Genomic DNA, 46,966 nt, shown 5'->3' on the forward strand with positions numbered 1-46,966 from the left:
GGCAGCACCGGCCGCGGATTGCTGCGCTGCATCTGCGCGCACAGCAGCGAGAACAGGAACATGCCATGCGCCACGGTGGCGCCGAAATGCGTGGTGCTGGCGAATGCGGGGTCGCAGTGGATCGGATTATCGTCGCGCGAGAGCGAGGCGAAACGGTCGAAGTCTTCTTGCGTCAGGACGCGCGGGCGGGATGCCTTCATCAGTTGGGTACCTCTACGGTGCCGCCGCTGACCGTGATCCGGTCCGCATCGGCGGGGACGGTGGCAAGCGGCGGCAGATTGGTGGACAGGAGCGTTGGCGCGGGCGACGTGGTGCCGCCGCGCGCGACCGTGCGCACCACCTGCGAGGGTGGCAGCGCGCGGCCGGCGGTGAGGTTCTCGTAGACCGCATCGAGTGCCCGGTTCAGGTAGACATGGAGCGGGATAAAGCGGTTGTCGTAGCCCGCTACCGCGCCAATGAAGCTATCGAAGTGCTGGCCATTCGTGACTTCGATATAGGACAGCTTGCTGGCGCTGCCCTCCTTGAGCCGGTTGTAGCCGAGATAGGGCCGCGACGTGTGGTTGACCGGCAGCAGTGCGTCGCTGCGGCCATGCACGATGATGGCCGGCTTGCCGCGCAGGTCGCCCGAGCGCAGCGTCTGCGCCAGGCCAGCCTGCAGCGCCAGGGACTGGGCATCGGTGCCGGTCAGCAGCCCGCGCAGGCAGCGCGCGCCATCGAGGTTGGCGTCCGCCAGATTGCTGCCGGGCGATTGCGAGTAGATGTCGCGCAGCGGGCCGCCCGGATTGTTGTCGTTGATCAGTTGCACCCCCGCCGCCGGCGGTACGCCGTTGCCGGTGGCGAACAGCGCATTGAGCGTGGCCGGCGCGATCGCCGCCGGCACCGGCACCGTGGCACCGGTGGCCGCAAAGCTGAAGCCGCACAGGCGGTCGGCCACGCTGGCGCGGGCCAGCGCGTTGGCGAACGTGACCGAGACCGCGTTGGCCACCTCGAACAGCGCGAGCGAGGGATGCAGCGCGTCGGACTCCGCTTCCCAGCCGGAATCGTGCAGCTTCTGCAGCGCGCTGGCAGCCCGGCTGGCGGGATCGGTCCCAGCGACGAGGCCGGCGCTGGCCAGCGACTGGCAGCGGTTGATCGCCGGCTGGGCAAGCTGGACGACAGGGTACAGGCCCACACCCGGCGCGCCCGCCAGCGCGGTGGCCTGCGAAGTGCAGAGCTGCAGCAGGTTGGCCGTGGTGGTGTAGTCGTACAGCGGACGCCCGGACTTGCTGACTGGCGTGCCGCCACGCGTAACGGTGACACCCGTATTGTCCGGCAGGTTGAGATTGGGCTCGCCCACCGCCACGCCGTCGATCAGGCCCAGGGTATCCTGCTCCGCCGCGGCGATCGCCGCGCCGCCGCCATTGGACACGCTGGAGGCAATCACCACGATCTGGTCCGGGCCCAGGCTGCGCTGGCGGGAGCCATCCGGCGCCACCGTCCCGAAGCGGTCGTTGACGGCCCAGATCGCAAACTGCGCCGCCTGCAGCGTAAAGGCACCCCAGTCCTTCTCGGGATTGCGCTGCGAATGGGCATGCTTGAAGGCCAGCCGGTGCGGCGCCAGCGCATTGAAGGCGGCCAGGCTGGTACCCGGGAGCGGGGCGGCAAACTGCGCACTGCCGCCGGCCGTGGCGCGGATGGCGCGCGTGCCATCGATCAGCGGTACGGTATCGGTATCCAGGTCGTGCGGCGCTGCACCGGTGCCCTTGTCGGTATAGGCCACGGCGCAGCCGCGCTTGAGCGCCCATTCGCCGGTGGAAATGGCGCCGTAGACGCCGCGCGACCCGGACGACGTGGCCGTGATCAGGCACGGTTTGGCCACGTTGAAACTGTCGGGGATCTGCACCAGCATGGTCACGTTCTGCTGGCCGCTGCCGTCGTCCGAAAACGCCAGGTACTCGCGCCCGGCGACCTTGCCCTGCCCGCCCGTGATATTGCCTTGCGCGTCCACGTTGGGGCCGTACAGCGTGCCATAGCCGCCGCCCGGCGTGGTATCCACCAGCGCGCGGTAGTTGGTGTAGATGGCATAGCGGCGCAGCTCGGCCGCGGTGGGATTCTGCGGCAAGGGCGCAAGCGCCGCAGCCAGGCCATCCTTGCCGAGACCGGCGGTCAGCAGGTCGTCGCTGCCGCCATCGTAGGTCTTGACCGTGACGGCGCCGATGTTGGCCGGCTTGGTGTTGGACGCAGGGCCCGGGTTGGTGGCCGGGTTGGTGCCCGGGCTGCCGGCGGTCGCATTGTTGTCACCCGTGCCGCATGCGGCCAGCACCAGGCTCGCCGCACCCACGGCACCCGCCGCACCCGCCAGCGCGAAGCGCCCGCCACGCCCGGTCCTGCCCATCTGCCCTGCAATTCTGCGCATCATGTCGTGCTCCCTTTTCTTGCATGCTTGATTCATCGGAAACCGCATACCGCATAAAGCAAAACTAGAATTCAAAACAAGAACTCAAAACAGGCACTCACAAGGCGGCAGGCATAGGGCAGCGCACGACGCGCCAGCGTGGCAGCATCTCGGCCCGGCGCTTGCCCTGCCCGCGGGAAGGCGCCTTCCTCACTGCGCCTGGAAGCGCGTGCGCAGCTTGTGCTTCTCCACCTTGCCGGACGGCGTGCGCGGCAGCGCCTCGAGCATCCGGACATGGCGCGGCACCTTGTAGCCCGCCAGGGCCGCGCGGCAATGCGCCAGCACGGCTTCGGCATCGAGCGCCATGCCGGGCTTCGCCACCACCAGGGCCATGCCGACCTCGCCCCAGCGCGCGTCGGGCACGCCGATCACGGCGGCCTCGGACACCGCGGCGAGTTGGAACAGCACGTTTTCCACTTCCGCGGGATAGACGTTCTCCCCGCCGGAGATAAACATGTCCTTGGCGCGGTCGACGATGTAGTAATCGCCGTCCTCGTCCATGTAGGCAATGTCTCCGGAATGCAGCCAGCCATCGCGAATGGCCGACGCCGTGGCCTCCGGCAGGTTCCAGTAGCCGGGCGTGACACCCGGTCCCTTGATCAGCAACTCGCCGCGCTCGCCGGGCGCCACGTCGCTCCCCTGCGCATCCACCACCCGTGTCAGCATCGAGCCCACCGGCTTGCCGATGGTGCCGATCTTGCGGCGAGCGGTGGCTTCGTCGCAGACAAAAACGGTGGGGCCCGTCTCGGTCATGCCGAAGCCGAAGCAGATCGTCACGCCCTTGGCCAGATACGCCTCCAGCAGCGGCTGCGGCACTGGCGAGCCGCCCGCGGACATATTGCGCATGCGGGAAAAATCCGCCGCCGCGAAGCCGGCATGCTGGCTGAGGAAGAGATAGACCGCCGGCACCGCGAAGAACATCGTGATGCCCTCCGCGGAGCGGGCATCGAGCCTGGCCAGCGTTACCCCGGCGTCGAATTCGCGCATGATATGCACGGCGCCGCCGGCATGGAGCACGGGGTTGGCGTAGAGATTGAGCCCGCCGGTATGGAAGAACGGCAGCACGTTGAGGAACACGTCGTCGCGCGTGATCTTGTTGGCCAACATGGCGTTGACGGCATTGAAAAAGACCATGCCATAGGTCTGGATCACGCCCTTGGGACGGCCGGTGGTGCCGGAGGTATAGAGCAGGTGCCAGACCTCGTGCTCGTCGCGGCACGGCATCTCGATCGTGCGGCCGGAAGCGCTGGCGAGTACCGCCTCGTATTCGGTCCAGCCACCCGGCACGTCGGCGCTCTCGTCGTCGGCCAGGTGCAGCACGGCGCGCAGCGGCAAGGCGTCGCTCAGCGCCGCGGCGGTGGCCAGGAAGCCGTCGCCGGCCACCAGGACTTCGGGAGCGCAGTCGCGCAGGATCGGCAGCAGTTCGGCAGCCGGCAGGCGCCAGTTCAGGCAGACCATCACCATGCCGGCCTTGGCGCAGCCGTACAGCATCTCGAAGTAGTCCGAGCTATTGTGGGCCAGCACGGCCACGCGCGCGCCCGGCGCCAGCCCCAGGTGTTCGGCAAGATACTCGGCAAAGCGGCTGGCCCGCTCGTCGAACTGCCGGTAGGTCACCGTGCGGCCGCTTTCCACGTCGACCAGCGCAATCTTGTCCGGGGTGTGGCGGGCGTTCTTGTGCAGCCAGTCGACTACGTACATGATCCGGAGCCTCCGCTCATAGGTGCGTCCTTGTTATCGCCTTTGTCTTTGTATCGGGTCTTGCCGCTGCGTGCCTGCCAGCCGTGCGCCGCCATCCGGCGCGGCCGCTCACGACGCCACTTCGTGTTCCGAGCGATCCCCGCGCAGGCGGCCGACGATGCCCTGCGGGAAGTAATACACGCTCAGGATGAACAACAGCCCGAGCCACAGCAGCCAGCGGTCCGGATGCAGCAGGCCGGACAGCAGCGGGACTGCCGCGGTGGCGTCGCTGGCCAGCTTCATCACGTCCTGCAGATAGGTCTGCGCCACCAGGAACAGCGTGGTGCCGATGATCGCGCCATAGAGCGTGCCCATCCCGCCGATCACCACGATCAGCAGGATATCGACCATGATCTCGAACGACAGTGAGGTGTCGGGCCCGTTGTAGCGCAGCCAGAGTGCCATCAGCACACCGGCCAGCGTGGCGAAGGCGGCCGACAGCACGGTGGAAACGGTGCGGTAGACGACGGTGCGGTAACCGATGGCTTCGGCCCGGAAATCGTTTTCGCGGATCGCCTGCAGCACGCGGCCGAAGGGCGAATTGACCACGCGCAGAAGAAGCAGGAACAACACCAGCGCGCTGGCGAATACGAAGTAGTAGGAGAACAGCTTGCCGTTGAGCGGCACGCCGAACCACTCGGCGTCGCCCAGCGTGAAGCCCGGGGTGAAGACCTCCGGCACCTTGAAGGTGATGCCGTCCTCGCCGCCGGTCCATTCCGACAGCTGCGACACCAGCGTGGCGAAGGCCGTTGCCACCGCCAGCGTGATCATGGCGAAGAAAATGGCCCTGACCCGCAGCGAGAACAGTCCGATCAGGAAGGCCAGCGCCATCGAGACCAGCAGCGCGCCGACGGTGCCAAGCGCGAGCGCGCCCCATCCCGGATCGAGCCGCGACATGGCGATCGCCACGCCGTAGCCGCCGATGCCGAAGAACATGGTGTGCGCGAAGGAGACGATGCCGGTATAGCCGAGCAGCAGGTCGTAGCTTGCCACCAGCACCACGAAGATGCAGATCTTGGCCGCCATATTGAGCGCGCGCGCGCCGGGAAACAGGAACGGCGCGCAGGCCAGCGCCAGCAGCATCGCCAGCAGGATGACGGCCAGCACGCGGCTTCGTGGCAGGTCGCCGGAAAGCAGTCGGATCATGGTTTTCCCCTGCGCTCAGCGCTTGGCTACCGGGTACAGGCCCTGCGGACGCCACAGCAGGATCATGACCATCAGCAGGATGTTCGAGAACAGCGCCAGCTTCGGAAACAGGAAGCCGGTGTAATTTGCCATCAGGCCCACCAGCAAGGCGCCGACAAAGCAGCCGGTGGTGGAGCCGAGGCCGCCGATGATGATGACGATGAAGATCAGCACATTGACCTGGGCGCCAATTGCCGCCGTGATGTTCTGCTGGTACAGGCCCCACAGCACGCCGCCCATCCCGGCCAGCCCCGCCCCCACCACGAACACGCCGATAAACAGCCGCCGGATGCGGTAGCCCAGCGATTCCACCATCTCGCGGTTCTCCACGCCAGCGCGGATCAAGAGGCCGATGCGCGTGCGGTTGAGCACCAGCACCATGGAGATAAAGATCGCCAGCCCCAGCACCACGGCGATCAGCCGGTATTTCTCGATGGCGGCATCGCCCAGCAGCACCGCGCCGCGGAACGTGGTGGGTACCTGCAGCGCAATGGTCTCCGCGCCCCAGATCGCCTTGATCAGCTGTTCGGCCACGATCATGCCGCCCATGGTGATCAGGATCTGCTTCAGGTGCTGGCCATAGACCGGGCGCACCACGATGCGCTCGAACAGGAAGCCGATCGCGCCGGCCGCCACCATCGCCGCCAGGATGGCGAGGCCGAACACCGCCAGGTTGAGTGCCAGGCTGTCGGCCTCCACCCAGGCGACCAGCGGCAGCAGCACCGACGCCGCCACATAGGCGCCCAGCGCGATAAAGGCGCCGTGGCCGAAGTTGAGCACGTCCATCAGGCCGAACACCAGCGTCAGGCCGGAGGACACCACGAAGACGATCATGCCCATGGCAAGGCCGGCGATGGTCAGGGTCAGCCAGGTCGAGCCGCTGCCGATCAGCGGGAAGGCCAGCAGCATCAGCAACGGTGCCAGCGCCAGCGGCGTCCAGTCGAGCCGGACCTTGGGCAGGTCGGCGGGCGCCGCCGGGGTGGTGGGTAAGGAGCTTGTACTCGCCATTGTCTCGGTCCTGACGATGTCTTGTTTGATTGCGTGAAGGCCGTAACGGCCCGCCACATCGGCAGCATTTGCCACCGCGCTTCATGCTTCGATGGTGTGCTCCGCCTCCCGCTCGCGAGAGAAGGGAGCACACCGGCAGGATCGCTTCCCTACTGATGCGCCGCCAGCGACAAACCCAGCAGCTTCTGCTGCAGCGCCTCGTCGTCCGCCAGCTCCGCCATGCTTCCCGTATGCACCACGCGCCCGTCGTCCATCACGGCGACCGTGTCCCCCACCGAGCGGGCCATATGGAAGTTCTGCTCCACCAGCAGGATCGACACCTCGGTCTGCTTGAGCTCGCGAAAGACGGTGATCATGTTCTGGATGATGGCCGGCGCCAGCCCCTTGGTCGGCTCGTCGACGATCAGCAGCTTGCGCGGCTCGATGATGGCCCGCGCCACCGACAGCATCTGCTTCTGCCCGCCGGAGAGCACGCCGGCGCGCTGGTGCCAGAAGATCTTCAGCGCGGGAAACATGCGGAACACCCAGTCCAGCCGCTGCCCGTCGATGGCCCCGCTGCGTGCGGCCAGGCGCATGTTCTCGGCCACGGTCAGCTCGGCGAACACGCTCATGTTTTCCGGCACATAGGCAATGCCGGACTGCGCGATGGCGGGCGTACCGCGGCGCGTGATGTCGGCGCCGTCGAACTGGATCCGCCCTTCGCCCGCCTGCCAGAGATTCATGATGGTGCGCAGCGTGGTGGTCTTGCCGGCGCCATTGCGTCCCAGCAGCATGGTCACGCCGCCGCGCGGCACCGCAAAGCTCACGCCATGCAGGATGTGATACGGCCCGATATGCGTCTGCACGCCTTCCAGGCGCAGGATGGGCGCTGCCGCTGCATCAGCCATGTCCGTTCCCCTGCGCACCGTCGTCGTCGATGCCAATGCCGAGATAAGCCTGCTGCACGATCGGCGAGGCAATCACCTCGGCCGGGTCGCCGTCGGCCATCAGGTTGCCGTTATGCAGCACGATGATGCGGTCGGCCAGCGAACGCACCACATCCATCTTGTGTTCCACCAGCAGCACCGTCTTGCTCCTGTCTTGCTTGATCTCCTGGATCAGGTCCAGGATCACCGGCACCTCGTCCACGCTCATGCCGGCGGTAGGCTCGTCGAACATGAAGATGCGCGGCTGCAGCGCCAGCAGGATGCCCACCTCCAGCTTGCGCTGGTCGCCATGCGGCAGCGAGGCCACGGGCAGGTGGCGCTTGTCGGCCATGGCCACGCGCTCGAGGCAGCTCTCGGCCTGCGCGCGGACCGCACGGTTGCCGCTCCACACGGACCAGAGATCCAGGCCGATGCGCCGGCGCGCCTGCACCGCCAGCCGCACGTTCTCGAACACCGAGAGATTGGGGAACAGGCTGGTCAGCTGGAAGGCCCGGCCAATGCCGCGCAGCGCCTTGTGCGGCACCGGCAGCCGCGTCACGTCCTCGCCGCCCAGCAGGATCTGCCCGGCAGTGGGCGGCAACTGGCCCGAGATCAGGTTGAAGTAGGTGGTCTTGCCGGCCCCGTTGGGGCCGACGATGCAGGTCAGCTCGCCCGGGCGGAACGCGCATGACACGGCATTGACCGCCACGTGGCCGCCAAAGCGGATGGTCAGGCCGCGCGTCTCGAGCGCGGGCGGCTCCGCCACCGCCTGCCGCAGCGCTGCCGTCGTATCGATGGAAGAAGCGCCCACGGTCGTCACCGCCTGTTACGGATCGGCACGCTCATTTCTTCCGGCTTGATCTCGCGGACCAGCTCGGGTACGCCCCAGGCGAATGCAGGATCGACCTTGATCTTGAAGTGGTACATCGACTGCATGGCCTGGTGGTCTTCCTTGCGGAACGTCATCTTGCCCTTGGGCGTCTCGAACGACATGCCCTCCATCGCGCCGATCAGCTTCTCGGTATTGGTGTCGCCATTGGTCTTCTTGAGCGCCTCGACCAGCGCGATGCCGGCCGACATGCCGCCCGCGGTGAAGAAATCGGGCGGCGACTTGAACTTGCTGTAGTGGTTGGACACCAGCCACTCGTTGGCCTTGTTCTTGGGAATGCCGAAGTAGTAGTACGTCGCGCCTTCCATGCCGGGGAAATTCTTGTAGCTGGTCATGGCGGGCAGGATATTGCCGCCGGTGGCGATCTCGATGCCATAGCGCTTGGGATCGAGATCGGCAATCTTGAAGGGGTTGCCGGCGCCGGCCCAGATGATGAAGATGATCTTGCGGCCCGGCTTGTCCTTGAGCGAATCGAACAGGCGCTGCGCCCCCGCGGTGAAGTCCGTGGTACTGGTGGGCAGGTACTCCTCGTGCACGATCCTGGCGTTCTTGAGGGCGCCCTTGAAGGCCTTCACGCCGTCGCGGCCGAACGCGTAGTCCTGGGCCAGCGTGGCGATCTGCACGCCGGGCTTGTCGAGGGCCACCGCATTGGAAATGGCATCCTGCGACGAATTGCGGCCGGTACGGAAGATGTAGCGGTTCCACTTCTCGCCGGTGATCGAATCCGCCACGGCGGGCTCGACCAGCAGGATCTTCTTGTACTCCTCGGCCACCGGCAGCATCGCCAGCGCGGTACCGGACGACGTCGGTCCAACGGCAATGTCGGCGCGATCGTCGCTGTAGGCCGCGGCGAGCTGCGCCTTGGCGACGTCGGGCTTGCCCTGGGTGTCCTTCTCGAGCACCACCAGCTTGTTGCCATTGACCGCCATGGTGCCGTTGGTGGCGTATTCCAGGCCCATCATCAGCCCCGTCTGGGTCTGCTTGGCGTAGGCTTCCAGCGCCCCGGTCTTGTCGTAGACGTGGGCAATGCGGATATCCTTGGCCACGGCGCTGCCTGCGGCCAGCAGGCCGGCCAGTGCGAGCATGCCAGCGGCTTGGTGCTTGAGTTGCATTCCAGTCTCCTCTTTGGGTTTCTCTTATTGTTGCAAGTAGAGATGCTGCTCCATGACTGCTGATTGCGGCCGCCGATCATGGACCGTGGCCGCCCTGCCGGTCCTTCAATCCGCCCCGGCGCCGCCCAGGAAACGGCGCATGCCGGCGGCGGCCTCGGCGCTCGTCACCTGCGCCACGAACGCCACGCGCTCGCGCTCGAGGCCTTGCGCCAGCGCCCCGGCATCCCAGCGCAGCAGCGCGCGCGTACTCGCCACGCTGCCAGGCACCTTGTCCTTCAGCCCGGCCGCCAGCGACAGGGCCATGGCTTCGGCCTCGCCGGAAGGCGCCAGATGCGTGATCATGCCCAGCGCGGCAGCCTGCCCCGCGGTCAGCGTCGTGTTCTCGAGCTGGATCGCGCGCGAGCGCGCGGCGCCGATCAACTGGGGCAGCATCGCGGTCCAGCCACCGTCCGGGCTGAAGCCCACCACGGTGTAGTACGGCGCGATGCGCGCCCCCTCTCCGAGCACCGTCATGTCGCAGGCCAGCGCCAGACCCAGCGCGCCGCCGGTCAGCCAGCCCTCCACCGCCGCGATCACCGGGCAGCGCAAGACCGCCAGCCGCAGGATGGCTTCGTTCAGCAAACCCAGCAGCCGCTGCGCATACTGTGCCAACTCGGCACTTTGCGGCGGGAAGGCAGCGAAGGCGCCTACGTCGCCGCCGGTGGAAAACGAGCGGCCGGCATGGCCCAGCACCACGGCGCGCACTTCCGGATCTGCTTCCACGCGTTCAAGCGCGGCCAGCAGGGCTTCCAGCAATTCGGGCACAAGGCTGTTGTGGCGCTCGGCGCGGTTGAGCCGCAGCACTGCCGTGCTGCCGCTGCGTTCGACCACGACCAGCGCGCTCATCGTGCCTCCAGCCCGTGGGAAATCATGTCGAAGGCGGTGTCGACCACCTTGTCCATCGACGCCGGCCGCTTCCACAGCGCGTAGCGCATGCCGAGGAAATTGCTGATGCCGATCAGGCACCAGGCTCGCACTTCGGCATCGCCCGGCGAGATCTCGCCCTGTTCCTCGGCCTTGCCGAGGCGCCGGCTGTAGACATCGGCAAAGACCTGGAAATAGCTGCTGTAGATGGTCTGGTCCACCGAGTAGGAATCGAGCACGATGCGGTACAGGTTCTTGTGGCGCGAGACAAAGGACAGAAAGGCCTTGAGCCCCAGCCGCTCGGCCTCGATCTGCGTCTGCACCTGTCCCACATGCTTGCGCAGGTGGGCGCGCACCAGTTCCAGCATGTGCTGCACCAGCGCGCGGAAGATGTCTTCCTTGTCCTTGAAGTAAAGGTAGAAGGTACCCATTGCCACCTCCGCTTCCTGCGTGATCTCGGAGATCGAAGCCACGTAGTAGCCCTTCTCGCCGAATACTTTTTCGGCGGCGCGCAGCAGCGCTTCGCGGGTCTTCTGGCCGCGCGCGGTCTTGGGCTGGCTGACGCCGGATTCGGTCTGGGACATCTGGGCTCCGCAAGGACGGGTCAGGCCGGTACTTCGGCATCACGCCGCGCTTTTGCAGCGCGGCAGCCGCGCTGTCCGGCCCGCCCCAAAACATGATAACTGATTCATGTTTCATGATATAAAGTTAGCAATCCCAATGTCAATACATCGCTTACCCGGAGCACAGCCCCGCTCCGGGGCAAGCCAACCCTCCGACTGGAACACCGCCATTGGATGCTTCGCATACCGCGCCCCGCAGCCCTAGCGGCGTGCCTGCCGCCCCCGCCCCGGAATTCACCGTCCACCCCGCCAGCGGCGGCCTGCCGGGCTGGCGGGAGGCGGGCTGCGGACGGCCTTTGCTGCTGCTGCATGGATGGTCGCTATCCGGCGCCGCCTTCGATGCGCAGGGTGTGCTGGCGCGCAGCGGCTACCGCGTGATCGCACCGGATCACGCCGGGCATGGCCTGTCTGCTGCGCTGCCGCATGCTGGCCAGGCCACCGTGGCACGGCTGGCGGCCGATGCCGCGGCACTGATCGGGCACCTGCACTTGCCGGATGTGGTGGCGGTCGGCTGGTCGATGGGAGCGATGGTGGCCTGGGAGCTGATGCGCAGTCACTGCACCCTGCCGCTGGCTGCCGTAGGTGCCATCGACATGACGCCCCGGCTGGCGAGCGATGCGGATTGGCCCCACGGACTGCATGCGCACTACGACGCAGGCCAGGCGGCGCAAATGGCCGCGCGCGTGCGCCAGCACTGGCCCAAGCTGATCGAACCGGTGCGCGCTGGCTTGTGGTCCGCGGGCAACGAAGCCGATGCGGCGCAAGCCAGCCGCGTCGCCGCCATCATGCGGGAATGCGCTCCCGCTGCGCTCGCTTCGCTGTGGGAAGACATGGCACGCCAGGACTACCGCCCGGCATTGCGCCAGGCACGGCTGCCCTTATTTCACTTGTATGGGGAACGCAGCCGCCTGTACGCGCCGGCCGTGGGCCAGGCCACGCTGGCCCTGCAGCCGGCCGCGCGCCTCGCCACCATTGCCGGCACGGGCCACGCGCCGCATATGGAGCGGCCGGCGGCCTTCAATGCGGCGCTGCTGGCGATGCTGGACTGGATCGATTCGCTGCATTCGCCCGGCGCGCCGGCGGCTTGAACCCGGGCGCTCAGGACAGCAGCCGATAGGTCCACAGGCCCAGCACGGTCAGCAGCAGCGAACCGCCCAGGTGCAGCAACAGGTGTGCCGCCGCCCAGCCATAGTCTCCCGCCATCAGGTTGGCCACGACCTCGCTGGAAAACGTGGAAAAGGTGGTCAGGCCGCCAAGAAAACCGGTCACCGCCAGCAGGCGCCATTCGGGCGGCAAATCCACCCGCGCGCCGAAGAACCCCATCGCCACGCCGATCATGTAGCCGCCGGCCAGGTTGGCGGCCAGCGTGCCATAGGGCAACGCCGGGTTGACGGCATTCCACATGACCGAAAGCAACCAGCGCAGCCAGGCTCCCAGCGCGGCCCCGACCCCGACCGCGACAAACCCGAGCGGACCCATCAGCGTTGCGCTCCCGGTTCTCCCGGTACTTCCGGTTCTTCCGATGCCGCCGGGGCTTCGAGCTCTGCGCCGCTGGCATTGAGCGAACGCACGCCCCAGCGCGCCAGTGCCGACTCGTCGGTTACCCGGGCATCGACCCAGCGTGCGCCCTCCGGCGTCTGCTCCTTCTTCCAGAACGGGGCCTCGGACTTGAGGTAATCCATGATGAATTCGCAAGCGGCGAACGCAGTGCCACGATGGGCCGAGGCCACGGCCACCAGCACGATCTGGTCCAGCGGCAGCAGCGGCCCGACCCGATGCACGATGGTGACGCCAAGCAGTTCCCAGCGCTCCCGCGCCACGGCCTCGATCCGCGCCAGCGCCTTCTCGGTCATGCCGGGATAGTGCTCCAGCTCCATGGCGCTGACCGCGCTGCCATCGTTCACGTCGCGCACGGTGCCGACAAAGCTGGCTACCGCGCCCACCCCCGGCTGGCCCCGGCGCAATGCCGCCACCTCGGCGCCAAGGTCGAAATCCTCCTGCTGCACCCTGACGCTCATGTCAGCCTCCCGTCACGGGCGGGAAAAACGCCACTTCGCATCCTTCGGCCAGCATGCTGTCCGCGCTCGCCACCTCATGGTCCACGGCCATGCGCAGGGCCCGGCCCTCGGCCAGTACCTCGGCCCAGGCGCCACCGCGCGCGCCCAGCCACTGCCGCAGATCGCCAACGGTGGCTACCGCCGCAGGCACCTCGACACGCTCCTGCCCAAGGCCCAGCTGCTCGCGCACGCTGGCAAAAAAACGCAATTCGATATGCATGGTGGTCTCTCTCCTCATGCCAGCAGGCCGTCGAAGGCGATGAACTGCACCGTGTCGCCGCGCGCGATCGGCTGGTTCGGCGGATTGTCGACCAGGCCATCGCCCCACACGGTAGAGGTCAGCACCCCGGAACTCTGGTTGGGGAACAGGTCAAGCCCGCCGGACGGGTTGATGCGCACGCGCAGGAATTCATTGCGGCGATCGCCCTTGGGCAGGTCGAAGTCGGCCCGCAGGGGCAGGCGGCGCGGCATGACATCCTGCACGCCTTGCAGCCGCAGGATGAAAGGCCGCACGAACAGCAGGAAGGTCACGAAGCTGGAGACGGGATTGCCCGGCAGGCCCAGGAACCAGGCCGGGGCCTGCCCGCCGCGCGCCACCTCGCCGAAGGCCAGCGGCTTGCCCGGCTTGATGGCGATCTGCCACAGGTTGAGCCGTCCCTCGGCCTCGACGGCCGGCTTGATATGGTCTTCCTCGCCAACCGAGACGCCGCCGGAGGTGATGATCAGGTCATGTCCGGCAGCGGCCCGGCGCAGGGTATCGCGCGTGGCGGCCAGGGTATCCGGCACGATGCCGAAATCGCTGACCTCGCAGCCCAGGTTTTCCAGCAGGCCGCGCAGCGTGAAGCGGTTGGAGTTGTAGATCGCGCCCGGCTTGAGCGGTTCGCCCGGCATGGCCAGTTCGTCGCCGGTGAAGAACACCGCCACCTTGACGCGCCGCACAACGTCCAGCGCCGCCTGCCCCACCGAGGCCGCCAGCCCAAGCGCCTGCGGCGTCAGCCGCGTGCCGGCCGGCAGGATCGTGCTACCGGCGCGGATATCCTCCCCGGCACGTCGGATCCACTCGCCCGGCTGCGGCGCGTGATTGACGACGACATCATCGCCTTCCGCCACGCACTGCTCCTGCATCACCACCGCGTCGGCCCCCGGCGGGATCAGCCCGCCGGTAAAAATACGCGCCGCCGTGCCGGCCGCCAGCGCCGTGCCGACATGGCCGGCCGGAATACGCTGGGCTACCCGCAGGCGCGCGCCCGGCGCCGCCAGGTCGGCGCTGCGTACGGCGTAGCCGTCCATCGAGGTGTTGTCGGCCGGCGGCACGTCCAGCGTGCTCGTCACCGGCAAGGCCAGCACCCGTCCGTTGGCATCCAGCGTGGCGATGCGCTCGGCCTCGGCGAGCGGGCTGGCGCCGGCCAACAGGGCTTCGAGGGCCTGGGCCATGGTCAGCATGGGAGGGCGGGCGGGCGCGGCAGCTTGGGTCATGACGAAAACGGGTAAGTGAGACAGCGTGAGAGGGCAGAAGCCAGAGCCATGGTCACCGGCCTACCGCCCCGGGGTCCGGCGATCGGTCGCCCATGGAAAACGGCCCACGTACTGCCGCCGGTACATCCGGGGCAATGCGGGGGCCGTGCGCTTCGGCTCGGCAAGTCCGATTGTAGCGAGTTGCCACCGCGCCGGCAGGAGCGCCGCCGGCGCGGCCAGGCTTAGAGGCCGGTGTGGCCGGCGATATAAGCCTTGATGCGGTCCGCGTCGGCCGGCATCACCTCGAAGCGCTGCGGCAGGCTTTCGATGCCCTCGAAGCTGGCCGGGCGCTCCGGCTCGTGGCCGAGCGCCTCGCGGATGGTGTCGGCGAACTTGGCCGGCAGCGCGGTCTCCAGCACCACCATCGGCACGCCGGGCGTGAGATGCTCGCGCGCGACCTTGATGCCATCGGCGGTATGGGTATCGATGGTGATGCCGTAGCGCCCGGAGAGGTCGCGGATGGTGGCCAGGCGGTCTGCGTGCGTGCTGCGGCCCGAGACAAAGCCGAAGGCGCGGATGCGCTCGAATTCCGGGGTGCCCGACAGGTCGAAGCCGCCCTTGGTGTCCACATCCTCGCGGAACATCTTCGCCAGCTTGTCGCCATCGCGGCCCAGCAGGTCGAACACGAAGCGCTCGAAGTTCGACGCCTTCGAGATATCCATGCTCGGGCTGGAGGTGTGGTACGTCTCGGCCGACCTGCGCACGCGGTAGGTGCCGGTGCGGAAGAACTCGTCGAGCACGTCGTTCTCGTTGGTGGCAACCACCAGCTTGTCGATCGGCAGGCCCATCATGCGCGCGATATGGCCGGCGCAGACGTTGCCGAAATTGCCCGACGGCACGCAGAACGACACCTTCTGGCCCGGGCCATCGGTCGCCAGCAGCCAGCCCTTGAAGTAGTACACCACCTGGGCCACCACGCGTGCCCAGTTGATCGAGTTGACCGTGCCGATCTTCTGGCGGGCCTTGTAGCCGAGATCGTTGGAGACCGCCTTGACGATATCCTGGCAGTCGTCGAACACGCCTTCCACCGCCAGGTTGAAGATGTTCGGGTCCTGCAGGCTGAACATCTGCGCGGTCTGGAACGCGCTCATCTTGCGGTGCGGGCTCAGCATGAACACGCGGATGCCGCGCTTGCCGCGCATGGCGTACTCGGCAGCGCTGCCGGTGTCGCCGGAGGTGGCGCCCAGGATGTTCAGCTCCTGCCCGGCACGCGCCAGCGCGTACTCGAACAGGTTGCCGAGCAGTTGCATGGCCATGTCCTTGAAGGCCAGCGTGGGTCCATTGGACAGGCCCAGCAGCTGCAGCGGCGCGCCGCCCTCCTCGCCCAGCGTGCGCAGCGGCGTGATATCCGCCGTGTTGTCGCCGGGGCGGGCGTTGCAGTACACCTCGGGCGTGTAGGTCTTGCGCGTCAGCGCGCGCAGGTCCTCTGCCGGGATATCGTCGCAGAACTTCGACAGGACTTCGAAGGCGAGATCGGCGTACGACAGCTTGCGCCAGGCTTCCAGCTCGTCGGCCGTGACCTGCGGATACGCCTGCGGCAGGTACAGGCCGCCGTCCGGCGCCAGGCCGCCCAGCAGGATCTCGGAGAAGGTTTGCGGCACTTCATGGCCGCGCGTCGACAGGTATTTCATCGGTGCGTGTGTCTCTCGCCGGGCCGGCGCTCAGTTCAGTTCTTCCATGCGCAGGCGGGTAACCGCCGACAGCACGGTCGGCAGCGCCTCGATCTTGGCGATGGCGGCATTGATCTGCTTCTCGCGCGTGATATGCGAGAGCATGATGATGTCGGTCTGCGGCTCGCCTTCGCGCGATTCCTTCTGCAGCATGGCGTCGATGGAGATGCCGGCATCGGCCAGGATACGGGTGATGTCGGCCAGCACGCCGGCCTCGTCCGCCACGCGCATGCGCAGGTAGTACGAGCTGGTGACTTCCTCGATCGGCAGCACCGGCACGCTGGACAGTTCGTCCGGCTGGAAGGCCAGGTGCGGTACGCGATGCTCGGGGTCGGCAGTGTGCAGGCGGGTCACATCGACCAGGTCGGCGATGACGGCCGAAGCGGTCGGCTCGGCGCCCGCGCCCTTGCCGTAGTACAGCGTGGCGCCAACGGCGTCGCCCTGTACCAGCACGGCGTTCATGGCGCCTTCCACATTGGCGATCAGGCGTTTGGCCGGCACCAGCGTCGGGTGCACGCGCAGTTCGATGCCGTCCGCGCGGCGGCGCGTCAGGCCCAGCAGCTTGATGCGGTAGCCCAGCTCTTCGGCATAGCGGATATCCTCGGCCGACAGCTTGGTGATGCCTTCCACATAGGCCTTGTCGAACTGCACCGGCATGCCGAAGGCGATCGAGCTCATCAGCGTGACCTTGTGGGCAGCGTCGATGCCTTCGATGTCGAAGGTCGGGTCGGCCTCGGCATAGCCCAGTGCCTGCGCTTCCTTCAGCACGGTGCCGAAGTCCAGGCCCTTGTCGCGCATCTCCGACAGGATGAAGTTGGTGGTGCCATTGATGATGCCGGCGATCCATTCGATGCGGTTGGCGGTCAGGCCTTCGCGCAGCGCCTTGATGATGGGGATGCCGCCGGCCACGGCAGCCTCGAAGGCGACGATCACGCCCTTCTTGCGCGCGGCCTCGAAGATCTCGTTGCCATGCACGGCCAGCAGCGCCTTGTTGGCGGTGACCACATGCTTGCCGTTCTCGATCGCCTTGAGCACCAGTTCGCGGGCAATGCCGTAGCCGCCGATCAGCTCGATCACGATATCGATCTCGGGACGGGTGACCACTTCGTTGGCATCCGCCACCACCTCGACCTGCCCACCGGTCAGCTCGCGGGCGCGCTCGGTGTTGAGGTCGGCCACCATGGCAATCTCGATGCCGCGCCCGGCGCGGCGGCGGATTTCTTCCTGGTTGCGTTGCAGCACGTTGAACGTGCCGCTACCGACGGTACCGATGCCAAGCAGGCCTACTTTGATGGGATTCATGGACGATCTGACTCTGAGTTGCTGAAAAATGGATTGCGCCGCAAGCGTACCCGCTCAGGCCGCGAGGCCGTGGCGTTTGCGGTATGCCTCGAGGAAACGGCCGACGCGGCCAATGGCCTCGCGCAGGTCTTCCTCGTGCGGCAGGAATACGATACGGAAGTGGTCGGGCTTGCCCCAGTTGAAGCCGGTGCCCTGCACCAGCAGCACCTTGGACTCCTGCAGCAGTTCATAGATGAACTCCTGGTCGTCCTGGATCGGGTACATCGACAGGTCGAGCTTGGGAAACAGGTAAAGCGCGGCCTTGGGCTTCACGCAGGTGACACCCGGGATCTGCGTGATCAGTTCATGGGCTAGATCGCGCTGGCGGCGCAGGCGCCCGCCTTCGTTGACCAGGTCGTTGATGCTCTGGTAGCCGCCCAGCGCGGTCTGGATGGCCCACTGGGCGGGCACGTTGGCGCACAGGCGCATCGAGGACAGCATGTTCAGCCCCTCGATATAGTCCAGCGCGGGCCGCTTGTCGCCCGACACCACCATCCAGCCGGCGCGGTAGCCGCACGAGCGGTAGTTCTTGGACAGGCCGTTGAAGGTCACGGTCAGCACATCGGTCGACAGCGAAGCGATCGAGGTGTGGGTATGGCCGTCGTACAGCACCTTGTCGTAGATCTCGTCGGCGAAGATGATCAGGCCATGCTCGCGGGCGATCGCCACGATGGACTTGAGCAGTTCGTCGGAATACAGCGCCCCGGTGGGATTGTTCGGGTTGATGACGACGATGGCCTTGGTATTCGGCGTGATCTTGGCGCGGATATCGTCCAGGTCGGGCATCCACTCGTTGGCCTCGTCGCACACATAGTGCACCGGAGTCCCGCCCGACAGGCTCACCGCGGCGGTCCACAGCGGGTAGTCCGGCGCCGGCACCAGCACTTCGTCGCCACTGTTGAGCAGCGCGTTCATCGACATCACGATCAGCTCGGAGGCGCCGTTGCCGACGTAGATGTCGTCCAGGCCCACGCCCTCGATGTTCTTCTGCTGCGTATAGTGCATGATCGCCTTGCGCGCGGCGAAGATGCCCTTGGAGTCCGAGTAGCCCGCCGAGTTGGGCAGGTTGCGCATCATGTCCTGCTGGATCTCTTCCGGCGCGTCGAAGCCGAACACCGCCAGGTTGCCGATGTTCAGCTTGATGATCTTGTGGCCTTCCTCTTCCATCTGCTTGGCCTTTTCCAGCACCGGGCCGCGGATGTCATAGCAAACATTGTTGAGCTTGTTGGATTTCTGGATCGGTTTCACGGCGATGTCGGCAGGAGGCAAGCGCCGCCGTCTGGCGGCAGCTATCTAGGGAATCTGGGTGGAAAGGAGCGGCCCGGTGTGCGCATCCGCTGCGATGCAACGCAAAACGTGGCAGGCAGGGAGGCAAAAGCTATAATTTATCGGATTATGACAGACTTCGGCAGGGATTCTTGCATTGCAGCGTACAGCACCTGTACACCGGGGCTGCGGCAAGGCCACCCGCCGGCCTGCCCCGAAATGCTATCAACCCGCCCTGTGCGGCCCGGCCGCGTCGCCGCGCGCCCGCCCACGGGCAGCGCCAGATAAGGTTCGCCCTTGAAACTCCACGCTGACCAGCCCAATGCCCTCAATACGGTGACCTCCTACGGCCCGGGTTATATCGAAATCAATATGGTGCGCTACACGGATTCCGTGCTGGTCATGCCCGAGGGCGACGTCCGGCCCTGGCCGGTGCGGCGCTTCGAAGACCTGGAGCCGGCCCATTTCGAGGGTCTGCTGGAGCACGCCCCGGAAGTCGTGCTGCTTGGCACCGGCAGCCGCCTGCGCTTCCCCCATCCGCGCCTGACCGCCGCCCTGTCGCGGCGGCATGTGGGCGTGGACGCCATGGACCTGCAGGCTGCCTGCCGCACCTACAATATCCTGATGGCGGAAGGCCGCAAGGTGGCGGCCATCCTCCTGCTCGAAGACCAGACCTGAGGCCCCTCCCCGCGTGCGGGGCCGCCGCCGCAAGTTAAGCCTGCGCCACGCTTGAAGTTTGGCGGGCCGCCCCCATCTGCCGCCACCATGGTGGCAGCACTCACGCCGCCGCCTCCCTTCCTGCCCCTCCCAGGAGCCATAAGAATGACTGTCAGTCTCAGCAAGGCCATACCCGACTTCAGCGCGCCCGCCACCGGCGGCACCTTCAGCGTTGCCGACCAGCGTGGCAAGACCGTGGTCCTGTACTTCTATCCCAAGGACAACACCCCGGGCTGCACCACCGAGGCGATGAACTTCCGTGACCAGCACGACGATTTCGTCAAGGCCGGCGCGGTGGTCTTCGGCATCTCCCGCGACAGCCTGAAATCGCACGAGAACTTCAAGGCCAAGCTGGAATTGCCGTTCGAGCTGATCTCCGATGGCGACGAAGCCGTCTGCGGCCTGTTCGATGTCATCAAGATGAAAAAAATGTATGGTAAGGAAGTGCGCGGCATCGAGCGCAGCACCTTCATCGTCGACGGCAAGGGCATCCTGCGCCACGCCATGCGTGGCATCAAGGTACCCAACCACGTCGACGAGGTGTTGCAGATCGTGCGCGCCCTCTGATCCGGAGGATTCGGGCAGCGGTGTTAATGCGCCGCAACAACAACTTTGCGGACCTGCCCGGCCAGCGATTGCCAAACGGAAATCGTTCGGATACATTGGCCTTTAATGAGTTCAGATTCCGGATGCCACGCTGCTTCATCGTCCCGGCCCAGGCGCCTCCTGCCACGGGCCGGTAGCGGACCTGCCGTGTCTCCGGTCCGCAAGAAAGCCGTCAAACCTGCTCCACAGGTCTGGCGGCTTTTTTGTTTGTACGCACAGGACACGATCGGCAATGTAGCGGCGCAGTGCGGCCGCGCCCGTGTCCTGCGCCGTTTTCCTGCCGTCTTCCCCCCCTGAAAGGAAAGCCAAGCATGCCGCTGCCGACCATGCCCGCCAAGCCTGCCCAATTGCTTGACCCGAGCGAATTCGCCCCGGCGACCAAGCTGACCAAGGCCAAATCAGCGTCGCAGGGTAAAAAACCCGTGCCGGCGCTGGAGCGTGTGGCCCTGCTGGAAACCGGAACTAGCACAATGGAAGACGCGCCGGCCGTGGTGGCCCGCGCCGGCGGTTCGACGCGAGCGCGCACCAAGGATGCGCCCCCGTCCGCACTGAAGTCCGTACCGCCGCTGAAGTCCGTACCGCCGGCCGCCGCCAAGCCGGCCGCTGGCACCACCAATCGCCGCATGCAGAAACACACCGGTCCTGCCAAGCTGTTCGTGCTGGACACCAATGTGCTGATGCATGACCCGACCTCGCTGTTCCGCTTCGAAGAGCACGACGTCTATCTGCCGATGATGACGCTCGAGGAGCTGGACAACCACAAGAAGGGCATGAGCGAAGTCGCCCGCAACGCGCGCACCGTCAGCCGCACCCTGGATGCGCTGGTGGGCGGGACCGACGGCGTGCTCGACGAAGGCATGCCGCTGGCCAAGCTGGGCAACCGCGATGCGCAGGGCAAGCTGTTCCTGCAGACCAAGCTCAACGAGATCAAGCTGCCCGACGGCCTGCCCCAGGGCAAGGCCGACAACCAGATCCTGGGTGTGGTCAGCGCCTTGCAGCAACAGTTCCCGGAGCGCCAGGTCGTGCTGGTGTCGAAAGACATCAATATGCGCATCAAGGCGCGCGCCCTGGGCCTGCCCGCCGAGGACTACTTCAATGACCAGGTCCTCGAGGACAAGGACCTGCTCTACTCGGGCGTGATGATCCTGCCCAATGACTTCTGGTCCAAGCACGGCAAGGGGGTGGAGAGCTGGCAGGACCCCAAGTCCGGCGCGATGTTCTATCGTCTGACCGGTCCGCTGGTGCCATCCTTCCTGGTCAACCAGTTCGTCTACCTGGAGCCCAGCGACGGCAGCCTGCCGCTGTATGCCCAGGTCAAGGAAATCAACGGCAAGACCGCGTTGCTGCAAACGCTGAAGGACTACACGCACCACAAGAACAATGTGTGGAGCGTGACCGCCCGCAACCGCGAGCAGAACTTCGCGCTCAACCTGCTGATGCATCCGGAGGTCGACTTCGTCACGCTGCTGGGCCAGGCCGGTACCGGCAAGACCCTGCTGGCACTGGCCGCCGGCCTGGAGCAGGTACTCGACCAGAAGCTGTACAACGAGATCATCGTCACCCGCGCCACGGTGCCGGTCGGCGAGGATATCGGCTTCCTCCCAGGTACCGAGGAAGAAAAGATGCAGCCCTGGATGGGCGCCTTCGACGACAACCTGGAGGTCCTGCAGAAGAGCGACGACAGCGCCGGCGAATGGGGCCGCGCCGCCACCCAGGAACTGATCCGCTCGCGCATCAAGGTCAAGAGCATGAACTTCATGCGCGGACGCACCTTCGTCAACAAGTTCGTCATCATCGACGAGGCGCAGAACCTGACGCCGAAACAGATGAAGACGCTGGTGACGCGCGCCGGCCCCGGCACCAAGATCATTTGCCTGGGCAATATCGCGCAGATCGACACGCCTTACCTGACCGAAGGATCGTCCGGCCTCACTTACGTGGTCGACCGGTTCAAGGGCTGGAGCCACAGCGGCCATGTCACGCTGGCGCGCGGCGAACGTTCGCGCCTGGCCGACCATGCTGCCGATGTCCTTTAGACGCTGCACCAACCGGAACCGCCGGTGCCTCTGGCACCCGCCAAAGCCGATGTAGGACCACGACCGGCAGACTTGCCTGCCGGCGTGACCTAGCATCAAGGTATCCGGAGCGCCCGTCAGGTCGGCACCTCGCCGGCGCCTGGCGGGCGTTTTTTTGCTTGTCCGGCTCGTTGGATCGATGGAGGCATTGATGGACACCTACCTGCACCACTGCCTGGCTCGCGCCAGGACTTGCAGACCACTGCGCATGGCACTGGCCGGCAGCATCGCCATTGCCGCGCTCTCCACGCTCTCGGGCCCGGCGCTTGCCGCCGACGAGATGGTGATCCGCACCATGGGCCCGATCAGCTATGTCTGCGGCGGCATCGCCGCCGATGAACAGCAGCAACTGGCAGCACAGCAAAAGAACTTCAACATGGGCGTGCTGTTCATCCAGGGCGAACGCGGCGAATACCTGGCCGATGTCTCGGTACGAATGACGCGCGAAGGCCACGAAGTCGCCAGTTTCAAGGCCGGCGGCCCCAAGTGCCTGATCAAGGCCCCGCAAGGCAGCTACAATATAGAAGCGACTTATAAGGGTCAGGTCAAGTCGATCACGGTGAGTACGGGCACATACAACGCGCAATTGCGTTGGTAAGTCCCCCAGGGGCGGCGGTTCCACCAGCCGCCCTTCTGCTGCCGCGGCACCTGACCGGGAATGGATCGAGAAGGATGCCACAGAGACAGATAGCCCATTCCGGAAGCCCCGCGCCGACCCCGGCCAATGCCTTCCACCGTGCCCGCCTGCCCATGCTCTGCACGGCTGCGCTGCTGCTCGCCGCCTGCGCCTCTACCCCGCCCGCGCCGCGCTATGGAGCCCAATCGCGGCCAGCGGGTACGCCGATGGCCGATCCCAGCAACGGCCTGGAAGAGGTCTCCATCCAGGCCATGTCGCTGGTCGGCACGCCCTATCGTTATGGCGGCAACACGCCCGACTCCGGCTTCGACTGCAGCGGCCTGGTACGCTACGTCGTACTGCGCGCGGCCAACGTCAACCTGCCGCGCACCACCGAAGCCATGGGAGAGCGCGGCGTTTCCCTGGAGCGCAGCCAGGTGGCTTCGGGCGACCTGGTCTTCTTCAACACCACCGGCCGCGCCAATTCGCATGTCGGCATCTATGTCGGACAGAATCGCTTTGTGCACGCGCCCTCCACCGGTGGCACGGTGCGGCTGGAAGACATGAGCAAATCCTACTGGGCCTCGCGCTATAACGGCGCACGCCGCGTGGCAACGGGCGTCAGCCAGCCGCCGGTCTTCCCCTCGTCGCCGGCGCCCGCCCCTGTCGCCCCGCAGGCACCGGTGGACGACGATCCGATTGCCGCATTCGCCAACCGTTAGCCGCGCAGGCGCGCCCCCGAGCGGTATCGGGGGCGCAAATAGAAAGGCCAGCCGTGCGGCTGGCCTTTCTATTTCATTGCCGGGCCTGATGACAGGCAGGCCCGGATAAGCGGCATCAAAGCACGTGCAGACCGATCCACCATGCGACGGCCGCCATGAAGGCGGACGCAGGAATGGTCAGCACCCACGCCCAGACGATATTGCCGGCCACGCCCCAGCGCACCGCCGAGGCCCTCTGCACCGACCCCACGCCGACGATGGCGCCGGTGATGGTGTGGGTGGTCGACACCGGCACGCCGAGCGCCGACGCGATAAACAGCGTGATGGCGCCGCCGGTCTCCGCGCAGAAGCCACCTACCGGCTTGAGCTTGGTGATCTTCTGGCCCATGGTCCGCACGATGCGCCAGCCGCCGAACATGGTGCCCATGCCGATCGCCACATAGCAGCATACGATGACCCAGACCGGTGGCTCCGCGCCGCCCTGCGCCACATGCCCGCTGGCAATCAGCAACATCCAGATGATGCCGATGGTCTTCTGCGCATCGTTGCCGCCGTGGCCCAGGCTGTAGAGCGAGGCCGAGATCAGCTGCAGCCGGCGGAACCAGCGGTCCACCCGCGACGGCGGCGTGCGAAAGAAGGTCCAGCCCACGATCACCATCATCAACGATCCGAGCAGGAAGCCCAGCAACGGCGAAATCACGATGAAGGCCACGGTCTTGGCCAAGCCGCCACCCACCAGTGCGCTGGTACCGCCCTTGGCCACCGCGGCGCCGACCAGGCCGCCGATCAGCGCATGCGACGACGACGACGGAATGCCGTAGTACCAGGTGATCAGGTTCCAGGCGATGGCGCCGACCAGCGCGCCGAAGATGACGTGGTGATCGACGATATTGACGTCGATCGTGCCGGTGCCCACCGTGGCGGCCACCTTCAGGTGGAAGATAAAGATGGCCACCACATTGCACATGGCGGCCATGGCCACCGCGTGATGCGGCTTGAGCACGCCTGTCGACACCACCGTGGCAATCGAATTGGCGGCGTCGTGAAAGCCGTTCATGAAATCGAACAGCAAGGCTAGCGCCACCAGCAGGCCTATGACCCACAGGCTCATTTGTATTGTATGCATGCCGATGTGTGCCTCAGGCGTTTTCCAGGACGATGCCTTCGATGATGTTGGCGACGTCCTCGCACTTGTCGGTGATGGTTTCCAGTTGCTCGTAGATGGCCTTCAGCTTGATCAGGCGCTTGACGTCGGTCTCGTCGCGGAACAGCTTGGACATGGCCGCGCGCATCACGCGATCCGCCTCGGACTCGAGCTGGTCGATCTGCTGCGCCGTCTTGAGGATGGTGCTGGCATTGCTCATGTCCTCGAGCAGGCCTACCGCGATCTTGACCTGGTCGCAGCACTGCACGCAGATGGAAGCCAGCTTGCGCGCTTCGTCGGTCAAGCTGGTCACGTCGTACAGCGAAATGGTCTCGGCCACGTCTTCCATCAGGTCGAGGATGTCGTCCATGGTGGTGATGAGCTTGTGGATCTCATCGCGGTCCAGCGGCGTGATGAACGTCTTGTGCAGAAGGTCGATGGTGTCGTGCGTGATGCGGTCGGCTTTCTTTTCGGTTGCCTGTACGCGGCGCGCATGCGCCTCGGCATTGGGCAGGTCGTTGACCAGCACCTCCAGTTCGCGGGCGGCGGTCACCGCGCAATCTGCGTGCTGATTGAAGTATTCGAAGAACTTGCCCTCGGTGGGCATGAATCGGCCGAACATGGAATGTTCCTTGTCGAAGCGCGGGGGCGGCGCTGGTTGTTGCTGAATCAGGCTGATACGCATTGCATGACAGCCGCCCGGAGGCGGCTGTCATCAAAACGCAATATTTTACAGGTATGCGGAGGGAAATCGTGGCAGATTGAATCGCGGCGTGAACGAACTGTTCCCGCCGCCCTGCCCGGCTACCCGGCAAGCCGCGCCGGAGCTGGCTTCAGGTGTCGTTGTCGAAGAACGCCGGGCCGCCGCTGTAGTTGTCGAACTTGGTGAATTGGCCCAGGAAGGTCAGGCGCACGGTCCCGATCGGGCCGTTACGCTGCTTGCCGATAATGATTTCCGCCGAGCCTTTGTCCTGGGAATCCGGGTTATAGACTTCATCGCGGTAAATAAACAGGATCACGTCGGCATCCTGTTCGATAGCGCCGGATTCGCGCAGGTCGGACATCACCGGGCGCTTGTTCGGCCGCTGTTCCAGGCTTCGGTTCAGCTGGGACAGCGCAATCACCGGACAGTTGAGCTCCTTGGCCAGGCCCTTGAGCGAACGCGAGATTTCCGAAATTTCGGTAGCCCGGTTCTCCCCGCCGCCCGAACCCGACATCAGCTGCAGGTAGTCGATGATGATCAGGCCAAGCTGGCCGCACTGGCGAGCCAGGCGCCGCGAACGCGCCCGAAGCTCCATCGAGCTCAGCGCCGGGGTTTCATCGATAAACAGCTGGGCATCGTTCATGCGCTGGATGGCATGCGTGAGCCGTGGCCAGTCCTCATCGAGCAGACGGCCGGTACGCAGGCGGTGCTGGTCCAGGCGGCCCACCGAGCCCAGCATACGCATGGCCAGCTGCGTGCCGGCCATTTCCATCGAGAACACGGCCACGGGCAGGCCCTGCTCCACCGCCACGTGCTCGCCGATATTCAGCGAGAACGCGGTCTTACCCATCGAGGGGCGCCCTGCAACGATGACCAGGTCGCCCGCCTGCATGCCGCTGGTCATGCGGTCGAGGTCGATGAAGCCAGTGGGCACGCCGGTCACATCGGTGCTTGCGTCCCGGTGGTACAGCTCGTCGATACGCTCCACCACCTGCGTCAGCAGCGGCTGGATTTCCTGGAAACCCTTCTGCCCACGCGAGCCCTCCTCGGCAATGGCGAATACCTTCGATTCCGCTTCGTCGAGCAGTTCCCGCACCTCGCGCCCCTTGGGGGCGAAAGCCGCACTGGCGATATCGTCGGCCGCGGTGACCAGCTTGCGCAACACCGAGCGCTCGCGCACGATCTCGGCATAGCGGCGGATATTGGCCGCGCTGGGCGTGTTTTGCGCCAGCGAGTTCAGATAAGCCAGCCCGCCCACTTCCTCCGCCTTGCCCGCGACCTGCAGCGTCTCGTAGACAGTGATGACGTCGGCGGGCTTGGTGGCGGCGATCAGCCGGGAGATGCTCTGGAAGATCATCCGGTGATCGAAGCGGTAGAAATCCGCTTCGGACAGGAAATCGGCGATACGATCCCAGGCGGCATTGTCCAGCAGCAAGCCACCCAGCACCGATTGCTCGGCCTCGATGGAATGCGGCGGTACCTTGAGATTGTCTAGTTGGGGGTCGGCCACGGGCGCGTTCATGGGGAGGGATTATAACGGTCGCCGCCAGCGAGCCGGCGGAGAATTCGCTGCCGCACGTCAGGGCATCCTGCGATGTGACGGCGGGACAACCGGCCTGTCGCAATGGCGCGAGCCGGTTTGCGGGCGGAGGCGGCACAGGTAGCGCGCGTGGCATCGGCATGACGCCGGAAAGCAGGAAAAGCCGGGCGCCGGCAAGCCAGGCGAAACCAGGGTCACGGCCAAACAAAAAGGCAGGAGCGTATCGCTCCTGCCTTTTTGTTTGGCCAAGCTGACGTTTGCAACCGGTTCCTGCCTACCCGGAGGGTAAGCGGGAACCGCGGCAAGGTCGATGCTTAGACGTGCTCGCCCAGGACGGAAACCGTCACATCGACTACCACGTCGGTGTGCAGCGAAACGCTGACCGGATGGTCACCGACGATCTTCAGCGGGCCAACCGGCAGGCGCACTTGCGCCTTCTCAACCTTGAAGCCTTGGCCAGCCAGGGCTTCGGCGATGTCGGCGTTGGTCACCGAACCGAACAGGCGGCCGTCCACACCCGACTTCTGGGTGATTTGCACGGTCAGGCCGCTCAGCTTCTCGCCTTCGGCTTGTGCCGCGGCCAGCTTCTCGGCAGCTGCCTTTTCCAGTTCAGCGCGCTTGACTTCGAACTCGCTGATGGCGGTCTGGGTAGCGCGGCGGGCCTTCTTGTTCGGGATCAGGAAGTTACGGGCGTAGCCGTCCTTCACGCGAACGATGTCACCCAGGTTGCCCAGGTTGATGACTTTCTCAAGCAGGATAATTTGCATCGTGTTTTCTCCTTAGCGGACCTAGGGCCGATCAGTTCTTGTGCAGGTCGGTGTAAGGCATCAGCGCGAGGAAACGCGCGCGCTTGATAGCCGTATCGAGCTGACGCTGATAGTGCGCCTTGGTGCCGGTCAGGCGGGCCGGCGTGATCTTGCCGTTGTCGCCGATGAAATCCTTCAGGGTGTCCAGATCCTTGTAGTCGATCTGTTCCACGCCGGCCACGGTGAAGCGGCAGAAGCGCTTGCGCTTGAACAGCGGGTTTTGCTGTTGGAAGCGCTTCTTGTTCTTGTTGTCACGTTTGACGAATGCCATGATTCAATCCTTTTCGAATGCTTTACATCCAGTGATGTGAAAGACGAGAGCCTTGCTGTTGCGGTGCTTGCGGGCCAGGAATCCTTCGCAGTCGAGCATCGCGCCGAGCGGAGTACGCTCAAGCCGCTGGCCGATCTGACCGATTCCCATGGCGGCGATGGCGAACTCCACCTGCCTGGGCGTTTGCGCCTCGACCGTCTCGCCCGCGTACTGCAGGATGCAGTTGACGACGGGGACCCCGGCCGGGGTGTAACGCAAGGCATCGCGTTCCGCGAGCGTTGCGCAGAGCCTTAACTGGTTCAACGCACTCTCCCGCACCGATGCCCGCACTTGCCGCCGCGGCGATCAATGCCCACGGCAACCACAACAGTCCGCACTTAGGCGGCCTGGACTTCGCTGGTCTGTTGCGCGGCCTTGCGGGCTTCTTCGCGCTGCACTTCCTTCATCATCGGGGACGGTGCGGTTTCGGCCTTCTTGGTCTGAACGATGAGGTGGCGCAGCACCGCGTCGTTGAACTTGAACGCGTGTTCGAGTTCAGCCAGGGTTTCCTTGCCGCATTCGATGTTCAGGCAAACGTAGTGAGCCTTGGCCAGCTTCTGGATCATGTAGGCCATCTGACGGCGACCCCAGTCTTCCACGCGGTGGATCTGGCCGCTCTGGGACGTGACCAGCGTCTTGTAACGCTCGATCATGGCCGGAACTTGTTCGCTCTGGTCCGGATGGACGATAAATACGATTTCGTAATGACGCATTGACGCTCCTTTTGGATAAGCCGCCCGGGCGCCAAGTCCGGTGCAGCAAGGTTGGATAGCCTTAAAGTATAGCGTGCTTTTGACGAAGCTGGCAAGCGGCCCTAATTCCCGGCGAATACCGCCTGCAGCGCGGCCGGATCCCTTGCCAGCGCCGGTGTTGCGGCCAGCGCCAGCATCAGGAGCACACGGGCCTTGTAGGGATTGAGATCCCCCGCGGATACGAAGATGCCCGATGATGGGCGAGGAAGAGCAGGAATCGCCACGTGCCCCGCCCCGGTCCGCGAACTACGCACCACGGCCACCCCTGCCGCAGCCGCGTCGGCAAGCGCTTCAGTCAGCGACTGATGGATCGACCCGTTGCCGGCGGCCGCCACCACCAAGCCTGACACGCCAGCCCGCGCCAGAGCATCCACCACCACCCGTCCGGGCTCGGCGTAGCTGGTGACGATTTCAACCTGAGGCCACACAGACGGCAGCGGCAGCGCCTGGGCCGGCAATCCTTGCGGGATCCGTGCAAACCGCACCAGGTCATCCTGCACATACCCGACCGGCCCCGCCAGCGGCGACGCAAAGGCATTCACCGCTGCCGTATGCCCCTTCACTGCGTCGCGTCCGGCATGGATCTCCTGGTTGATCACCAGCAACACCCCCTTGCCCGCCGCATCCGCATGACCGGCCACCCGTACCGCATCCAGCAGGTTCAGGGGGCCATCGGCCGACAATGAAGTCGAGGGCCGCATGGCGGCTGTCAGCACCACGGGGACCGTACCCACGCACGCCAGGTGCAGCAGCATCGCGGTCTCCTCCAGCGTGTCGGTGCCATGCGTAATCACAATACCGGCCACATCGGGCTGCACGGACCAGAACGCAACGCGCTCGACCAGCCTGGACCACAGCGCGAACGACATATCCTTGCTATCAATCTGCGCCACCTGCTCGGCCTCGATCCGGGCCACGGCGGCCAACGCCGGCACGGCATCGAGCAACGCCGTAACCGGCACAGTGGCAGCCTGGTACTTCGCACTGCTGGCGGGATTCGACGAAGAACCGGCAATGGTACCGCCGGTAGCGAGCACGACGACGCGAGGCAGAAGAGACATGGATGGAAAGGCTCAAGAGCCTGAAGCGTTGATGGAGGGCGGCAAAAGCGACTTCGGATGTCGCGGATTGTAACTCCCCGCCATCCACGCACGCCGGCCACGACCCACAGGCCGCACGCCTGTCGATGAGCGAACTCCCAAAATTCCCCTTGCACTTCACTCGATACTGTATAAAATCACAGCATACTGTTTAAACATACAGTGCTTTCAATCATCGGCGACCATGGCGACCCTGACACCGCGACAGCAGCAGATTTTCGACCTGATTCGCAGCACCCTGCAGCACACCGGCTTTCCCCCCACACGCGCTGAAATCGCCGCCAAGTTCGGCTTTTCCTCGCCGAATGCTGCCGAGGAGCATTTGCGGGCCCTGGCCCGCAAAGGGGTGATCGAACTGACCCCCGGCGCCTCGCGCGGCATCCGGCTCAAGGTTTCGCGCAGCGACTCCGAAGCATCCGACCAGTTTTCACTGCCATTGGCCGGCGTCATGCAGCTGACTCTGCCTCTGGTCGGGCGAGTCGCGGCAGGCAGCCCGATCCTCGCTGCCGAGCACATCGACCGCCAATATCAGGTCGACGCCTCGGTGTTCGAAGTGCAACCCGACTACCTGCTCCGGGTACGGGGCCTCAGCATGCGCGACGCCGGCATCCTGGATGGCGACCTGCTGGCGGTCAAGCGGGCCAGCGAAGCCGCGAACGGCAAGATCGTCGTAGCGCGGCTGGGTGACGATGTCACCGTCAAGCGCCTGAACCGGCGCGGCGACTCGATCGAGCTGATTGCCGAGAATCCGGACTTCCCGAGCATCATCGTGCAACCGGGCCGCGAAGAGTTTTCCCTGGAAGGCATCGCCGTCGGCCTGATCCGCCCCAGCGCCTTCTAACCCGTGCGGCTGAGGCGGGCTAGCCCGTGTCACGCCGACACCCGATTGTGCCAACGCCGCCCGCTCCGCGGGCACCGCTAATTGTTGTTGCAAGCCACCAGGTGTAGCCATGCTGCCAGCCAACCGCCTCTCCGCCCGCCGCCCCGTCAAGCCCGTGCCGTTCCGCCAGTCCAAAGGCGTACGCATCTACCAGGGCGCGCAGCGGCGCACCATGGTCGGCAGCATGGCCGCCATCTGCCGCATGCTCGAACTGGAGGAATCGACGAAGCTCTCCATATAGGGACTCGCCGTGAAGTGTTTGCATCTGATCTGGGTAGCGTCTTGATTGATCTAGAGCCCTTTGGACTCGAGCAGGACCGCTCAAGGAAATTTTTTGTGCAGAGTACTAGCCATCTGCCATTTGGTATTGTATGATCTTGTTCTTCGCTGTTCAGCACTCAGTTGAACAGCCAGTACGGTGGCTGTAGCTCAGTTGGTAGAGTCCAGGATTGTGATTCCTGTCGTCGTGGGTTCGAGTCCCATCAGCCACCCCAAGAATTTGCTTTACGAAACAGCGCCTTAGCAAAGGCGCTGTTTTTGTTTGTGGCCCACAAAGTGGCGTCATGTTCCCACGGCGGGAATACTCGTCGTCGTCCCCCATCTCCACCCACGCCCTCAATCCAACAGCAGCGGCAACCTCGCGCGTGTCGATTGCCGCTCAAATTGTTCGGAACACTGTATATCCATACAGTTAACTCAACTATCAACGTTCCGCTTAGGGCGAGCTCTATACTGGATATCCATACAGTATCCTGCGAAGAACCACCATGTTCACCTGCGATCCCGACACCGTCTTCCTGTACCGCCGCGCTGCCGACGCGGTCGCCGTGCCCTTCCCTTGCCAAAGGATCACCGTGGACGACCCGCTGCTGACGGTGGACACATGGAACCCCGAGGCAGAGGCAGCCGCGCAAGCCGCTGGCGCCATGCTGGTGCTGGCCGGCATCGATGCAGCGGCGATCATGGCGTTGCCCTGGCGGATCGATCGCCTTGAGCTCAATCACCGCGGCGCGTGGCTAAGCTTCTCGCTGGCTGACTCGATCCAGTTCTTGGGCCCGCGCTCCGTCCGCCTGCGCACCCGCGGTAAGCGCCGCTATGCCACTCGTCAGGAAGCGACATGCACGCGTGACCTCCCCGGCGAACAGCATCTGCCTCGCAGCGCAGTTCCTGCCTGGTGACACGGCCGAGCTAGGCGTGGACTGCGACAGCGTATGCCGACGCAGCGCAAACAGCGGCGCAGTCAGTGACTATTTTGGCCGCCGAAGAGATCGACGAGACCGAAGAGACAATGGTCAACCTCGGTTTGGATGCCGGCGCCGGCCGTGTTTGGAGATAGCAAGCATCCGCCGCGTGGAGGGACTACTGGACACCACAGGTCTGGCAGTATGGGAGCAGGATTTCGTGCACACGTTGGCTGTGCCCGCACTTGTAGGTGATGTAATAAGACACGTCGAAGACCAGGCGGAGAAGCTCGACGAACTGCTCGCGAGGTACGTCTCATGCGCGCGCAGCAACAACCAAGGCCGTATGCAGGAGCCACAGGCTGCGGCGTGAACCTAGTCGTAGGTTTCCCAGAAAAAACCACGCTCGAGATCTCGCTCGAACTCGACGGTCCAGGACGTTCCGCTTTCAGCCGCGTAGTGCTGGCGGGCACCCGTGAGATTTGCCGCAACGGTCACCTGACGGGGAATGTGGCTTACACCTGCTTCAGGCGGGCCGCCATCGTCAAGGACAACCGTGAATTCTTCGCTGACCCGGCCATGCTTCCTGCATGCCGAGATGAAGGCCTGCTGCTCGTCCGCCGGTAGTTCTTCGAAGGCCTTTTCCATAGCATCTCCCAGACACTCGCTCGCTCCGGACATGACACCAAACCACTGCTACCAGGTTGACTGCTGCACCGTGACGCGCGAGATGAGGCTACAGCCCTGTCTGCGTGTTCTGGACGCAAGCCTTTGCGTAGGCAATCGCTTCGCGCATCGCCTCTTCCCTGCTACCGAATTGAGTTTTGATCTTGTGCCGTAGTCCAGGGATGAACTCGTTCGTATGATCGATCTTCCGCTCGAACAATACCGATGCTTGCCAGATCCCGGCTTGCGACTCCCAGACCGTGCAGTGGCAGTGGTAATCCCCTTCTTCGACGAAGACATGGCTCGACATGGCAACCTCTCATCGTATCGGATGGATCATGGAGTGAGCAGAAAGTCGCTAGCCACCAGCCTTCTTGTCACCCAAGCCAAACAGCCGCACAGTGTTCTGATGTCGTCGGAGAGCTACGAGCGCCAGGCACAGGCCCGCAATCGAGAGACCCAAGGCCCAGCCGATAGTCCGCCGCATCTTCGCCGCCTGCTCGGCCTGATAACGAGCGTCCGCCGCTATGCGCACGGCCTCCCAAAACTCGGTTTCCTGGTTGTCTTCCTCGACTATCGCCATTTCCGCCTCCCTGCATGGATGTCGGAGAGCCATATGGAGGAAATCCTAGCATGAAGCACCTGACCACGCAGACCATCGACGGCGAGTCCCGCGCCATCGTCTCCACCTGCGGTCAATACCGATACCGGCTTTGGCGCGAGTGGGACGCCGGCCGGCTTACGCTGTGCTCCATCATGCTCAATCCGCCGACCGCCGACTACGAGGTCAACGCGATGTCGATAGGGATCACTTTGCAAAGCCTCAAGAAGGGACTTCGCCCATCCCTTGCGACAGGAATATCGGCAGGAAGGGCAAAGTGGACTGGATCGAGCGCAAGATAGATCCGTGGCCCGCTCGAAGCGGACCGGCGTGCCGCGCTGCTGTTCGTCGCCGAGCGCTGTCCGTCGGCGCCGATGGCAGCGCTGGCGGCGTTCAGGCGCCGTCGAGGAAAGGATTGCGTTGACCGATGCGCGTCCCCAGCGCATCGGGAGCCAGGCTCATGCTGGCAGGGTCTAGCGCCGGATCGGGGCTACGGGCCAGCGAGGGGTTGGCCGGTGCAGGCGCCATACCCTGCGGCATCGGTTGGCCGGCGTCTTGCGCATAGGGGTCGCGCGCGGCGGGCATCGCCCCCTGGCTGGGCGGCGCTGCCGCCGGCATCGCTTGCATTGGCTGGGGGGATTGCATCGGTTGAGTGGATTGCATCGGCTGGTTCGGCTGAATCGGCTGGGCCTGCTGCGCGAACAACGGGTAGGACGCGATCATCGCGCCAGCCATCAACAAGGATTTCGCCAGATGTTGCTTCATTCGTGTACCTCCTAAAACGCCAACAGGCATGGGAATAGCCACTGTAGCGCCGAGGCACCTGACATTCTGTTCGATTTTGCAACGGTCATTTACCAGCCTTGCCATCGACACCAAGGTGGGGTAACCGCGCGCGACCTCGATGGTCTATGTCCATAGGACGCTGAGTAGCGCCGATATCGGCTACCAGAACACCGTCTGCGATCTTTAAGCGATCGCCCTCAGTGTTGTGCGATTTGCGGGACGGCGTGCAATAGTACGGGCCCTGAGAAAGAAAGCCGATTGAGGATGACTCGATGATTGCTCTCCCTGCATCAGTTGAACCGCTGTTTATTCGGGCCGGATGGCATCCAGGAGTCGCATCCGCCGTCGTAGACGGCAATCATCATCCAGCCACAGATATGCTTCGGGAATTCGATGGTTTGACTGTAGGTTCTGATGGTGCCGGCGTGGAATGTGCCCGAATCGCTCTGAAGTTTCAGCCGATTGAAACGCTGGACGAGCAGATCATGGCGTGGGAGCGGGCACTGCAAACCACGATGGTCGGATTTGCCGAAGGCGGGCTGGGCTACGAAGAATTCTATGCCGACGAGATGGGTCGCATCTTCGCCATCAACTGTATTGTCGATGGTGTTTACCTGTGTGGATTCAGTTTTGGCGATGCGGTCGAGCGATTGTTGCTCGGAAGGCGAGCAATGCCGCTTTTGTTGGAAGGACAGGAACGCGTGCCATTCTATGGCGAGGACCTACTGCGGGGAGATCCGCGGATTTGGACGGTCTGTCAGTTGAAGAAATCCTAAATGCGCAGCGACGTTACCGGAGTTCTACAGGCATGTTCAAAAGCAGGAGCACCTCGTAATCGCCGGAGGTATTGGCCTGCGGAAGTTTCCTGCGCAGCCAGGCAAGATTGCGCAGTCGAGCACGCCGTAGCAAAGCGGCGGCGACAAGGCTCACGCGCTCACGAGACGTTGCCCTCGTCGGATCTGTCTGCCGGGGCGGCTTTTCCCGGATGGGGCAAGCGCCACGCGCTCGTATAGACGCGCAAGTCGGACAATGCCCACTATCAATCGGACCGAACGTCTCCTAAAACAGCAGTAGATCACCGCTCAGGGAGACTGCAATGGATTCAATGCCGCAACGCAACGTACACGTCATCCCCCACGGCGACGGGTGGGACGTCGTTCATGAGGGGGCGAAGGGTGAAAGAGCACACTTCCCCACCCAGGAGGAAGCTGTCGATGCCGCCACAGTGATTGCACAGCGCGACAAGGTGGAACTGCTGGTACACGGGCAGGATGGCCAGATTCGCACACGCAGCAGCTACGGCCAAGACCTGCGGAACCACAAAGGCTGACGCGCGCTCCCACGGCACTGCGAAGACATCCCGCATGACGCATTCCTGCCTGGTATTGTCGTCGGCCACCGCCAGCGCATACGGCGCGATGCACGTCACTGCCAGTCGGCATTTTCAAGAGGCGCTTGCGCGCCCGGTGGGTGTCTGCCGTTTTGACGGGGGTCGGCTTGCGGCGGTTAGCCGGACAAATCCACCGAGGGGCGTTGGAGGAGACACGGTTGGGGTGGCGAAGTCAAACCGCACGCAGGCAGCGTTTGACAGCTCGCCTTACCAAGTCGCGTTGATGCCCTGCACCCGCACGGATGACGATCGCACCGGGACTTGAACCTGGACGCCCCTGTCACTGGCATGAGAAGGTCACCTTCTGTATCGACTTGATCCTTGTGCCGTGGGCGTGGACCATCGCCATGTTCTCATGGCTCGCATTTGCGGCTACGCTGCCGGACACCTCCAAGGTACCCGTGTGCCCGTGGTCCCCTGTGTAGCTGCACCTGGCCTCGCAATGCCGAGACCTCGGTTCACTATTCGTCGCGACGAAGACGATCGCCTCTCTAGAGCCGCTGGCCATGCACCGTATCGCAACGCCATTCTTCACCACAACATCCCGGGCTTCCGGTGTTGCCTCAACTGGTGAAGTCATCCCTATCAGGACAGCGATGATCAGAAGTGCTGGCGCAAGCTGATTTCCAGGCATGCCATTCCCCACGCAAGAAATCGGAGGGTAGTGTCTCGTCCGACTCCAGTCAATCCGTCCAGTTTCGCGCGCACATGCGCCTGCGAATAAAAGACCCACGCCTCGGCCGTGACCATCCTCGCGGCCTTCAGGCGGCCGTCGGTTGCCGCCCGGGCGATGCCTCGACGCCCAGGGCGGCGTTCGATCCCTTGCACCTCCTGTCACCCTCGATCCAGGCCCTCAGCTTCGCCTTGTACTTAAGAGACTGCTTGGGGTGGCCTGCTGGGATCGCTCTGTCCGTCGACATCGAAAAAATGAAGAAGCCAGCACTTGGCAGGCCCTGACTGAACTTAGCGTCATTTTGTCACACTATTCTTACAAATTAAATTTATTGCATACCAGATATGCATCTGTTTTAATTCGCGCCGCGCGGCATCTGCTGCGCCCCTTTCGCGCTTCTGCTTCTGCGCAAGACCGGCATGGATTTCCCGTCCCGGCCGGTCTTCTTTTTGCCCGAACTCTTGCTGCGGCGGCATGAAAAAGCCGCCCGAAGGCGGCTCCTGAACAGTGCTGCTCCGGCTACTCGCCGGTTTGAGCCACGACTTGTTGTGCTGCGGCATATCCCATGATTTTCACGCCGTCCCCATCCAGCTTCCTGCTCTGTGCCGGCAGGTCCACCGTCGGCATATCCGGATACATCTCCGAGAGAATCTCATCGGCGTCATCTCTGGACTCAAACGGTCCAAAGTGAATAATGCGGGGTCCGGTGATTGCTGCGAACAACCACTCCCCGGTCTCCAGCGGGTAGATCACCGCCAGTGAGCTTGCATGCCTGTACATAGCTGCCTCCCGATCTTGTCATGTCCTCCAACATAACTATCGATGCTGGCGAACCCCACCCTCGACAGGGCAGGCGCCGCGCGACGTCGCACAGAAATATTTTAGAAAATCCGTCAAGCGCGACAAGTAGTGGCGAGCTAACACGGGGGATGCCGTCCCCAGACACCCCGACACGGTCTCCTCGATCGTCGGCGCGTGCAGCATACCCAAGCCTATGTGATCGGCTTATGCCGTGGAAACCGCAAACGGGAAAGCCTCAATTCGACATGACGGCTCGGACTCATTTCACAACATAGTAAACCCATGGCGTTTGATGCTTGACTTTAAAGACCGCGACTCCGCCCAGCTCTTGGAGTGAGAGAGCGCATAGCTCATCAACATCGTTGGTGTTGGTGCGGAAGTGCGAGGTTTCAAAGATCTTGTACCCGGTCTTTGCGCAGATATCCTTAATGCGGGAAGCTCCATTTCGACAGGCGTCCGGGAATGCATCATTTGCCCACGCCCAAGCCCATTCTTCTTCCATCGGCAGATATGTCCCGATGGGTATGATTTGAAAGACCTGAGTCTGGGCGTCTGTTCTTATGAAATGCAAGCTCTGCGACTGATCGTCGATGCTCCATTGCGAAAACTGCGCTAGAACTCTCGCAAAGGCCTCTTGTTTCGCGCGATAGGCATCGAGCGCGCCTTGGCGCAAGGTTTCGTACTGCGCGTCCAAGGAATCCTGGTGATGTGGGTGGAGTTGCATGTCAAATGTTAGGGTTCATGGTGATGAATTCATGGTGGCGAATGGCAGGTCCCTGAGGGTTGCAGCCCCACCCTGCAGCGGCTCTCTATGCGTAGCGGAGTTGTTCGCTATCCCTTGCCAGGCAAGGAACTGCACCGTTCGGCCAAATACAGGCAGTCCCGGCGGTGCCGCCGTCAGAGCTGGCGGATCACGCGGCCGCAAATTGCATCTTCATGAAGCAGGTCGTTGAGGTATCCCTCGACTTCATCCGCCAGCACGTCAGAAGGGATCACCAGATCGTAGATTTCGACCGCCGAACCATTCCCCATTCGAAATACCCTCCACTTGCTTTCAACCCGCCGCACTTCGATCTGGTAAATCCCAAATATGTCGTACCTCATGTTAATTCCTTATCAAGAATGGAATTCTTCCAGTCTACCCGCTGCCAGGAATGCCGGGACGCGCATGGCCGAACCCAAACCCATGGCATTACCGGCAAGCTCGGAAATACTCGCTATCTGAAGTCAATGGCACACCTGAACATTCGAATTGCCGTGGTTCGCCGCAGTGGGACGAATGCCGGTATTGTCTATCGCCAGCCGCGCCGCGAACACTCGATCCACCGTGGCATAGCGCCGGCGGGCCGGCGCATTTCCGCCTGCCTCTTGGAAAGAATGATCCTCCCGCGCTCGGCCCGATTCCCGATTGTGGAGCATATCGACAAGGCGATCGAGCGGCAATGCCCGTTCGATCGGAACCTTCAGCATGTCCGTGTCGAACGGGCCCGGGGCGAGAGCGAACAGCCCGTTGTAGATCATCAGCGCATCTTCCGCTTCGGGCACCGCCGCTGACCCCGCGGCCACCTCGGCGAGCCCGGTGCGTCCGCCACATCCTCCCAACGGCAGCCATTTCGGCGGGCTTTTTGCTTTGGGCCACCACATTCCACGCCTCGATACTGTATATCCATACAGTTAACTCAACTATCGCCAGCCTCGCTCGCACCACCCCTATACTGGATATCCATACAGTATCAGTGAGAGAGACATGTTCACCTGCGCCCCGGGCACCGTCCACCTCTACCGCAAATCCCCCTCAGAGGAGTGCCTTGACATTCGCTGCCTGTCCCTGATCGTGGACGATCCGTTGCTCACGGCAGATACCAGGAATCCCGAGGCCGAGGCCGCCGCCCAGGCCGCCGGCGCCACCCTGCTCCTGACCGGGGTAAACACGACAGCGGTCATGGCGCTTCCCTGGCGGATCGACCGCCTCGCTTTCGATCACTGCGGCGTCCGGCTCAACTTCTCGCTTGCTGACTGGATTCAGTTCGTGGGCCCACGCTCCATCCGCCTGCGCACCCGTGGCGAACGCGACTACGCCACGCGCCAGGAGACGGCGTGCCGGGCGTGACCATAATCGTTGACACATCCGCGTGTGGATATGCTTCCGCCCATGGGATAGGCCTGTGCTTCTGACCCACCTGATCGCCGCCAGGTTTGACAAGATATTCACCTTGACGACGTGGCAAGATGCGCGGGACAAGCACCGGCGGGTATTGCCGCGCGCGCCACTGCCAGGAGAAAGGATGCGCAATAGCCCGTCCGACCAGATGTGAGCCCACGCAAGAGACCTCGAGGATCGAGACGGACAGGATCCGTTTAAGCTGCCGACCGCGACCGGTGCCAACGCCGCTTCGGCCAGTGGCGCTCACCGAGCGGGGCAACAATCAAGTGGCTCTCCTTCACCTCGACCACCCGGCAGTCTCCCGCTCGATGGTGATGGCCGAGCACAAGTCTTACTGGCCAAGCCCGATTCTGGTACTCAACGAGCGTTTCGCCGTATTGGTTCCAATGCTCCTTACTCGGCTTGCCTACCATAAAGACAGAAAAATCAAAATACGCATGGTCCCACAATCTTGCCAGTGACGATGGCGATATGGTCCATATTGCGTGGCGTACTTGATCATCCGAATCAGGGTCGATCCAGGCACGCGACATCCTGACATCTTTAACATTTGTTCACCATCCTTGCTTCCGGCCCATGCCAGAATCGTCCTACGCGAGCTACGACTCGTCAGATACATTCCGAGCCCCGGGACGTGCTGGTTTCTTTACAGCCCCACCTTCGGCAACGCAGAGAGCCGAATCGGTTTTATCAAGATGACGGGCCATCTCTGCATCCATTTTTTCTCTGTCCAGCAGAGGCGAATAGAGCAGGAAGCATGACAGTAGTAACAGAATTAATAGCTTTTCTGATTTTCGAGGCGCTGTGGTTCGTTCCCTATAGCTTGGCCTTCAAGGCTGCCGGCATTCGCGGCCACTACGCCTATCTTGCTTTGCTCCCCATACTAGGCCCGCTGATCTGCACCTGGATCCTTGCCTATCATGTTCGGCCTCCCAAGCCCTAGCACTGGGGTCCTGACTCACAAATTCGTTGAATAGGTCAGCCGATAGGAGGCGCGATCTGTTGTCGCGAATGCTCGCAAGGACTCAGCATTGCTGCGCTTCGCTCCTAGGCTTCCACGTCTTCCCGACAGACCTATTTCTTCAACGAATTTCAGACTCAGGATACTGTCTGGTGGGTCCGCTCTTTCTACCTTGGTGATCGTACCTCCATCTCCTTGTTCAAGCCTGACCGCCACCGTCTTCTGATCTGCATGGCAAGCAAACTGACCGCCCCTGCTGGCTTCATCCGCCGAGTCGACACGCAAGAAACGACAGAATCTCGTCACGCGCCGCAATCGTCGGCTGGCCCGCTTCATCGACCAGATGCGCAGTCACCACGCTGTGGGGGCTTGCCACCACCTTTTCGAAAAACGGCGGGGTGTCCGGATTGGCTGCGCTGTCAGGTATTACGCGCGCGACAAAACGTTCGCCCAGCGCCTCGGTGAACGCTGCGAACCGCTGCGCCCTGCAATGCCTGTCGCCCTCGAAACGGTAGGCCATGACGATCAGGTCCTCCCGCTCCAGACGCTCCCGCACGGCAGCGAGTTCGTCGGGAGCCATATTCATGCCGGCGGGGTTGTCGATAGGCAATGACGGCTGGCATACCACCGGCGCGAGCATCGACGGCTCAAGCATCATCGCGAGCGCGAAGTTGCCGGTGAAACACATGCCGATCGCACCGACGCCTGGACCGCCGCACTCCCCATGCGCCAGCCGCGCAAGCGATCGCAGCCATTGGGTGACCGGGCTCGACTCGTTGGCAGCGAAGGCGCGAAACTCTGCACTGACACAGGCTCGGCGGAAGGTAGCGATGCCTTCGTCGACCTGGGGCACGGCACCATCACGGCCGAATAACGACGGCATGTACACCGTGAAACCCGCCTCGCGTATCCAGCGGCTGAAGCGCGCGACGTGCGGGCTGATGCCCGGCATTTCCGCCATCACGATCACCGCCGGGCCGACGCCGGTGACGTGCACCACCTTTGTCGCCCCGTCTAGCGTAATGCGGCGCTGGTCAAAATCGTCTAGCGAGTCGTCCTCATTCATATTCTGGCTGGCTGCCATCGCTGCTCCTTTGCGTTCGATTGATCATCGGGACCACTTGAGGTTGGCTACATGGGATGCCATGGACACGCATGGCCCGAGGCCCCGGCGCAGCCCCCGAGTCTGCGCAGGGACCCACTTGCGCCCCAGGGACCTTCAGTCACGTCGTGCAGGACGACCAAGGTCGCAAGCAGGCACTTCGCATCCGGCTTCCAGCTTCCAGCTTATGCAGAGCTTGTATTGGAATGTTTTCGTCGTCAGAATGACAGTGTCTGATATGACCGTTTTCAAGCTAAATCCGACATGTACGATTTTACGGTTCTAGTCCTTGAGGGGGCGTATCCCTCCAGCGTTGCGGCCACACGCGACATCCTTGCCGCGGCAGGCGCACTGGCGGCCAGGGCAAAAGTGGCCGCGCCGCGGTGGAGACTGTGCTCAGTCGAGGGTGGGCCGGTTCGATTGCTGGGCGGATTGACCGTGGATACTTCCAGACTGCCGGCAAGGGCAAGGGGGGAGCGTTCGACATGGGTGTTGCCGGGTCTTGGCCTGGATACATCCGCTTCCATTCGGCAACGCCTCGGATGCGTCGATTCGGTGAAAGTCATCGAAGGCCTCGCACAACATGTCAAGGCCGGCGGGCATGTGGCGGCCGCGTGCTCGGCGGTGTTCCTGCTGCACGCCGCAGGACTGCTTCGGGGGCGACGCGCCACAACCTCATGGTGGCTCGCTCCGCTGCTGAAAAGGATGGAGCCCGACTGCCTGGTCGATGCCGACCGGATGGTATGTGCAGACGGGCCTGTGATCACTGCCGGCGCTGCCTTCGCGCAGACAGACCTGATGCTGTACCTGCTGCGCCAGCGTTGTGGCAGCGCGCTCGCTGACATCGTGTCGCGCATGCTGCTGATCGATGGTCGCCAGGCGCAGGCGCCATACATCGTGCCGGAGGCGCTGGCCAGCGGGAACGACCTGGTGGCAAGGCTGGCTGCGAAGGTCGAATCCGCGCTTCCGAATCCGCCGACGGTGGCAGCATTGGCTCAAGTGTTCTGCATGTCCGAGCGAACCTTGTCGCGCCACATTCAAAAGGCAACGGGAAAGAGTACCCTGGCGCTTGTGCAGAGTGTCAGATTGCGACGCGCCAGGGCTCTTCTGGAGACCAGCCGGATGACGGTTGCACAGGTGGCTGAAGCCGTGGGCTACCAGGACTCGACTGCGCTCCGACGCCTGATGCGGAGAGTCGCCGGCGCCAATCCAGGCCAGTATCGAACGGCTGTTGCGGCAACATAGTCCGCAACGCATACCACGCCCGCTTCCAGGCTCGGTCGAGAGTGGGCAATGACGATTGCCTGGACCACTTCCAGTGTGTCCACTCGCTCGACCGCCCAGGTCAGGTAGCGAGCGCCGTCGAACGCATCGTCTTCAGCGAAATCACCCAGCCGCCTAATCGGCAAGGGGGAAGCCAAAGACATCCTGCTCCAGGTCTCGCTCGAACGCGACCGTCCACGAGGTCCCTGGTCCTGCGGGATATATCTGGATTTCGCTTCTGGTCACACGGGCGACAGTGATCTTGCGGTGGATATGGTGCGAGTGCGGTCCGCCGTCAAGAGGAAGGCCCTCTTCCGCGCTCACGTCGAAGTCCTCCCGGACGAACCCATGCCGCGTACATGCTGCCTCGAATTCCGCGCGCTCATCCGCTGGCAGTTCGTGGAACGACTTCTGAACCATGACCATCTCCCGGAGCCCCGGAGGATCCTAGCATGACAAATCTAGCCATCCGGGCGGGAACTGTCGTCGACAAATTGGGAGTGTGCGAGCCGGCCCGCCCGTTGCCCGAGCGCGCACCCCGAGGCATCGAGTGGGTCCGCGCGAACTCGGACAGGGCAATGCATCGCGCGAAGTCAGCCCGCGCCGTCCTCTGCATCAATAAAGCCCAATGGGTGCATCTTGTCCTTGATGTTGACCGCCACGATGACAGCGCTATGCGGCACGAATATCGTGGCGCCATTTTTCTGGATCTCGGCCATCGCGCCACTTGCATCGAATCCATCGCAAACCAGTTGGCTCCACTCCGCCGTTCGGCTGTGTTCCTGGAACACCACGTTGGAGATATTGCGCCAGTGCGAGCCGGAAAGGACCACGAACCAATTCATGACAACCCCCTGCCTTGGAATCAAAGGAATCGTTGTGTGCCCAAAGGCCATCCCAGCCTCGTCACCGATGGCAAGGTGCGCGCCATCCTGGACTGCGGAAAAATGCCGTTCGGGACGTGGGCGACGAAGTTCAGGAGAACTCAGCTGTGCGCATCAACCCACGCCTTCGCCCAGACAAGGCCCTGCGCTACGGCAAGTTCGAACGTCGGGTAGTAGCCGAGCGGCTCCGACCCCTCCTGGAGCCGACCATCTTTCTCGACCGCACCGGTTGCCTCGAACATGCCATCAACCAGTGGTCTCCCGAAGCCACGAACCGTGTAGCCGTTGTAGCTTTCGATGCTCATAGTGCCCTCTCAGGATTTCGGAGGATCGTAGAACGTTGCAGGCGTGGCCTGGTGTTGTTGGCGGCGGTGTAAAGAACAGATCAACAAGCGCCAGGATTGGCCCGGCCTTCGTCGATCAGCTTCTCGGCATAGTCGCGCGCATGCTGCCATGCCTCACCTTCGGAAAAGTACTGCCCTGGCACGGGTTCATGCTCGAGGATCTTGATCGAGGTGCCGTCCGCCGCCTTTGCACAGATCGTCACATCGCCTTGCCACGGCCCACCAATTCCGGCGGAAGTTGCGCAAGCCTCATACCAGTGATCTTTGTAGTACGCGAAACCTTGGAGATCCATCGCTTTCTCCAGTTGCCTAGGACAATCGTAGCACGGCGCAAGGATGTGAAATCAGCTGCAAAATGGGAGCACCGTGGCCCAAGGTGAGTATGTATCTCACTATCCACTAGGTGGTGGCACTAGCTGCTTGTAGCGCTGAATGGAGGCGGTTTCGGGATCCACTGCACTGAAGTCGGGGCGCAGCAACAGGCCGTCGGCGGAAGTGCCTATCGAGAGGCCGTGGGCTTCGACATCGGTGCTGAAAGGCCGCTGCTTGCCGTGGTGGCTCAAGGTATCGGGTAGAGAGCCTGCGTAATGAGGATAACCTGCAGAGCGCAATGTCAGGCTGCTCGCGGCCGCAATCCGTTTCGCGCAGGCATGTCTCTACCGGGGCAGGCATAACTTCCTCGCGTATCTTGCCCGCGCCACCGTGCCGATGCCGCGGGGGCACACTGCCCCCCCTCGGCAGGCCCGGCGCTCAAGCTGCACAGGTGATTTCGACGCTTTGCTTGACACTGCGCGGATTGGGAACGGGCGCGGTATCGAATCGCTGGGCACCGCGATCCCGCACACCTCCTGCCGTCTTGCCGTCGATGGCTACCTGGCAGCGGTCCGCGCCGGCGAGGCGGAAGAAGGGCTTGGCGTAGCCGCTAAAATCAAAACGCAGGCGCTGTGTGTCGCCCTGGCGGCTGCGCCGCCAGTCCCGCACGAAGCCGCTGGCTTCGACGATCTCCGGGCTGGCGGGCCGTGCAGGAGCATTGGCGGCACGCATCGCAATGCGCGAGGCGCCATCGGCGAGGTGCACGTAGACGCCCCCACCGGGCGCCGGCGAGGTGCCGGTCACGCCTTGCGAGTCCGCCACGTCGGGCACATCCGAGCCGGTCCAGCGCACATTGCGCAGGTTGCCGTCACCGCGCACGATCCATGCAGCCGGCTGCTTGCCGTCGCCGCCCAGCTCGCGCGCCACCGCCATGCCTTGCCAGTCGATCACCTTGCGTACGTAGTCGGTGGAATGAACCGGGAACAGCGGCTGCGCCAACGCGTAATCATAGACCTTGCGCAGCGCCTTGAGCGAAGCCACCTTGGTGCCGGAATAGCTGTGGTAGTAGATATTGACCGGTTTGAAGCGCAATGGGCGATCTGTCAGTTCGTAGGTTTCGATCACGCGTTCAAAGCCGTAGTAAGGCCCATGCCAGAGATTGGTGTAGACGTTCTCGTTCTGGTTGGGCGCAAACACCTGGAAGGCATCATCGGCCTTGTTCACGCCGATCGGGGAAATTGCGGTCCAGCTCGGATTGCTCTTCGTGATGATGGTGTCGCCGCCATTGAGGTTCTGCACGCCAGCGGCATTGGCCTGCCTGATCGCCTCGGCCGGCACCTGTGTATCGCCGGGCCACAGCACCATCTTGACCGGCTTGTCGGCCGGCGCCAGCACCCTGTTGATGTAGTCGATCGATCCCTGGATCTCGCGCTGAAGGCTCACGTTATAGCCAGGAATGGGCATGTAGTATTCACGCGCGGCAGCCTGCTCGGCCGCATGGGCAGAAGCACCTACCAGCGCACGCGACCAGACAAAAGGGTGCGAGTACGTGTGGGAAGCCACCTCAACGTATGGCTGGGCAAAAATCTTGCGCGCGATCGGCTCGAGCTGTTGCGTCAGATGGGGGTACATGCCGCTCGCACCGACCTCCCCCTCAATGACCGACATGGTCATGGGCAGGCGGTAGCGATCGAAGATCTCGCGGAACAGCACTTCGCCGGAAAAGCCACCGCCGGGAATTTCGGCACGCGAGGCAAAGCCGTCGCCGTCGATATGGATGGTGAGCAGGCGTCGACCGTTTTCGGTGGTCACGTCGGGCACGGGCATGACCGGCAGGCGCAGCGCCTCGCGGAAGAAGGAGATCGGCTGCACCACCCAGCGATCATTGTCCCGGTCGCGAAAATCCGCCATCACCGCATAGGGCCCCAAGACATAACCACCCCACCGCGTGATCGCCGCGGCATCGTAGGTCAGCGCACCGGCCCGCAGGCGTAGCAGCGTTCTCGATCCCTCCCCCGCTCGCACCGGCACGGCATGCAGCCTGTCCGGCGATACCGGAGCCTCGAAACCCATCATCGGATCCTGCTCCAGCACCTCGACGCGCCCCTTGGCTTCCCCGGTGACCGACTGCAACTGCAGCGTACGAGCGACCCGGCCCTTGACCGGCGCGCCGAAATCATTGAGGAAGGCAATCGGGATGCCTCGCGCGATCAGCTTCTCCGCCCAGTCGTATAGACGCGCACCGGTGCTGCTGTCCGGCCCGCTCAGCCACACAACCACGCCGGCATAGCGGTCCGCACCGATCTCCGGCAGCGGCTGGCCGACATCGGCGAGGTCAACGCGATAGCCAAGGTAGTTCAGCGGCGTGGATACATAGCGCACCCCCTTGGAACTGTCCAGCGAAACGCCGGGCGGACGGTCCTGCACGACCAGCACGCGGCGCGGCATCACCTCGATGCTGCCGATGCCGACCGTCTGCAGGCCGGGGTCGGCCACATAGGGGATGATGCCCTGCGCGCGGATCCGCGCCGCGGTATCGCGCGCGCACTGGCGGTCGGCGGGCGGGCAGTAGTCGATCGAGATCACCGGCAGGCGGTATTGCTCGCGGATCGTGCGCACCTGGCCAAGCAGCCAGTTGCGATCCGCCTCGCTCACCTCGGTAAAGCGCTTGCCGGCCTGGTCCCAGCCCCGGTAGAGCGACTCGAAGGCCACCGCATAGGCCAGCTGGTTGACCTGCGGCAGGATCTCGAAGCCGCGGTTGAAGATCAGCCTGGCCTCGGGATAGCGCGCCTTGATGGCGCGGATCACCGCCACCATGCCGGCTTCCTGGCTGGCGCGCGCGGCATCGGTCCTGGCCACGAGCTGGTAGGAATCGAGCGTATCGAGGAAGAAGCCGCGATAACCGCGCTCCCACAACGGCGCGATGACCTTGTCCACGTAGAAAGCCGGCCAGCCCTCGGCGGCCTGGTCGACCACACGGGCCCCCCAGGCATCGTTATTGCCAGTCAGCCACGCTTTGGGAATGTCCTTCAGGTAAGCGCGCGACGGCGCGACTTCGCCAATGCTGACATAGGCGAACCACTGCGTATCGGGGGTGGCCACGCGCCGCGGGTCGAAGCCGCTGTCCGGCTCGACCACCGCGATATCGAAGGCCTGGAGAGCGTCCACCGGCGGCTTGCTGCCGTAGTGGAAGGCAATATTGGGAGCCCGGGCTGCAGCCGG

General features: G+C 64.0%; 55 protein-coding genes and 1 tRNA gene (1 of these 56 running past the window's edge). 16 read left to right on the forward strand and 40 right to left on the reverse strand.

The window, feature by feature from the left end; genetic code table 11:
* The 10 genes from AC3FOF_RS31245 to AC3FOF_RS31290 form a co-directional block, all read right to left on the reverse strand.
* Positions 1-200, reverse strand: the beginning of a protein-coding gene (locus tag AC3FOF_RS31245; protein ID WP_276263874.1) for a MaoC/PaaZ C-terminal domain-containing protein. The gene continues 718 nt to the left of window position 1, outside the view; the window shows 200 of its 918 coding nt (coding positions 1-200); it begins with the start codon at positions 198-200; the stop codon falls past the left edge of the window.
* Positions 200-2,398 carry a D-(-)-3-hydroxybutyrate oligomer hydrolase gene (locus AC3FOF_RS31250; protein WP_488728792.1) on the reverse strand — a complete coding sequence of 733 codons (2,199 nt, stop codon included), beginning with the start codon at positions 2,396-2,398 and terminating at the stop codon, positions 200-202. The genes AC3FOF_RS31245 and AC3FOF_RS31250 overlap by 1 nt, the downstream gene beginning before the upstream one ends.
* 186 nt (positions 2,399-2,584) lie before the next feature.
* Entirely contained in the window at positions 2,585-4,132 is a 1,548-nt protein-coding gene (locus AC3FOF_RS31255; RefSeq protein WP_488728793.1) for an acyl-CoA synthetase, read from the reverse strand.
* A gap of 108 nt (positions 4,133-4,240) precedes the next feature.
* Positions 4,241-5,317, reverse strand: a complete 1,077-nt coding sequence (locus AC3FOF_RS31260; protein WP_488728794.1) for a branched-chain amino acid ABC transporter permease — start codon at positions 5,315-5,317, stop codon at positions 4,241-4,243.
* A 15-nt stretch (positions 5,318-5,332) separates the two neighbouring features.
* A complete protein-coding gene (locus AC3FOF_RS31265) occupies positions 5,333-6,364 on the reverse strand; it encodes a branched-chain amino acid ABC transporter permease (protein ID WP_488728795.1) in 1,032 nt (343 codons plus the stop codon).
* A gap of 149 nt (positions 6,365-6,513) precedes the next feature.
* On the reverse strand, positions 6,514-7,251 hold the full coding sequence (locus tag AC3FOF_RS31270) for an ABC transporter ATP-binding protein (protein WP_017224699.1): 738 nt from the start codon (positions 7,249-7,251) through the stop codon (positions 6,514-6,516).
* A complete protein-coding gene (locus AC3FOF_RS31275) occupies positions 7,244-8,065 on the reverse strand; it encodes an ABC transporter ATP-binding protein (protein ID WP_051078390.1) in 822 nt (273 codons plus the stop codon). The genes AC3FOF_RS31270 and AC3FOF_RS31275 overlap by 8 nt, the downstream gene beginning before the upstream one ends.
* Positions 8,066-8,085: 20 nt before the next feature.
* Entirely contained in the window at positions 8,086-9,270 is a 1,185-nt protein-coding gene (locus tag AC3FOF_RS31280; protein WP_488728796.1) for a substrate-binding domain-containing protein, read from the reverse strand.
* A 105-nt stretch (positions 9,271-9,375) separates the two neighbouring features.
* Positions 9,376-10,155 (reverse strand): enoyl-CoA hydratase/isomerase family protein, encoded by a 780-nt coding sequence (locus AC3FOF_RS31285; protein WP_276263869.1) that lies wholly within the window; start codon positions 10,153-10,155, stop codon positions 9,376-9,378.
* Positions 10,152-10,757 carry a TetR/AcrR family transcriptional regulator gene (locus AC3FOF_RS31290; protein ID WP_488728797.1) on the reverse strand — a complete coding sequence of 202 codons (606 nt, stop codon included), beginning with the start codon at positions 10,755-10,757 and terminating at the stop codon, positions 10,152-10,154. The genes AC3FOF_RS31285 and AC3FOF_RS31290 overlap by 4 nt, the downstream gene beginning before the upstream one ends.
* A gap of 209 nt (positions 10,758-10,966) precedes the next feature.
* Between AC3FOF_RS31290 and AC3FOF_RS31295 the strand changes: the two genes are divergently transcribed.
* A complete protein-coding gene (locus AC3FOF_RS31295) occupies positions 10,967-11,884 on the forward strand; it encodes an alpha/beta fold hydrolase (RefSeq protein ID WP_488728798.1) in 918 nt (305 codons plus the stop codon).
* A gap of 10 nt (positions 11,885-11,894) precedes the next feature.
* On the opposite strand, the gene crcB is transcribed toward AC3FOF_RS31295, so the two are convergent.
* The 7 genes from crcB to AC3FOF_RS31330 form a co-directional block, all read right to left on the reverse strand.
* Positions 11,895-12,275 carry a fluoride efflux transporter CrcB gene (crcB, locus tag AC3FOF_RS31300; protein WP_276263867.1) on the reverse strand — a complete coding sequence of 127 codons (381 nt, stop codon included), beginning with the start codon at positions 12,273-12,275 and terminating at the stop codon, positions 11,895-11,897.
* Positions 12,275-12,814: a molybdopterin synthase catalytic subunit MoaE gene (moaE, locus tag AC3FOF_RS31305; RefSeq protein WP_488728799.1), complete on the reverse strand. Its 540-nt coding sequence runs from the start codon at positions 12,812-12,814 to the stop codon at positions 12,275-12,277. Before moaE ends, crcB begins: the two co-directional genes overlap by 1 nt.
* Position 12,815: 1 nt before the next feature.
* Positions 12,816-13,073: a molybdopterin converting factor subunit 1 gene (moaD, locus tag AC3FOF_RS31310; RefSeq protein WP_017228374.1), complete on the reverse strand. Its 258-nt coding sequence runs from the start codon at positions 13,071-13,073 to the stop codon at positions 12,816-12,818.
* 14 nt (positions 13,074-13,087) lie between these two features.
* Positions 13,088-14,329 carry a molybdopterin molybdotransferase MoeA gene (locus tag AC3FOF_RS31315; RefSeq protein WP_488728800.1) on the reverse strand — a complete coding sequence of 414 codons (1,242 nt, stop codon included), beginning with the start codon at positions 14,327-14,329 and terminating at the stop codon, positions 13,088-13,090.
* Between the two features lie 221 nt (positions 14,330-14,550).
* Positions 14,551-15,999, reverse strand: coding sequence for a threonine synthase (gene thrC / locus AC3FOF_RS31320; protein ID WP_017228947.1), 1,449 nt, complete (start codon positions 15,997-15,999; stop codon positions 14,551-14,553).
* 30 nt (positions 16,000-16,029) lie between these two features.
* On the reverse strand, positions 16,030-17,340 hold the full coding sequence (locus tag AC3FOF_RS31325; protein WP_017228948.1) for a homoserine dehydrogenase: 1,311 nt from the start codon (positions 17,338-17,340) through the stop codon (positions 16,030-16,032).
* Between the two features lie 54 nt (positions 17,341-17,394).
* Complete coding sequence (locus AC3FOF_RS31330; protein ID WP_035814592.1) at positions 17,395-18,627, reverse strand: pyridoxal phosphate-dependent aminotransferase; 1,233 nt, start codon at positions 18,625-18,627, stop codon at positions 17,395-17,397.
* A gap of 315 nt (positions 18,628-18,942) precedes the next feature.
* Between AC3FOF_RS31330 and AC3FOF_RS31335 the strand changes: the two genes are divergently transcribed.
* The 5 genes from AC3FOF_RS31335 to AC3FOF_RS31355 all read left to right on the forward strand — a co-directional run bounded on the left by AC3FOF_RS31335 (position 18,943) and on the right by AC3FOF_RS31355 (position 23,381).
* Entirely contained in the window at positions 18,943-19,323 is a 381-nt protein-coding gene (locus AC3FOF_RS31335; protein WP_035814594.1) for an Mth938-like domain-containing protein, read from the forward strand.
* Positions 19,324-19,467: 144 nt separating this feature from the next.
* Positions 19,468-19,929, forward strand: a complete 462-nt coding sequence (locus AC3FOF_RS31340; RefSeq protein WP_017228951.1) for a peroxiredoxin family protein — start codon at positions 19,468-19,470, stop codon at positions 19,927-19,929.
* A gap of 350 nt (positions 19,930-20,279) precedes the next feature.
* Positions 20,280-22,004 (forward strand): PhoH family protein, encoded by a 1,725-nt coding sequence (locus tag AC3FOF_RS31345; protein WP_488728801.1) that lies wholly within the window; start codon positions 20,280-20,282, stop codon positions 22,002-22,004.
* 247 nt (positions 22,005-22,251) lie between these two features.
* Positions 22,252-22,641 (forward strand): hypothetical protein, encoded by a 390-nt coding sequence (locus tag AC3FOF_RS31350; protein WP_017228953.1) that lies wholly within the window; start codon positions 22,252-22,254, stop codon positions 22,639-22,641.
* A gap of 74 nt (positions 22,642-22,715) precedes the next feature.
* Positions 22,716-23,381, forward strand: coding sequence for a C40 family peptidase (locus AC3FOF_RS31355; protein WP_430869493.1), 666 nt, complete (start codon positions 22,716-22,718; stop codon positions 23,379-23,381).
* Positions 23,382-23,496: 115 nt separating this feature from the next.
* Here the strand turns inward: AC3FOF_RS31355 and AC3FOF_RS31360 are convergent, their stop codons facing one another.
* From AC3FOF_RS31360 to AC3FOF_RS31395, 8 genes are all read right to left on the reverse strand, one after another.
* Entirely contained in the window at positions 23,497-24,507 is a 1,011-nt protein-coding gene (locus AC3FOF_RS31360) for an inorganic phosphate transporter (RefSeq protein ID WP_035814598.1), read from the reverse strand.
* A 13-nt stretch (positions 24,508-24,520) separates the two neighbouring features.
* Positions 24,521-25,147, reverse strand: a complete 627-nt coding sequence (locus AC3FOF_RS31365; protein ID WP_035814606.1) for a DUF47 domain-containing protein — start codon at positions 25,145-25,147, stop codon at positions 24,521-24,523.
* Positions 25,148-25,358: 211 nt separating this feature from the next.
* On the reverse strand, positions 25,359-26,750 hold the full coding sequence (locus AC3FOF_RS31370; protein WP_017228957.1) for a replicative DNA helicase: 1,392 nt from the start codon (positions 26,748-26,750) through the stop codon (positions 25,359-25,361).
* Between the two features lie 332 nt (positions 26,751-27,082).
* The gene (gene rplI / locus AC3FOF_RS31375; protein ID WP_017228958.1) at positions 27,083-27,535 is read right to left on the reverse strand and encodes a 50S ribosomal protein L9; all 453 of its coding nucleotides are present in this window, start codon (positions 27,533-27,535) and stop codon (positions 27,083-27,085) included.
* Positions 27,536-27,566: 31 nt separating this feature from the next.
* The gene (gene rpsR, locus AC3FOF_RS31380) at positions 27,567-27,845 is read right to left on the reverse strand and encodes a 30S ribosomal protein S18 (protein WP_006163606.1); all 279 of its coding nucleotides are present in this window, start codon (positions 27,843-27,845) and stop codon (positions 27,567-27,569) included.
* 3 nt (positions 27,846-27,848) lie between these two features.
* Positions 27,849-28,148 carry a primosomal replication protein N gene (priB, locus tag AC3FOF_RS31385; protein WP_017228959.1) on the reverse strand — a complete coding sequence of 100 codons (300 nt, stop codon included), beginning with the start codon at positions 28,146-28,148 and terminating at the stop codon, positions 27,849-27,851.
* A 74-nt stretch (positions 28,149-28,222) separates the two neighbouring features.
* Positions 28,223-28,597 (reverse strand): 30S ribosomal protein S6, encoded by a 375-nt coding sequence (gene rpsF, locus AC3FOF_RS31390; protein ID WP_017228960.1) that lies wholly within the window; start codon positions 28,595-28,597, stop codon positions 28,223-28,225.
* Between the two features lie 101 nt (positions 28,598-28,698).
* On the reverse strand, positions 28,699-29,697 hold the full coding sequence (locus tag AC3FOF_RS31395) for an asparaginase (RefSeq protein WP_276263862.1): 999 nt from the start codon (positions 29,695-29,697) through the stop codon (positions 28,699-28,701).
* A 223-nt stretch (positions 29,698-29,920) separates the two neighbouring features.
* On the opposite strand from AC3FOF_RS31395, the gene lexA reads away from it, so the two are divergent.
* The 4 genes from lexA to AC3FOF_RS31415 all read left to right on the forward strand — a co-directional run bounded on the left by lexA (position 29,921) and on the right by AC3FOF_RS31415 (position 31,794).
* On the forward strand, positions 29,921-30,577 hold the full coding sequence (gene lexA, locus AC3FOF_RS31400) for a transcriptional repressor LexA (RefSeq protein ID WP_276263861.1): 657 nt from the start codon (positions 29,921-29,923) through the stop codon (positions 30,575-30,577).
* Between the two features lie 109 nt (positions 30,578-30,686).
* Positions 30,687-30,857, forward strand: coding sequence for a hypothetical protein (locus AC3FOF_RS31405; protein ID WP_276263860.1), 171 nt, complete (start codon positions 30,687-30,689; stop codon positions 30,855-30,857).
* Positions 30,858-31,034: 177 nt separating this feature from the next.
* Positions 31,035-31,110, forward strand: a tRNA-His gene (locus AC3FOF_RS31410).
* A 273-nt stretch (positions 31,111-31,383) separates the two neighbouring features.
* Positions 31,384-31,794: a hypothetical protein gene (locus AC3FOF_RS31415; protein ID WP_017228963.1), complete on the forward strand. Its 411-nt coding sequence runs from the start codon at positions 31,384-31,386 to the stop codon at positions 31,792-31,794.
* 378 nt (positions 31,795-32,172) lie between these two features.
* On the opposite strand, the gene AC3FOF_RS31420 is transcribed toward AC3FOF_RS31415, so the two are convergent.
* From AC3FOF_RS31420 to AC3FOF_RS31430, 3 genes are all read right to left on the reverse strand, one after another.
* Positions 32,173-32,445, reverse strand: coding sequence for a hypothetical protein (locus tag AC3FOF_RS31420; protein ID WP_276263859.1), 273 nt, complete (start codon positions 32,443-32,445; stop codon positions 32,173-32,175).
* A gap of 88 nt (positions 32,446-32,533) precedes the next feature.
* Positions 32,534-32,773, reverse strand: coding sequence for a hypothetical protein (locus tag AC3FOF_RS31425; protein WP_017228965.1), 240 nt, complete (start codon positions 32,771-32,773; stop codon positions 32,534-32,536).
* 48 nt (positions 32,774-32,821) lie between these two features.
* A complete protein-coding gene (locus AC3FOF_RS31430; protein ID WP_051078546.1) occupies positions 32,822-33,046 on the reverse strand; it encodes a hypothetical protein in 225 nt (74 codons plus the stop codon).
* Positions 33,047-33,096: 50 nt separating this feature from the next.
* Here AC3FOF_RS31430 and AC3FOF_RS31435 point away from each other — a divergent pair, with 50 nt between their 5' ends.
* Positions 33,097-33,366 carry a DUF1643 domain-containing protein gene (locus tag AC3FOF_RS31435; RefSeq protein WP_017228967.1) on the forward strand — a complete coding sequence of 90 codons (270 nt, stop codon included), beginning with the start codon at positions 33,097-33,099 and terminating at the stop codon, positions 33,364-33,366.
* A 91-nt stretch (positions 33,367-33,457) separates the two neighbouring features.
* On the opposite strand, the gene AC3FOF_RS31440 is transcribed toward AC3FOF_RS31435, so the two are convergent.
* Positions 33,458-33,829 carry a hypothetical protein gene (locus AC3FOF_RS31440; RefSeq protein WP_488728802.1) on the reverse strand — a complete coding sequence of 124 codons (372 nt, stop codon included), beginning with the start codon at positions 33,827-33,829 and terminating at the stop codon, positions 33,458-33,460.
* Positions 33,830-34,122: 293 nt separating this feature from the next.
* On the opposite strand from AC3FOF_RS31440, the gene AC3FOF_RS31445 reads away from it, so the two are divergent.
* Together AC3FOF_RS31445 and AC3FOF_RS31450 are read left to right on the forward strand one after the other, a co-directional pair.
* Positions 34,123-34,626 (forward strand): SUKH-3 domain-containing protein, encoded by a 504-nt coding sequence (locus AC3FOF_RS31445; protein WP_488728803.1) that lies wholly within the window; start codon positions 34,123-34,125, stop codon positions 34,624-34,626.
* A gap of 320 nt (positions 34,627-34,946) precedes the next feature.
* On the forward strand, positions 34,947-35,180 hold the full coding sequence (locus tag AC3FOF_RS31450; protein ID WP_276266478.1) for a DUF2188 domain-containing protein: 234 nt from the start codon (positions 34,947-34,949) through the stop codon (positions 35,178-35,180).
* 1,029 nt (positions 35,181-36,209) lie between these two features.
* On the opposite strand, the gene AC3FOF_RS31455 is transcribed toward AC3FOF_RS31450, so the two are convergent.
* The 5 genes from AC3FOF_RS31455 to AC3FOF_RS31475 all read right to left on the reverse strand — a co-directional run bounded on the left by AC3FOF_RS31455 (position 36,210) and on the right by AC3FOF_RS31475 (position 38,358).
* Positions 36,210-36,473, reverse strand: coding sequence for a hypothetical protein (locus AC3FOF_RS31455; protein ID WP_488728804.1), 264 nt, complete (start codon positions 36,471-36,473; stop codon positions 36,210-36,212).
* Positions 36,433-36,693 carry a hypothetical protein gene (locus tag AC3FOF_RS31460; RefSeq protein ID WP_488728805.1) on the reverse strand — a complete coding sequence of 87 codons (261 nt, stop codon included), beginning with the start codon at positions 36,691-36,693 and terminating at the stop codon, positions 36,433-36,435. Before AC3FOF_RS31460 ends, AC3FOF_RS31455 begins: the two co-directional genes overlap by 41 nt.
* Before the next feature lie 280 nt (positions 36,694-36,973).
* The gene (locus AC3FOF_RS31465) at positions 36,974-37,408 is read right to left on the reverse strand and encodes a DUF6882 domain-containing protein (RefSeq protein WP_488728806.1); all 435 of its coding nucleotides are present in this window, start codon (positions 37,406-37,408) and stop codon (positions 36,974-36,976) included.
* Positions 37,409-37,611: 203 nt separating this feature from the next.
* Entirely contained in the window at positions 37,612-37,818 is a 207-nt protein-coding gene (locus AC3FOF_RS31470) for a DUF7661 family protein (protein ID WP_488728807.1), read from the reverse strand.
* Positions 37,819-37,941: 123 nt separating this feature from the next.
* The gene (locus tag AC3FOF_RS31475) at positions 37,942-38,358 is read right to left on the reverse strand and encodes a hypothetical protein (protein ID WP_488728808.1); all 417 of its coding nucleotides are present in this window, start codon (positions 38,356-38,358) and stop codon (positions 37,942-37,944) included.
* Between the two features lie 103 nt (positions 38,359-38,461).
* Here AC3FOF_RS31475 and AC3FOF_RS31480 point away from each other — a divergent pair, with 103 nt between their 5' ends.
* Together AC3FOF_RS31480 and AC3FOF_RS31485 are read left to right on the forward strand one after the other, a co-directional pair.
* A complete protein-coding gene (locus tag AC3FOF_RS31480; protein ID WP_488728809.1) occupies positions 38,462-38,824 on the forward strand; it encodes a hypothetical protein in 363 nt (120 codons plus the stop codon).
* An 811-nt stretch (positions 38,825-39,635) separates the two neighbouring features.
* On the forward strand, positions 39,636-39,821 hold the full coding sequence (locus AC3FOF_RS31485) for a hypothetical protein (protein WP_017228977.1): 186 nt from the start codon (positions 39,636-39,638) through the stop codon (positions 39,819-39,821).
* Positions 39,822-40,101: 280 nt separating this feature from the next.
* On the opposite strand, the gene AC3FOF_RS31490 is transcribed toward AC3FOF_RS31485, so the two are convergent.
* The gene (locus tag AC3FOF_RS31490; protein ID WP_017228978.1) at positions 40,102-40,923 is read right to left on the reverse strand and encodes a dienelactone hydrolase family protein; all 822 of its coding nucleotides are present in this window, start codon (positions 40,921-40,923) and stop codon (positions 40,102-40,104) included.
* Positions 40,924-41,496: 573 nt separating this feature from the next.
* Here AC3FOF_RS31490 and AC3FOF_RS31495 point away from each other — a divergent pair.
* Complete coding sequence (locus AC3FOF_RS31495) at positions 41,497-42,186, forward strand: GlxA family transcriptional regulator (protein ID WP_488728810.1); 690 nt, start codon at positions 41,497-41,499, stop codon at positions 42,184-42,186.
* 153 nt (positions 42,187-42,339) lie between these two features.
* Here the strand turns inward: AC3FOF_RS31495 and AC3FOF_RS31500 are convergent, their stop codons facing one another.
* From AC3FOF_RS31500 to AC3FOF_RS31520, 5 genes are all read right to left on the reverse strand, one after another.
* Positions 42,340-42,624: a hypothetical protein gene (locus tag AC3FOF_RS31500; RefSeq protein ID WP_488728811.1), complete on the reverse strand. Its 285-nt coding sequence runs from the start codon at positions 42,622-42,624 to the stop codon at positions 42,340-42,342.
* 173 nt (positions 42,625-42,797) lie between these two features.
* The gene (locus AC3FOF_RS31505; protein WP_488728812.1) at positions 42,798-43,100 is read right to left on the reverse strand and encodes a hypothetical protein; all 303 of its coding nucleotides are present in this window, start codon (positions 43,098-43,100) and stop codon (positions 42,798-42,800) included.
* A gap of 89 nt (positions 43,101-43,189) precedes the next feature.
* On the reverse strand, positions 43,190-43,393 hold the full coding sequence (locus AC3FOF_RS31510) for a hypothetical protein (protein WP_017228982.1): 204 nt from the start codon (positions 43,391-43,393) through the stop codon (positions 43,190-43,192).
* A gap of 80 nt (positions 43,394-43,473) precedes the next feature.
* Positions 43,474-43,725 (reverse strand): hypothetical protein, encoded by a 252-nt coding sequence (locus AC3FOF_RS31515; RefSeq protein WP_017228983.1) that lies wholly within the window; start codon positions 43,723-43,725, stop codon positions 43,474-43,476.
* A gap of 457 nt (positions 43,726-44,182) precedes the next feature.
* Positions 44,183-46,966, reverse strand: a 2,784-nt coding sequence (locus AC3FOF_RS31520) for a bifunctional glycoside hydrolase/polysaccharide deacetylase family protein (RefSeq protein WP_488728813.1), incomplete at its 5' end; no start/stop codon positions are given.

It is taken from the genome of Cupriavidus sp. 96C5-1 (genome assembly GCF_057798855.1).

Coding starts and splice junctions, on each gene's coding strand:
- AC3FOF_RS31250 (WP_488728792.1), bottom strand. CDS start 2,398: ATGATGCGCAGAATTGCAGGGCAGATGGGCAGGACCGGGCGTGGCGGG.
- AC3FOF_RS31255 (WP_488728793.1), bottom strand. CDS start 4,132: ATGTACGTAGTCGACTGGCTGCACAAGAACGCCCGCCACACCCCGGAC.
- AC3FOF_RS31260 (WP_488728794.1), bottom strand. CDS start 5,317: ATGATCCGACTGCTTTCCGGCGACCTGCCACGAAGCCGCGTGCTGGCC.
- AC3FOF_RS31265 (WP_488728795.1), bottom strand. CDS start 6,364: ATGGCGAGTACAAGCTCCTTACCCACCACCCCGGCGGCGCCCGCCGAC.
- AC3FOF_RS31270 (WP_017224699.1), bottom strand. CDS start 7,251: ATGGCTGATGCAGCGGCAGCGCCCATCCTGCGCCTGGAAGGCGTGCAG.
- AC3FOF_RS31280 (WP_488728796.1), bottom strand. CDS start 9,270: ATGCAACTCAAGCACCAAGCCGCTGGCATGCTCGCACTGGCCGGCCTG.
- AC3FOF_RS31285 (WP_276263869.1), bottom strand. CDS start 10,155: ATGAGCGCGCTGGTCGTGGTCGAACGCAGCGGCAGCACGGCAGTGCTG.
- AC3FOF_RS31290 (WP_488728797.1), bottom strand. CDS start 10,757: ATGTCCCAGACCGAATCCGGCGTCAGCCAGCCCAAGACCGCGCGCGGC.
- crcB (WP_276263867.1), bottom strand. CDS start 12,275: ATGGGTCCGCTCGGGTTTGTCGCGGTCGGGGTCGGGGCCGCGCTGGGA.
- moaE (WP_488728799.1), bottom strand. CDS start 12,814: ATGAGCGTCAGGGTGCAGCAGGAGGATTTCGACCTTGGCGCCGAGGTG.
- moaD (WP_017228374.1), bottom strand. CDS start 13,073: ATGCATATCGAATTGCGTTTTTTTGCCAGCGTGCGCGAGCAGCTGGGC.
- AC3FOF_RS31315 (WP_488728800.1), bottom strand. CDS start 14,329: ATGACCCAAGCTGCCGCGCCCGCCCGCCCTCCCATGCTGACCATGGCC.
- thrC (WP_017228947.1), bottom strand. CDS start 15,999: ATGAAATACCTGTCGACGCGCGGCCATGAAGTGCCGCAAACCTTCTCC.
- AC3FOF_RS31325 (WP_017228948.1), bottom strand. CDS start 17,340: ATGAATCCCATCAAAGTAGGCCTGCTTGGCATCGGTACCGTCGGTAGC.
- AC3FOF_RS31340 (WP_017228951.1), top strand. CDS start 19,468: ATGACTGTCAGTCTCAGCAAGGCCATACCCGACTTCAGCGCGCCCGCC.
- AC3FOF_RS31345 (WP_488728801.1), top strand. CDS start 20,280: ATGCCGCTGCCGACCATGCCCGCCAAGCCTGCCCAATTGCTTGACCCG.
- AC3FOF_RS31350 (WP_017228953.1), top strand. CDS start 22,252: ATGGCACTGGCCGGCAGCATCGCCATTGCCGCGCTCTCCACGCTCTCG.
- AC3FOF_RS31355 (WP_430869493.1), top strand. CDS start 22,716: ATGCCACAGAGACAGATAGCCCATTCCGGAAGCCCCGCGCCGACCCCG.
- AC3FOF_RS31360 (WP_035814598.1), bottom strand. CDS start 24,507: ATGCATACAATACAAATGAGCCTGTGGGTCATAGGCCTGCTGGTGGCG.
- AC3FOF_RS31365 (WP_035814606.1), bottom strand. CDS start 25,147: ATGTTCGGCCGATTCATGCCCACCGAGGGCAAGTTCTTCGAATACTTC.
- AC3FOF_RS31370 (WP_017228957.1), bottom strand. CDS start 26,750: ATGAACGCGCCCGTGGCCGACCCCCAACTAGACAATCTCAAGGTACCG.
- rplI (WP_017228958.1), bottom strand. CDS start 27,535: ATGCAAATTATCCTGCTTGAGAAAGTCATCAACCTGGGCAACCTGGGT.
- rpsR (WP_006163606.1), bottom strand. CDS start 27,845: ATGGCATTCGTCAAACGTGACAACAAGAACAAGAAGCGCTTCCAACAG.
- rpsF (WP_017228960.1), bottom strand. CDS start 28,597: ATGCGTCATTACGAAATCGTATTTATCGTCCATCCGGACCAGAGCGAA.
- AC3FOF_RS31395 (WP_276263862.1), bottom strand. CDS start 29,697: ATGTCTCTTCTGCCTCGCGTCGTCGTGCTCGCTACCGGCGGTACCATT.
- lexA (WP_276263861.1), top strand. CDS start 29,921: ATGGCGACCCTGACACCGCGACAGCAGCAGATTTTCGACCTGATTCGC.
- AC3FOF_RS31405 (WP_276263860.1), top strand. CDS start 30,687: ATGCTGCCAGCCAACCGCCTCTCCGCCCGCCGCCCCGTCAAGCCCGTG.
- AC3FOF_RS31415 (WP_017228963.1), top strand. CDS start 31,384: ATGTTCACCTGCGATCCCGACACCGTCTTCCTGTACCGCCGCGCTGCC.
- AC3FOF_RS31420 (WP_276263859.1), bottom strand. CDS start 32,445: ATGGAAAAGGCCTTCGAAGAACTACCGGCGGACGAGCAGCAGGCCTTC.
- AC3FOF_RS31425 (WP_017228965.1), bottom strand. CDS start 32,773: ATGTCGAGCCATGTCTTCGTCGAAGAAGGGGATTACCACTGCCACTGC.
- AC3FOF_RS31430 (WP_051078546.1), bottom strand. CDS start 33,046: ATGGCGATAGTCGAGGAAGACAACCAGGAAACCGAGTTTTGGGAGGCC.
- AC3FOF_RS31435 (WP_017228967.1), top strand. CDS start 33,097: ATGAAGCACCTGACCACGCAGACCATCGACGGCGAGTCCCGCGCCATC.
- AC3FOF_RS31440 (WP_488728802.1), bottom strand. CDS start 33,829: ATGAAGCAACATCTGGCGAAATCCTTGTTGATGGCTGGCGCGATGATC.
- AC3FOF_RS31445 (WP_488728803.1), top strand. CDS start 34,123: ATGATTGCTCTCCCTGCATCAGTTGAACCGCTGTTTATTCGGGCCGGA.
- AC3FOF_RS31450 (WP_276266478.1), top strand. CDS start 34,947: ATGGATTCAATGCCGCAACGCAACGTACACGTCATCCCCCACGGCGAC.
- AC3FOF_RS31455 (WP_488728804.1), bottom strand. CDS start 36,473: ATGCCGCAGCACAACAAGTCGTGGCTCAAACCGGCGAGTAGCCGGAGC.
- AC3FOF_RS31460 (WP_488728805.1), bottom strand. CDS start 36,693: ATGTACAGGCATGCAAGCTCACTGGCGGTGATCTACCCGCTGGAGACC.
- AC3FOF_RS31470 (WP_488728807.1), bottom strand. CDS start 37,818: ATGAGGTACGACATATTTGGGATTTACCAGATCGAAGTGCGGCGGGTT.
- AC3FOF_RS31475 (WP_488728808.1), bottom strand. CDS start 38,358: ATGTGGTGGCCCAAAGCAAAAAGCCCGCCGAAATGGCTGCCGTTGGGA.
- AC3FOF_RS31480 (WP_488728809.1), top strand. CDS start 38,462: ATGTTCACCTGCGCCCCGGGCACCGTCCACCTCTACCGCAAATCCCCC.
- AC3FOF_RS31485 (WP_017228977.1), top strand. CDS start 39,636: ATGACAGTAGTAACAGAATTAATAGCTTTTCTGATTTTCGAGGCGCTG.
- AC3FOF_RS31490 (WP_017228978.1), bottom strand. CDS start 40,923: ATGGCAGCCAGCCAGAATATGAATGAGGACGACTCGCTAGACGATTTT.
- AC3FOF_RS31500 (WP_488728811.1), bottom strand. CDS start 42,624: ATGGTTCAGAAGTCGTTCCACGAACTGCCAGCGGATGAGCGCGCGGAA.
- AC3FOF_RS31505 (WP_488728812.1), bottom strand. CDS start 43,100: ATGGCCTTTGGGCACACAACGATTCCTTTGATTCCAAGGCAGGGGGTT.
- AC3FOF_RS31510 (WP_017228982.1), bottom strand. CDS start 43,393: ATGAGCATCGAAAGCTACAACGGCTACACGGTTCGTGGCTTCGGGAGA.
- AC3FOF_RS31515 (WP_017228983.1), bottom strand. CDS start 43,725: ATGGATCTCCAAGGTTTCGCGTACTACAAAGATCACTGGTATGAGGCT.